The following is a 57,671-nucleotide window of genomic DNA, read 5'->3' as shown; positions in this document are numbered from 1 at the left end:
TTTCAGGACGCTCCTGTCTCTCAGGTCGGTTGGTGTTTTTCTTCTGACCCTGCTGATTATGGCTGTTCTGATTGTTGCTATTCGGTCTGTTTTGGTTTTTATTTCTGTTGCCTCTGTTTTTCTTTTCGAAACGGTCTACGTTGTTCTCCTGAATCAGGTCGATGCTTGCAAAAGGAGTTTCCGGCTGTTTCAGCTCTTCCAGTGGAAGTGTTTTTTCTCCGCGTTTATTCTTGGAGATCAGCTTTTTAACCAGATCAATATCAAAATCGTACCACGCAATTGAATTTTCTACATAAGCAAACCACATTTTCTTTTTGAAAACGTCGATTTTAATGCAGAAAGCTCTTCCTTTCTCGGTATCAAGAGTGGTGGAAGAAGACGGGAAATTGCTTAAAGCATCCAGATAACTGTCTAATTCATAATTAAGACAGCATTTAAGTTTACCACACTGTCCGGCAAGTTTCTGAGGATTGATACTCAGTTGCTGATATCTTGCCACGTTGGTATTTACAGATCTGAAATCCGTTAACCAAGTCGAACAGCAAAGCTCTCTTCCACAAGATCCGATTCCGCCTACTTTTGCGGCTTCCTGTCTAAAACCGATCTGTTTCATATCGATTTTTGTACGGAAAGCTCCGGCGTATTCTTTAATCAACTGTCTGAAATCTACACGGTTATCTGCCGTATAATAAAAAGTGACTTTAGAGGCGTCTCCCTGATATTCCACATCGGTGATCTTCATTTCAAGACCTAATCTGTGCGCTATTTTTCGGGCGTCTATTTTTACGCTGTCCTCTTTTTTTCTTGCTTCCTGCCAAACTTCAAGATCTTTCTGATTGGCCTGTCTGTATATTTTTAGTGCCGATTCTTCAGAACATTTTTTCTTTTTCATCTGAATCTTTACCAATTCTCCGGTGAGACTTACCACACCTACATCGTGTCCGGGACTCGATTCTACTGTTACTACACTACCTATATGTAAAGGAATATTGTTTACATTTTTATAAAACGATTTTCTGTCATTTTTAAATCTAACTTCTACAAAATCACATCGGTTCGGTGCGGGATTGTTGATGTTAGAAAGCCAGTCAAAAACACTTAATTTATAACTATTACCACAGGTATTTACATTTTCACAGCCATTCGCGGTCTTCTTGGGTCCGCAAGAATGTGCAGAATCGCCGGATGTTTTACATCCACAACTCATATATTATATATTTAATTTGCAAATTTATGATTTTTATCTTTATGAGGTCTAAAATAATCAAATATTCGGGAATCGTTTTGTTTAAGACTAAACAAAATGTTATTTTATGAAGATAGTTTGAATTAATCATTTAATAATGATGTTTTTAAAGCTTATTTTACTTAAAGTGCTATTTTAAACATAGTTTTCTTTTGCGTTGATGTTTAAAATTTTATGATTTATTAACAGATGTATCTAAAATAATTTTATATTTGGATTATATAATAATAGTCTATGAAAAAAATATTGATATCAACAGCTTTATTGGCAGGTGTATTATCTTATGCAGGAGGCTTCAGGGTTTCTCTGCAAGGGGTGAAGCAGTTGGCAATGGCGCATACCAGTGCACATGCTGAAGATGCGAGTGTTACGTTCTTTAACCCTGCGGGAATGTCTTTCATTCCTTCAAAACTTAGTGTTGCTGCGGGTGGATTCGGGATAAGTTCTAAAGTAACCTATCAGAATCTTACTACTTTGGAATCTTATTCTACGGATAATCCTATGGGAACTCCTATTTATGCTGCGGTAGCTTACAAAGTGTTAGATAATCTTTCTTTAGGTTTTAATTTTTCAACGCCTTACGGAAGTACGGTAGAATGGCCGGATAACTGGGCTGGAAAAGAAATTGTAGAGAATATAGAACTGAAGGCATTTTATTTTCAGCCGATGGTTTCTGTGAAATTATCACCTTGGGTCTCTTTCGGAGCGAGCTATATTTATGCTAAAGGAAGTGTAGACTGGACGAAAGCGGTTACTCAATTAGGAGGAAATTTAAATCTAAAAGATGATAAGGCTTCAGGACACGGTTTTGGTTTAGGTTTCTATTTCAGACCTGAAGAAAAACTGGATGTAAGTATTGCTTACAGATCTCCGGTTTATATGAATGCGGACAAAGGAAAAGCTACATTTAATATTTCTCAGGCATTATATTCTTCAGTAAGATTAGACGCTAACGGACAGGATAACTTTAAGGCTGTTCTTCCTTTGGTGGATGAATATACAATAGGGGTTACCTATAAAATAACACCGAAATGGCAGGTTTCCGGAGATTTCAACTACTACGGATGGGAGAAGTATAATAAGCTTACATTAGATTTTGAAAACGCATTGGCAGGAAATCAGGCAGACGATCCTACCAAAAATGTAACGCCTAAAAACTTCCACAATTCTAAAGCTTTCAGAATCGGAACGCAATATATGATTACAGATAAAGTTGCTGGAAGATTAGGATATTATCATGATGAATCACCTTATGACGACGCACACTTCAGTCCGGAAACACCATCTTTTGATGCTAATGTAATTACCGGAGGGATTGGATTTAAACTCAATAAATTAGGAGTAGACCTTTCAGGAGCTTACAACTTCCAGAAGTCAAGAAATATAAACAATGCATTTTATAACCTTTACGGGCAGGCTAAAGCACAAGCATTTTACTTTGGTTTAGGTTTGTCTTATAACGCATTTTAATTTTTAATCAAGAATTATGAAAAAAATATTAATTTCTACATTCGCTATTTCAGCGTTGTTGTTAAATGTAAGTTGTGATACAGACTTCGATACTGATGTAAAGGATGTGGTAGTAACTTCCGGAGAAGCCAATTTTTCCAAATATGTATCTTTAGGAAATTCTCTTACTTCGGGGTATAGAGACGGAGCCCTTTATTTGGATGGACAAAACGAATCTTATCCTTCAATGATTGCAATGCAGATGAAGCTTGCAGGAGGGGGTGATTTTAAACAGCCTCTAATGCCAAATAACGTTGGTGGATTCAATAATCTTCCGGGATTTTCAGGTAAACTGGTTCTTAGTGTAGTAAATGGGTCACTTACACCGGTGCCATCTGCTCCTGCAGCGGCGTTAGATAACATTTCTTCAGGTGCACCTTATCAGAATTTAGGGATTCCGGGAGCGAAATCTTTCCATTTGGGTATTGCGAGCTATGGATCTCTTAATCCGTTTTATGCAAGATTTTCTACAGGGGTAAGTCCTGTAGCGGCGGCAGTAGCTCAAAATCCTACTTTCTTCTCTCTATGGATCGGAAATAACGATATTTTAAGCTACGCAACCAGTGGAGGAACAAATTCTACAACAACAGGAGGCGTTACAACATATACACCTGCTGTAGTTCAGACAGGAAATATTAATCCTGCAACTTATGGATCTAATGATATTTCTGATCCTAACGTGGTAGCGTCAAGTATCAATTCTTATGTAACAGCGCTTACAGCGAACGGTGCGAAAGGAGTAATTGCTAATATTCCAAGCGTAACAGCAATTCCTTTCTTTACAACGGTTCCTTACAATCCGTTAACTCCGGCTGCTTTAGGTGCTAATCTTAATACGCTAAACACAAGTCTGTACGGTCCGCTTAAACAGGCGCTTACAGCTTTTGGAGCGGGGGATAGAATCAATCTTTTATCTTCTACTTCATCAAACCCTGTTTTGATCAGAGATGTTTCTTTAACGAATTTATCAGCACAGCTTACTGCGGCACTTACGCCGTCTTTAGGAGCGGCTACAGCTGCTGCTTTCGGACAGATTTACGGACAGGCGAGACAGGCAACCGCAGAAGATTATATCCTTCTTACGACCAGAGCGGTAATCGGATCTACTAATCCGAATGCTCCGGCTTCCATTAATGTATACGGTATTTCTTATCCATTAGAAAACCAGCACGTGCTTTCAAAAACTGAAGCAGCAAATGTGACAACTGCTATGACTGCCTATAATACTTCAATTAAGTCTATTGCAGATGCTAAAGGACTTGCATTTGTAGATGCAAATGCTAAAATGGTAGAACTTAATTCTCAATCCGGAATTTTGTATGATGGGATAAGATACACTGCAAAATTCGTAACCGGGGGAGCTTTCTCTCTGGACGGGGTTCACCTTACAGGAAGAGGCTATGCAATTATTGCCAATGAATTTATTAAAGCTATCAATGCTAAATATAAATCTACCTTACCACAGGTAAATCCAAATAATTATTCCGGAGTAAAATTCCCATAATAACTGGATAAATAAAAACTTAGAAACCACAAGAGTAATTCTTGTGGTTTTTTTTAAATTTGCAAAATCTTTAAAAAGTAAAAATGGCCGATCAGTTAAGTTATCTATTTTCTACAAGGACGAGTAAGGACTTGGCAGAGAAAATTGCCCAAAATTATGGGAAAGAATTAGGAAAAATCAACTTTCAGACATTCAGCGACGGAGAATTCGAACCTGTTTTAGACGAATCCGTAAGAGGGGGAAGAGTTTTCCTGATTGGATCTACGTTTCCGCCGGCAGACAATTTATTAGAGCTTCTTCTGATGATTGATGCTGCCAAAAGAGCTTCTGCTAAGAGTATTACCGTAGTGCTTCCATATTTCGGACTTGCAAGGCAGGACAGAAAAGACCAGCCCAGAGCGCCAATCGGTGCTAAGTTGGTGGCAAACCTTTTAACGGCAGCAGGAGCTACAAGAATCATGACAATGGATCTCCACGCAGATCAGATTCAGGGATTCTTCGAAATTCCGGTAGATCATCTGTATGCTTCTACTATTTTCGTAGATTACATCAGAGATCTCAATCTGGAAAATCTTACGATTGCTTCTCCGGATATGGGAGGTGCAAAAAGAGCGAAAAACTATGCCGGTCACTTGGGTGCAGATGTAGTAATTGCTTATAAGGAAAGAAAAAAAGCAAACGTTGTAGAAGAAATGTTCCTTATCGGAGATGTGGACGGGAAGAATGTTATCCTTATTGATGATATGATCGATACCGCAGGAACACTTTGTAAAGCGGCAGACATCTTAATGGAAAAAGGAGCGAAATCTGTAAGAGCAATGGCAACTCACGGAGTGCTTTCAGGAAAAGCTTACGAGAATATTGAGAAATCAAAATTATTGGAAGTTATTGTAACTGACTCAATTCCTGTTAAAAATAATTTGTCATCTAAAATAAAAGTGCTATCTTGCGCCCCATTATTTGCGGACGTTATGAAGATGGTTCACGAGCACCAGTCAATTAGCAGTAAGTTTGTTATTTAACTGATATTTAGGAGTTTGCAAATTTAATTTGAAACAATTTTTTAAATTTTTTATAAATGAAATCTATTACAATTCAAGGTACAAAAAGAGAAAGCGTGGGCAAAAAGTCTACAAAAGCTTTACGTGATGCTGAATTAGTTCCTTGTGTTGTTTACGGAGGTGAAGCTCCTTTGAATTTCTCTGCTACTGAGAAATCTTTCAAAGGTTTGGTATACACTCCTGAAGCACACACGGTATCTATTGAGGTTGATGGTCAAACAATTCCGGCTGTTCTTCAGGATATTCAGTTTCACCCGATTACAGACAAAATTCTTCACGCAGATTTCTATCAGTTATCTGATGATAAGCCAGTTATCATGGAAGTTCCTGTAAGAATCACTGGTCGTTCTAAAGGTGTTGTAGCTGGTGGTGTTCTTCGTCAGTCTTTCAGAAAGCTGAAAGTAAAAGCAATCCCTGCAAACTTACCGGATGAGATCGTTGTAGACGTTACTCCGTTAAGAATTGGTAACAAACTTTATGTAGGAAGTATCAAAACTGAAGGATACTCTTTCATGCACCCTGACAACGCAGTTGTAGTAGCTGTTAAGATGTCTAGAAATGCAATGAAAGGTGGTGCAGCAGCAATGGACGATGAAGATGAAGAAGAAGTTGCAACTGAAGAAGGAGCAGCTCCTGAAGCGACTGAAGCAGCAGCAGAATAAGAATTTCTTATTGAGATATAGAAAACCTGTCAATTTTTTGGCGGGTTTTTTTATTATTCTATCCGATAAAACTTTCTTTGTCTGAGTAATTGAATCTTTCTATTGCCTGTTGCCCAACAAGACGACATCCGTCATCTTTGCTTTAGAAAAAAAGCCGTAAATTTGAAGAGTTCTAAATAAGAACGTTTTAATTAAAAATTTAATAAATGTTTGACATTCAGGAAATCAGAAGTCAGTTTTCTATATTAGATCAGAAAGTGAACGGTAAACCACTGGTTTATCTCGATAATGCAGCCACCTCTCAAAAACCGGATTCCGTTTTGGAGGTCTGGAACAAATATTACACAGAAATCAATGCGAATGTACATCGTGGAATTCACACACTGAGCCAGTTGGCAACTGAAGAAATGGAGCTTTCCAGAAGAAAAATCCAGAAATTCATCAATGCTGAACATGATTTTGAGGTTATTTTCACCAAAGGAACTACCGAAGGAATCAATTTGATCGCCTATATTTTAACCCAAAAATTAAAAAAAGACGATGAAATTATTATCTCTTATCTGGAACACCATTCCAATATTGTTCCGTGGCAGATGCTTTGTGAAAGAACCGGAGCGAAGCTGAGAGTCATTCCTATGGATGAAAACGGAATTCTTCAACTCGATCAGTTTGAAAAATTTTTAAATGAAAAAACAAAAGTTGTTTCTGTTAATCAGGTTTCCAATGCTTTAGGAATTATTAATCCGATTGAAGAAATCATTGCAAAAACAAGAAAGAATACCAATGCTTATATCGTTATCGACGGAGCTCAGTCTGCGCCTCATTTTACCCTTGATGTTCAAAAAATGGACTGCGACTTTTTTGTTTTCTCGGGGCACAAAATGTACGCTCCAATGGGAACGGGAATTCTGTACGGAAAACAGCAGATTCTTGAAGACTTACCACCATTTCACGGAGGCGGAGAAATGATTGCCACCTGTTCTTTTGACGGAACCACTTACGCAGGTCTTCCTTTTAAATATGAAGCAGGAACACCAAATGTAGGTGGAAACATTGCTTTGGGAGCTGCCGTGGATTTTATTCTGAAAGTAGGGCAGGAAAATATTCAGAACCATGAAAATGCTTTGCTGGAATATGCGCAGAGACAGCTTCTGGAACTGGAAGGCATTAAAATTTATGGTGAAAAAGCCAACAGAACCGGCGTTGTTTCTTTCAATCTTGATGGAGTCGGAATTGCTTTGGATGTAGGAATGATTCTGGATAAACTTGGGGTCGCCGTAAGAACGGGGCATCACTGTACGCAGCCGATTATGGATTTCTTCAATATTGCGGGAACCGTAAGAGCCAGTTTTGCGGTGTACAATACATTCAGTGAAATTGATGCTTTGATAGAAGGCGTAAAAAAAGCACAGAGAATGCTAAGTTAGACTTAGATTTTTTTATAATACAAAACGGTCAGAGAAATTTCTGACCGTTTTCTTTTTGTATGTACTATTAATTCAATTCTGAATCGCACATTTCCATCGGAACCAGACATTTTGTAGAAAGACACGGATTTCCGCTCGGAATCTGAAGACAGCATGCATGATATCCGTTATATGTGATGTGGTACGTATTGGCAGGACAGGTATGACCGCCTAAAACCTGTTTTAAGTTCTCTCTTTGGATTTTTTTTAGATTTTTCATAATGTTTTGTTTTATAGTAGTTTGTAATAAGTCCCTAAGATATGAAAAATATTTAAAATGATATTTTTTAATAAATTTCAAAAAATAATTTCCTTCGGTGTAACCTTTTCCGTTTTTAATTGTCTTACTAATAGAAACAAATAATTATGAAGCTTCTGTTTGGAAATAAAAAAGATGATTTGCTGAGCCGCCTCAAAAGGCAGGAACCGGCAGCGCAGAAAGTTTTTTATGATCAGAATGTAAAGAAATTTCTGAGCATCGGCAGAAGTTACGTTACAGATTTGTATCAGGCTGAAGATTGTGTAATAAAAGCGTTCTGTAAAATTTTTAAAAGTATTGAGACCTTTAGAAATGACGGAAGTTTTGAAGGCTGGGCAAGAAGAATTGTGGTGAACGAATGTCTGAACTTTATTAAAAGCCGCAAAACCGTTTTTTATCTGGACGATATCAACCAGTCTTATCTGGAAGAAATTTATGAAGAGGATATTGCTTTTGATTTCAATGCGCAGGAACTTCTGGATCAGCTTCCGGATGCTTACAGGATGGTTTTTAACCTCTATGTTCTCGAAGATTATTCGCATCAGGAAATTGCGGATACTTTGCAGATTTCTGTTGCCGTAAGTAAGACACAACTGTTTCGGGCAAAGGAAAAAATGAGAAAAATTTACTTTCAACAACAAAAAGCACTGAAAAATGAACACTACTAAAAATAATATAGAACATCATATCAAAAAGCAGATTTCAGAAAGAGAAATTACTCCTTCTAGAAATTTGTGGTCTGAAATTGAAACCCAGTCGGAACGAAAAAACTCAAAAACAAAAATAAATTGGTATTTGGTGGCGGCTTGTCTGGTTTTAACGTTCAGTTTGGGAGCAGTTTTGTTTTTTAATAAAGAAAATAAGGAAACTGAAAAATCTGAAATTGTTGCTGAGGTTAAAAAGCAGGTTATTCAAAATAAAGAGCAGGAACTAACAGTACCATCTCCTGAAATTGTAAAGCAGAAACAAACAGAATCTGTTGCTATAGTAAATATTCCGAGTGAGAAAAAGAATGAAGCGATAGAGTCGCAGATCATGATTGAGCAAAAACATATGCCTTTAACAAAAGAAAATGCTCCGGAAATTATCGGCACTATTTCTAAAATCGAGCCTGAAAAAATCATGGCAAAGTCAGATTCTGCAAAAACTCAGGGGAAAAGAAAAAGATATGTTGATCCTTCTACATTACTGTTCTCGGTAGAGCATAAAGACGTTATCGAAAAAACCAAAGAAAGCAATGTAGCAACCATTGATCTGAACGGAAAATAATACTTCAAATTTTTAACAACTAAAAAAATAATACTATGATTAAAAAAATGATCATGATGGGACTATTGTGCCTTTTATCTGGTACAGCCTATTCTCAGAAAAATCTTACCTTAAATCTTCAGCCTAAAGAAGATACGGAAGTAAGCCCGATAGTAAAAGAAAAAGTAGATGAATACGCCCGAAAAATTGATTCGATTATTCAGGAAGAAAAAAAACTGATGGAAGCAGAGCTGATGATTCTGCAGGCTAAAAACCTGGATAAAGCTGAATTCGACAAACAAAAGGCTCTTGTTGCCGACCGCTTTTCGGAAAAAATTGATCAGCGAATTGAAGAACTTGGTTTTGATCTGGATTCTGTGATTCAAAAGCAGGTAAGATATTCTCTTCTGAATTCTGATGTAACTTCCAACGAAGAAATTAAAGAAAAACTTCTAAGGAAATTCCGTCCGACTAAGAACTTCACCGCCTATTTTTCTTACGGAGCCATGATTCTCACCAATGATAAAGCAGATAATGATCTGGATAAAAACTTAGGATACGCGGGAAATCTTGAATTTGGGTTGAAATTCAATTATCAGTTCAGCAGAACAAGTCATTGGGGATTAATTTCCGGGCTTGGATTTTCATGGAGAACCTTAAATATTGATAATAACCGGTTTTTTGCCAAAGACATGAATTCGGATGTTTATCTTTCGACTTATGATAAAAATTTAAGCAAAAGCAAATTGAGAACAGGCTACGTCATCGTTCCTTTGGGGTTGCAGTATAATTTTTCTAAACTGAAAAGTGCAGGAATGGATATCCAGTACAGAGACTATCAGAAAGGCTTTAAAGTAGGCGCAAATGTTTATGGAGGAGTAAGAATGTCGACAAACAACATTATTAAAGGCGAAGAAATCAGCCAGAGAGAAAGAGGAAATTATCAGGTAAATCCGTTCATTTATGGAGCGCAATTTACCGTTTCGTACAGCGATTTCAGCATTTTCGTGAAGAAAGATTTCGGTAATTTTTTCAAGGATAATCAATTTGAAAATGACAAAGCTCTGGTTATAGGTCTAGCTTACAAATGGTAAAAACACGTAACATTTATATATAACAGGAAACCGCAGGACAAACTTATCCTGCGGTTTTTTACAATATTTAACAATTTAATTCTTAGTCTATTTCAGGCTTCCTACCATATCTTCAGGTTTTACCCACTCGTCAAATTGTTCGGCGGTTAAAAGTCCCAGATTCACCGCTTCTTCTTTTAAGGTAGTTCCGTTCTTATGGGCGGTTTTGGCAATTTTTGCAGCATTTTCATAACCGATGTGCGTGTTCAAAGCTGTTACCAGCATCAGAGATTTATCAACCAGTTCTTTAATTCTTTCATAGTTCGGTTCAATTCCTACTGCACAGTGATCGTTAAAAGAAATACAGGCATCGGCAATCAGTTGGGCAGACTGTAAAAAGTTATAAGCCATCACAGGTTTGAAGACATTCAGTTCGTAATTTCCCTGTGTTCCCGCAAAAGAAATGGTCGTATCATTTCCTAAAACCTGAGCGCAGACCATCGTCATTGCTTCATTTTGCGTAGGATTTACTTTTCCCGGCATAATGGAAGAGCCCGGCTCATTTTCCGGAATATGAATTTCTCCGATCCCAGAACGAGGTCCAGAAGCTAATAATCGGATATCCTGAGCAATTTTAAACAAAGAAACCGCTAATTGTTTTAAAGCTCCGTGAGATTCTACAATCGCGTCATGAGCTGCCAAAGCCTCAAATTTGTTTTCTGCGGTTACAAAAGGAAGATTCGTAAATTTCGAAATATATTCTGCCACTTTTACATCATAACCTTGAGGGGTATTTAAGCCGGTTCCAACCGCGGTTCCGCCTAAAGCCAGCTCAGAAAGATGAGGTAAAGCATTTTTCAGTGCTTTCAAACCATAATTTAACTGAGCGACATACCCTGAAAATTCCTGACCTAACGTTAAAGGCGTTGCGTCCATCAAATGTGTTCTTCCGATCTTTACAATATCTTTAAACGCTTCTGATTTTTCTTTTAAAGTATCTCTTAGTTTTTCGACAGCCGGAATAGTAGTTTCCACCACTTTTTTATAAGCCGCGATGTGCATCGCAGTTGGATAAGTATCGTTGGAAGATTGCGATTTATTCACGTCGTCATTTGCATGGATTTCCGACTTTTCGCCTAAATTTCCACCGTTGTTGACGTGTGCTTTATTGGAAATCACTTCATTTACGTTCATATTTGACTGTGTTCCCGAACCGGTCTGCCAGATCACCAAAGGAAACTGATCGTTAAGTTTTCCTTCTAAAATTTCGTCACAGACTTTTGCGATCATATCTCTTTTTTCGGCGGGAAGAACTCCCAGATCAGTATTGGTAAAAGCGGCTGCTTTTTTTAGATAAGCAAAAGCTTCGATGATTTCATGTGGCATGGAACCTTCCGGACCGATCTTAAAATTATTTCTTGAACGTTCCGTTTGGGCTCCCCAAAACTTATCTGCAGGAACCTGCACTTCGCCCATCGTGTCTTTTTCTATTCTGTAATTCATGTGATTGAAATTTGTTTAGTTTTGATTTAACCCCAAAAGCACAAAGAATTATTAATATTAAAAATCAAATTTCACAAAATGAAAATCGAAGATTTTTAAAACTAATGTGTTCTTCTAAAGCATTATTTATTAAACTTAAAATAACTAAAGTGTTTAAAAGCTTTTGCGTCTTTTGTGGTTAAAATATCTTCGTATAAAGTTAATGAGAAAAGAAAACCCCCGCAATTTATAATCATTATAAATATCAATCTAAGTTACTGATTTTACTCATGCTTTTTTGAGTAAGCCGTATTTTTGCACCCAAAGAAAAAAGTAAAATGGATTTCAGATATCAGGATCCGTATCCGATTCTAAAGGATGATACGGTATACAAAAAATTGACTTCAGACTATGTAAAAGTTGAAAAATTAGGAGACAGAGAAATTTTAACCATTGATCCGAAAGGGCTTGAGCTTTTGGCGGAAGAAGCAATGGCGGATGTTTCTTTCATGCTTCGTTCTTCGCATCTTGAAAGTTTAAGAAGAATTATTGATGATCCAGAAGCTACGGACAACGACAGATTTGTGGCTTATAATTTATTACAGAATGCAGCGGTTGCTGTGGAAGGAGCTTTGCCTTCGTGTCAGGATACCGGAACTGCAATTGTGATGGGTAAAAAAGGAGAAAACGTTTACACAGGCGTTGATGATGGAGAACATTTAAGCAAAGGAATTTACAATACGTATCAAAAAAGAAATTTAAGATATTCTCAGGTGGTTCCTTTAACGATGTTTGATGAAAAAAATTCAGGTTCCAATCTTCCGGCGCAGATTGATATTTACGCTAAAAAAGGAGATTATTACGAGTTTTTATTTTTAACGAAAGGAGGAGGTTCGGCAAACAAGACCTTTTTGTATCAAAAAACAAAGTCTTTACTGAACGAAAAATCTCTGGAAGAATTCATTAAAGAGAAAATTTCAGATTTGGGAACGGCTGCTTGTCCGCCTTATCATTTGGCTTTGGTAATTGGCGGAACTTCCGCGGAAGCCAATTTGGCGGCTGTTAAAAAAGCATCAGCAAAATATTACGACAATCTTCCGACAGAAGGAAATGAAGCAGGACAGGCTTTCAGAGACTTGGAGTGGGAAGCAAAAGTTCAGAAAATCTGTCAGGAAAGTGCTATCGGAGCACAGTTTGGCGGAAAATATTTAACTCACGATGTGAGAGTAATCAGATTGCCTCGTCACGCCGCTTCCTGTCCGGTTGGAATGGGAGTTTCCTGTTCAGCAGACCGAAATATCAAAGGAAAAATTACGAAAGACGGAATTTTCTTAGAACAACTGGAGCAGGATCCGAAGAGATTTTTACCGGCAACACCGCCACATCTGGAAGAAGCAGTAGAAATCAACCTGAATCAGCCGATGTCTGATATTTTAGCAGAACTTTCAAAATATCCGATCAAAACGAGACTGAAGCTGAACGGTACTTTAATTGTAGCCAGAGATATTGCCCACGCAAAAATCAAAGAATTACTGGATGCAGGACAGCCAATGCCTGAATACTTCAAAAATCACCCGATTTATTACGCGGGACCTGCAAAAACTCCGGAAGGAATGGCTTCAGGAAGTTTCGGACCGACAACGGCGGGAAGAATGGATGTTTATGTAGATGAATTCCAGAGCCATGGCGGAAGTATGATTATGCTGGCAAAAGGAAACAGAACAAAAGACGTTACCAATGCCTGCAACAAATACGGAGGTTTTTATTTAGGTTCCATCGGAGGTCCGGCTGCTATTTTAGCGAAAGACAATATTCTTTCTGTTGAAGTGGTGGATTTTCCGGAATTGGGAATGGAAGCCGTAAGAAAAATTGAAGTGAAAGATTTCCCTGCGTTCATCATTACGGATGATAAAGGAAATGATTTCTTTGCAGATCTTGCGCACTAAAAATAGTTTATAAATAATTACTACTTTGTATTGCATGGTACTTTATTTAAAGTTATCTTTGCAATACAAAATAGTATTATGAAAAATTTTTTACTTACATTTATATTTAGTACAACTGTTTTCAGTATATCTTTTGCTCAGACGGATGCTAAGATTGACAGTTTGATACAAAAAGAGTTTAAAGATTCAGATGCTCCCGGCGGTGTTTTCCTGGTTTCTAAAAAAGGAGAAATTATCTATGAGAAAGCATTTGGTAAGTCTAATTTGGAACTGAATACGGATATGACTGTCCAAAATGTATTCCAGATAGGCTCTATGACCAAGCAGTTTACAGCTTTTTCTATTTTACTTTTAGAATCCAAAGGTAAATTAAATATAAAAAATCCTATTTCTAAGTATATTCCCGATTATCCGAATGGAAAGTCTATCACCATTCATCATTTGCTTACCCACACTTCTGGAATCAAAGATTTTACGAAAATGAAATCAATCTCAGAAATCGCACAAAAGGAAATGACTCCCAAAATGATGATTGATTTTTTTAAAAATGAACCTGTTGATTTTAGTCCCGGAGAAAAGTTTGATTATAATAATTCCGGTTATGTATTGCTTGGGTATTTAATTGAGTTAGTTTCCGGAGAAACATATGAAGATTTCGTGAAGAAAAATATTTTTGAAAAAATTGGGATGAACAACTCTTTTTATGCTACAGACAGAAAGATAATCAAAAACAGAGCTTATGGATATCATGAAAAGAAAGATGGGTTTGTAAACAAGACAATTATCAACTACAGTGTTCCATTCGCTTCCGGATCTTTAATGTCAACCGTTGAAGATATGCTGAAATGGCAAGATGCTATTAATCGATATACTATTCTTGATGAAATACATACTAAAAAACTTTATACAAAAAATAAACTAAACAGCGGAGAAGAGTTTACCTATGGATATGGATGGCATTTAAAAGAGATCAACGGAACTCCTACAAGAGAGCATGGAGGCAGCATTTTCGGATTCAAATCTATGGGAGTATATATTCCCGATGCAGATATATATGTATTAGGATTCAGCAATTGCGACTGTCATTCCCCAACACAGCTTACAAAAGATATTGCTCAATTAGTTTTAAATAGTCAAAATTAGCAGCGTGAAATAATGGTATAATAGTTTAAAATCAAAATAAATAATAAAATAGGACGTATATCTTTTGTGTAAAAAAATAAAAAGTCCTATTTTTGCCTAAAATCTTTAAGAAAATGATAACGATTTTATCAGCATTTTGGCCGTTTTACCAGTTCCTTTGGACAATTTTCTTCATTACAATGTTCCTTGTAGGATTTTGGTGTATCTTTATGTTCTTCGGGTTGGTAATTCCAATGTGGTTGACAGAAGGTTTGAAAGAGTATTTCGGAAAAGTAAAACCTTTTAATCCGGAAGACATCAGAAGCAAACAGCTGAACGAGCAGGAAGGGGTAGAAGTAATCTACAGCAATCCTAAAGGAAACGGACCATTCTTACACGACAGTCACGGACACGGACATCATTAATTGATTGTCATTGTTTTCTCACCTGAATTCTGAGGAAACAATATCAAAGCAAAACAACATATATTAAACCACTTAATTTTTTAAGTGGTTTTTTTATTTCTATAATTCAATCAGTTAAGTATTATTCAAAGCATACTATTTAATTGGGGTAAAGTTCTGTTTTTCAACAAAAGTTGATTTTTTTTTCGAAAAATAATTTACTTTAGTATTGAATTAACCTTAAAAGGATGAATTATATGAAAAAATTCTATTCCGGTATTTTGTTGTTTGTCATTGCTCATATTTTTGGGCAGATAAGTTATACAATTACCCCGAATCCGTTTAATGAGACGGATGCAATAACGTTAACTGTGCCCGGAAATCAGATTGATGAATCGGCGTGGGGAGTTTCAAACAATGCCATTTATATCTGGACGTGGTCTCTGGATACCAATTATCAGAACAGTCAGGATTGCCCGACAAATGGCAGTTGGAACAATTCCAATGAATCTAATCGATTAAATTATAATGCTGCTACAGACACTTATTTCTTATCTTTTACACCGACAACTTTTTATGCAAGAACAGGCATCGGAAGGTTCGGTTTTTTGCTGAAAGATAAAACCGGTGCACATCAGACGACTCCTGATATTTTTGTTAATGTAGGGATTTTGAATTTAACGATGACAAATCCTGCAGCTAACAGTTTAACATCTGTTCCTACAGGGAATTCTATTAACATTACAGCTACCACCAATGTAAATGCAACTTTTCAGCTTAAAGCCAACGGAACGGTTGTAAATTCTACTTCTACAGCATCAACTTCATATTCTTATAACTACACGGTAACAGGAGATGCTAATATGGAGCTGATTGCAACGCAGGGTTCGGCTTCAAAAAGCTCAACTTTTATTTTGCAGGTTCCGAGAAATGTGATTTCTGAAGCAATTCCGTCATGGATAAGACAGGGGATCAATTATCATCCAACTGATAACACAAAAGTAGGATTGGCTTTGTATGCTCCGTCTAAAAATTTCGTTCATGTGATCGGAAGTTTTAATAACTGGGCAGTAAATGATGCTTATTTAATGAAAAGAGATACTGCAAATCCAGATTTATACTGGATTGAGTTAAGCGGATTAACGCCTCAGCAATTGTATACTTTCCAGTACAGAACCAATGATTTAAGAAAAGTGGCAGATCCTTACTCTCCACAGATTCTTTCTTCTTATGACGATCAGTACATTTCTTCTACGACTTATCCGAATTTACCGGCGTTTCCTGCCGGACAGGGTTTTGAGGTTTCTATGTTTAAAACAGGACAGACTCCTTACAATTGGCAGGTTACGAATTTCCAGCGTCCGGCAAAAGAAAATCTTGTGGTGTATGAATTGCTGTTAAGAGACTTTACGCAGGAAAAAAACTGGCAGTCTTTAATTAGTAAGATTTCATATCTGAAAAATCTGAATATTAATGCGATCGAATTGCTTCCTATCATGGAATTCGAAGGAAACCTTTCCTGGGGTTATAATACTTCTTTCCATTATGCATTAGACAAAGCGTACGGAACACCAGAAAAATTCAAAGAATTTGTAGATCTGTGTCACCAGAACGGAATTGCTGTAATTCTGGATATTGCTTTCAATCATGCAACCGGGCGTTCTCCGCTCGCAAGACTTTGGAATGTTGATCCGGATGGAGACGGTTACGGAGATATTGCTGCCAATAATCCTTACTTCAATCAGGTTCCTAAACATTCTTATAATGTATTCAATGATTTTAACCACACAAGTTCTTCAACGAAATATTACGTTGAAAGATGTCTTCAGCAATGGTTAACGGAATATCATGTAGATGGTTTCCGTTGGGATTTAACAAAAGGATTTACGCAAAGCTGTTCTGAAAACGATGAAGCCTGTACAAACGCTTATCAGCAGGACAGAGTAGATATCCTGAAATACTATGCAGATAAGCAATGGGCTCTTGATCCGAATTCTTACATGATTTTTGAACATTTGGGAACCGATGCGGAAGAGCAGCAGTGGGCAAACTACAGAGTTGCAGAAGGAAAAGGAGTGATGATGTGGAATAACCAGAACGGATCTTATAACCAGAATACAATGGGCTATAAAGAAAACAGTAATTTCGACAGAATGAATCATACATTGCATGGATTCTCTGAAATGAGAGCGGTAGGTTACGGAGAAAGTCACGATGAAGAAAGGTTAATGTTCAAAAACCTTGCTTACGGAGCGGTGAACGGAAGCTATGATGTTAAAAACCTTAATACAGCTTTAGACAGAATGAAAGCTTTCGGAGCAACGTTCTTCACTATTCCTGGTCCGAAAATGATCTGGCAGTTCGGAGAACTTGGATACGAATTCAGCATCAACAGATGTACGAACGGAACCATTAATAACGGATGCAGAACCGATGAAAAGCCGATTGCGTTTACTTTGGGATATGATACAGATACCAATAGAAAAGCAGTTTATGATACCTGGGCGAAAATTATTAATTTCAAAAATATATATCCGGTTTTCAAGTCAAAAACCTATACTGTTGAATCAAATAATTTAGCAAACGATCCGAATGGATTAATTACGAGAATTTACGTTTACGACAACGCAATTACGAACGGAGTGAAAAATGTAGTGGTGTTAGCAAATTACACAACGGCAGCTCAAAGCGTGGTTCCGTATTTCCCGTATGTAGGTCAGTGGCAGAATCTAATGGATAACTCTGTTTCTAATGTAACTTCTACAACGGCTCCGATTACTCTTCAGCCGGGAGAATTCAGAATTTTCGGAAATTATGTGGGAAGTTTATCCACATTGGATGTGAATGCTGAAAATAAGCTTTCTTTACAGATTGCGGATAACCCTGTAAAAAATGGTCTGGCAAAATTAATTTACCACAAAGCGAAGAATGGGGAAATCTTTATCTACGATATGAGCGGTAAAAAAATGGATTCATTTAAATTAAATAATGAAAACGGGGCCTACGAATTAAAAACAAATTATCCGGTAGGAACGTATTTGGTTCATTTGAAATCAGATACGGGAATTTCGATTCAGAAAATGATGGTAAAATAACCTGTGGATAACTTCAAGAGTTTACAATAAGAGATCGCGAAAGCGGTCTCTTTTTTTGTTTATACATATTTTATCCGCAATAAAAATAGAGGTTGTTAATACGATACTAACGGCTTTTCAATACTTTATTCACATTGTTTTCCACATTAAAATAGAAGGTTGTCCATATCTTATTCATACCTTACTCATACGTTATTCATATTTTACTCACAATTGAAAAATTGTTTATCAACAATTAATTTTTGTATACTAACATCAAATTAATATTTTCCTAATAGGTAATTCACGAGTTATCCACATCTTATTCACAATTTTTATATTTCTTAAAAATTCAAAATTCAATTTTTTTTGCAGATTAAAATTATTAGTCTACCTTTGCGGTAGATTTATCGAGAAAGGTGGAGGGATTTGGCCCTGAGAAACCTTAGCAACCGACATTTTCTGATGAAAAGGTGCTAATTCCAACCCGATTGGGGGAAGATAAGTGAGTCAGTATTCCGTATGAATTCCAGCTTCTTGAAGGTCTTTATGTTTGTTTCGGCAAACCATTTTAAATTAATTTTTTTAAAGCACTGAATAGAATGAAAAAACTCAGCGTAAGCGTACTCCTTTTAGCAATAGGATTTTTATCGGCACAGGAAAAAGAACAGCAGATAGAAGATGTGGTCATTGTAGGAAACCGAAATGCAAAACGCACAAAACTGGAAACTCCGGTTCCGGTAGACATCATCAACATCGAAAAAATACAGCAGTCTTCACCGCAAACTACCGTTCAGGATTTACTGAATTATGTTATCCCGTCTTTCAACTCAGTCCGGCAATCGGCTTCAGACGGTACAGAACATATCGATCCTGTTACCTTAAGAGGAATGGGACCCGATCAGGTTCTGGTTCTCGTTAACGGAAAAAGAAGACATACTACTTCTTTAGTTAATTATCAGAATACAGTAGGAAACGGTTCTGTAGGAACAGACTTAAGCACCATTCCGGTAATCGCAATCGACAGAATTGAAGTTCTGAGAGACGGCGCGGCGGCACAATACGGTTCAGATGCTATTGCAGGAGTGATTAATATTATCCTTAAAAAAAATATCGGCGGAACAGCCAGTCTTAATTACGGAATTTCCGGAAGAAATGATGGCGAAACGTATCAGGCAGCAGCCAACTACGGAACTTCTTTAGGGAAGAAAGACGGCTATATCAGCTTATCCCTGCAATTAAACCAAAGAGGAAAAACAACAAGAACGCAGAATCATAATCTTGATATTTACGGTGATAATTTCGCGTATGATTTTGCTCCGGATTTTAATGCTGCAAAAGCACTGGACGATCAGAAAATTCTTGCCAATGGTTTAACCCGGGATGATTTTAATTTCCAGATCGGTGATGCAAAAATAAAGCAGGCGCAGTTATTTTTTAATTCCGAATATCCTTTGAACGATCAATTTAAAATATATTCCTTCGGAGGCTTCAGTATCAAAGAAGGGCAGGGTTACGGTTTCAGAAGATTGCCGAGTGAAACTTCAAACAATGTTTATTCTATTTATCCAAACGGTTTTCAGCCGACTTTAGGCTCGAAAATCTATGACATTTCTTATGCAGTCGGAGCAAAATATAATAAAAACGATTGGTTTTTTGACCTTAGCAATACATTCGGAAGCAATACATTCAATTATGATGTAAGCAACACCGTCAATGCATCTTTAGGAGCAAAGTCACCAACGGATTTTTATGCAGGAGCACACAGTTTTCTTCAGAATACAATTAATCTTGATGTTTCAAAAAACATCAGGAACTTCAATATCGCATTCGGTGGAGAATTCAGGTTTGAGCAGTACGACATTAAAGCAGGAGATCAGGCTTCCTATATGAGATATGATATTTTCGGAAATCCTGTGACGGCGACTACCAATCCGGATAATATCTCCGGAGCAGGAGGAGCGCAGTCTTTCATTGGATTTTCACCACAAAACGCACTTTCAAAATCCAGACATTCAACTGCGGTTTATGCCGATGTTTCTTATGATCTGGATAAAAAATTAAATGTAGACCTTGCCGGAAGATTCGAAAACTATTCAGATTTTGGAAGTACACTGAACGGAAAATTAGCAGTGAGGTACGAATTCGCAAAAAATTATGCAATCCGTGCTGCGGTGGGAACCGGCTTCAGAGCACCATCTCTTCAGCAGCAGTATTTTAACAATTCTTATGCAGATATTTCCACCACAGGAAATTCAATTGTTACCAAAGGAATTTTTAACAACGACAGCGAAGCAGCGAAAGCACTTGGCTTCGACAAATTAAAACAGGAAACTTCGGTGAACGGAAGCGTTGGATTTACTTTAAAGCCGATCAATAAGCTGTCAATCACTTTAGACGGATATTTAATTAAAGTGAAAGACCGAATCGTGATTACAAGTAATATTACAGACGACCGATTGGCGGTGTATGGTGTGGAAAGCGGAAGATTTTTTGCCAATGCCGTTGATACGGAAACCAAAGGAGTAGATCTGGTAGTTGCCTACGACTGGAAAATTGGAGGAGGCAATTTAAACATCAATCTTGCCGGAAATTATACCGAAACAAAAATTACAGATTTCCATTTCCCTGCTAATCTTCAGACACCGCAGAATGAATTTTTCGGACCGGATCAGATCAATATCATCGAAAGTCTGTCTCCCAAAACCAAAGCTTCTTTAGGACTGAATTACGGAATCGGAAAATTTAATTTTCTGGTGAGAAATACTTACTTCGGGAAAGTAATCCGCGATGGATATCCGTTTGGAGGAGTTCAGGAATTTAATCCGAAAGTAGTAACCGATGTGAGTGTAGGATATGATTTCACAAAAAATATTAATTTAACCGTCGGAGCCAATAATGTGTTTGATGTCTTTCCGGATCTGCAGATTTATGAAAATTCGTATTTTGGGGTTTTCAAATATGCTCCGGTGCAGATGGGAACTCTCGGAAACTATTTCTTCGGAAGGCTTAATTTTACATTTTAATTAATGAATTCAACTTCACATCAGATCGGCTGGAAAACCGCAGTGGCAATTGTCGTTTCGAATATGATCGGAACCGGAATTTTTACAACACTCGGTTTTCAGCTTACCGACATTACGAATACCTACAGCATATTCCTCCTTTGGTTCATTGGAGGAATTCTTGCTTTGTTCGGAGCCTTTTGCTATGCCGAATTAGGTTCCCATTTCAAAGGAAACGGCGGAGATTTTATTTATCTGAAAGAAACGTATCATCCGCTTTTAGGCTATCTGGTAAGCTGGATTTCTCTTATCATCGGTTTCTCATCTCCCGTTGCACTGGCTGCATTGGCGATGTCGAAATACCTTTCTGCTTTCGATGTTTCTTTTGGAAACAGCTTTGCCATCGGAATCATCTTTCTGGTTTCCGTTTTTTTGTCATTCAGCTTAAAAGCTTCAAGCAGATTTCATAATTTTTTTACACTGATAAAAATTGCGTTCATCATTGTTCTCATTATCGTCGGAATCGGAATTTCAGAATCGGAAACAATTGGGAACAGCCTGAAATTAGATAATTCATGGCAAAAGGAAATTATGCTTCCTGCTTTTGCGACGTCTCTGGTTTTCGTAACGTATTCTTACACAGGTTGGAATTCTGCTTCCTACATTGCAGGAGAAATAAAAGATGTTCAGAAAAATTTACCGAAATCACTCATTGTAGGAACTGTTTTCGTAACCGTATGTTATCTCTTGGTTAATTTTATCATGCTGAAACACGCTCCGGTAAATCAATTGGCGGGAAAAGAAGATGTGATGGGGGAAGCTGCCAATAATATGCTGGGAAATACTTTCGGTAAAGTAGTTAATATTTTTATTGCTCTACAGTTAGTCGCCACCATCAGCGGTTATTTATGGGTAGGTTCTCGTTTGACGCAGGCTTTTGCAAAAGAAAACCGACTCTGGAAATCCTTATCGGTCGGAAATAAAAAAGGAATTCCTGTCCGTGCGATTTTTGCCCATGCCGTGATTGCAACGTTGATTATTCTCACAGGAAGTTTTAAGGAAATCTTTGTTTACACAGCATTCATTCTTCAGTTGTTTGCCAGTCTGGCAATTTCTACGGCATATTTCATTAAAAAAGAAGACCGGAAAATATTCAAATCCAATCTTTTTTACGTTTTTCCGACGGTTTTTTTATTGTTCAGTATCTACATTCTGTATTTCACTTTCATTCATAATCCTAAAGAAAGCATCATCGGCTTAGGAATTGTTGCGGTGGGAATTGTTTTGTATTTAATTGATAAGAAATTATCCCGCTGATTTAAATTAATCGTAAAACAATCAAACATTGTTTTTAACGCAGAGCTCGCAAGGATAATGGAACCAGCTTTGAAAAGAATCCGTCCGCAAGGGCGTTTCACTCAGCAAATGACAGCAGAATTATATTTTTAAAATCATTTTGAAGCGCCTTAATTTCAACGAACATTACATAAGAAATCATTTATACACTCTTATCATTTGCTGAGTGAAACGCCTTTGCGACCGAAAATAATCACAAACATTTAAAAGAAAAACCTTGCGGACATTGCGCTAAAAAATTGAACCATTAAGATTATTTAAGAAGTTAAGTTTTGTGAAGATTATTTGAACTTATGATTTGTAAATCTTGGTGTTAAATCATTATAATCAAACATTGTTTTTAACGCAGAGTTCGCAGGAATAATTGAACCAGCTTTGAAAAAAATCCGTTCGCAAAGGCGTTTCACTCAGCAAATGATAGCAGAATTATATTTTTGAGATCATTTGAGGCGCTTTAATTTCAAGAAGTTATTACGTAAGAAATCATTTATACATTTTTATCACTTGCTGAGTGAAACGCCTTTGCGACCGAAAATAATCACAAACATTTAAAAGAAAAACCTTGCGGACATTGCGTTAAAAGAATTGAATCATTAAGAATATTATTTGAACTTCTGACTTTTAAATTTTGGTGTTAAATCATTACAATTAAGCATTGTTTTTTAACGCAGAGCTCGCAAGGGTAATTGAACTAGCTTTGAAAAAAATCCGTTCGCAAGGGCGTTTCACTCAGCAGATGATAGCAGAATTATATTTGCAATCATTTAAAAAGAAAGCTTCTGCGGACATTGCGCTTAAAAAAACAATAAACTCAAAGACTCTTCCGAACATTGAGTTAAAAAAAGATTCTTCAATACGCATACGCTTCGTTCAGGATGACAAACTATTAGTTTTAAAATTGAATTAATAATCCGTATCTTTGCACCCACAAAATTTTCATAATGTCTAAATCATTAATTCCAAAATTAGAAGCTATAAAACAGAGATATAATGAGGTGGCAGACCTTATTATACAGCCTGATGTTATTTCAGACCAAAAAAGATATTCTTCTTTGAACAAAGAATATAGCGATTTGGGGAAAATTGTAAAAGTTTACGATCAATATAAAGGAGCGTTGGATACGATTGAAGAGTCCGACGAAATTATTGCCGACGGATCCGACAGAGATTTCGTGGAACTGGCAAAAATCGAGAAAAACGAAGCACTGGAAAAAATTCCGGGATTAGAGGAAGAATTAAAAGTTTTATTAATTCCTAAAGATCCTGCAGACGACAAAAACGTCATCGTGGAACTTCGTGCCGGAACAGGAGGTGATGAAGCAGCCATCTTCGTGGAAGATATTTACAGGATGTATTCCATGTATTTCAAAACGAAAGGATGGAGACACGAGATCACAGATTCTAACGAAGCGGCGAAAGGGTACAAAGAACTCATCATGAAAGTGGAAGGAGAAGGCGTGTACGGAATCATGAAATTCGAATCCGGAGTTCACCGTGTACAGCGTGTTCCTGAGACAGAATCTCAGGGAAGAGTTCACACTTCTGCCATTACCATTGCGGTTCTTCCGGAAGCTGAAGAAGTGGATGTGGAAATTAATCCGGCAGATATCGAAATGCAGACTTCACGTTCAGGTGGAGCAGGAGGACAGAACGTTAACAAGGTTGAAACTAAAGTTCAGCTTACGCACAAACCTTCAGGATTGGTGGTGGTTTGTCAGCAGGCACGTTCCCAGTTAGCCAACCGTGAACTGGCGATGGAAATGCTTCGTGCGAAATTATACGACATTAAGTTGCAGGAAGTTCAGGGAGATATTGCGGCACAGAGAAAAACAATGGTTTCTACGGGAGACCGTTCAGCGAAAATTAAGACCTATAATTATCCTCAGGGAAGAGTTACCGATCACAGAATCAACAAATCCATGTATAACTTAGATGCGTATATGAACGGAGATATTTCTGAGATGATCGATGCCGTTATCATGGCAGAAAACGCCGAAAAAATGAAAGGCGAAGAAGAAAGTTTATAAAATCTTTACCATAAAATCTTTTGTAAGTCTCCGGAGTATTTCGGAGACTTTTATTTTTATATTAATTGAATGTTTAAAATATGAATTTTTTAAATTGTTTTAAATCAGTTTATTACAGGCGATTTTTGATGCCTGTTTAAAAATAATTTCCTCAAAAGCTTTTTTGATCGCATAAATAATGTACATTTATATAAGCTCTTAATTTTTTAGGAGCTTTTTTATACACTAAAATTGAAAATGAACTATACTTATGAAAATGCTTAACATTGCCTTTCTGGCAATACTTCTTTTCTCTTTTCAAAGCTTAAAATCCCAAAATATTCTAAAGCCTGAAAATGTTTTTAATCTTTACTTTAATTCTTTTGTAAAATATGATGATGAATCTGTAAAAGAACTCAACAGTTATCTTATTAATTTTCTGGGAAAAGAAAGTACCCACAGAATCAAACTTAAAGACACTTATAACGAAAAGATAGACGATTATACCAGACTTTTTCTTGCCGGTCTTCCTGCAGATGTGGCATCTGAATGTTCGGTTGAGGTTAAAAATTATTTCAGTGCTTTGATGCAGAATTTTGCCAATACGAAATACAGAGTAAAAGAAATTAAAACCGTAAACGATGAAAGATTTAAAGAAAACGGGTTCTCCGAAGTTACATACGAAGCAAGTTTTAAGGTGCCTTCTCATCGTCTGATGCTCAATATAGGAGACATTAAAAATATTGGTGCGGGAGAAATGAAAAAATATCTCATTGATGTTACCAATCAGATTAAAAAAGCAGATAAAATTGTTTCCACAGAACAGAAATTCAATCTTTATCAGGTTAAAATTGGCGAAACCATTTATTACTGGAACGGCGGCCCACAGGAATTAAACTGGAAGCTGAATGAATTTTATCTGAAAAATCTCAATTAAAAATTCAGGCTGTCTTTTAGACGGCTTTTTTTATTCAAAACAGATTCCTTACTTTTGGGAAAATAGCTTAATATGAAATTCACACCCATTTTATTAACAGCCGGAGTTCTTTTTTCGGCAACATTTTATTCACAAAAAATGAATTATCCAAAAGCAATAAAAGGAAACCAAACCGATACGTATTTCGGAACTGCCGTTGCAGATCCCTTCCGTGATTTGGAGAACGATTCTGAAGCCACCAGAAAGTGGGTAGATGATGAGGTAAAACACAGTCAGGATTACCTTTCGAAAATTCCCTTCAGAGATGAAATTAAAAACCAGTTGAGAGACATCTGGAATTATGAAAAAATTTCGGCACCTTTCAAAGAAGGAGAATATACGTATTATTATAAAAATGACGGATTGCAGGCGCAGTCGGTTTTATACAGAACCAATAACAAAACAAAAGCAACCGAAGTTTTTCTGGATCCGAATAAATTTTCAGAAAAAGGAACCACATCACTTTCTCAGTTGTCTTTCAACAAAAAAGGAAATCTGGCTGCGTATTCTATTTCGGAAGGAGGAAGCGACTGGAACAAAATCATCATCATCGATGCTGTTACAAAAAAACAGATTGATGAAACTTTGGTTGATGTAAAATTCAGCGGAATTTCATGGCAGGGTGATGAAGGTTTCTATTATTCCAGTTACGACAAACCAAAAGAAGGAACCGTACTTTCGGGAATGACGGATAAACACAAAGTGTATTTTCATAAACTGGGAACCAAACAATCCGATGATCAGTTGATTTTTGGCGGAGAAAAAACACCGAGAAGATATTTAGGAGCGGGAGTTTCCGAAGATCAAAGATATCTGATTATTTCCGCAGCCAACGCAACCAACGGAAATGAACTGTATATAAAGGATCTGAAGAACGGCGGCGATTTTGTTCAGATTAATAAAGGTTTTGATATCAATGTGAGCATTGTTGATACGCAGGGTGATGATCTGTATATTTTTACGGATAAAGATGCTCCGAATATGCGTCTGGTAAAAACTTCCATCAAAAATCCGGCTCCTGAAACATGGAAAGATGTTATTCCTCAGACCGAAAATGTTTTAGGAATTACAACAGGAGGAGGATATTTCTTCGCCACCTACATGATTGATGCCATTGATCAGGTAAAACAATATGACAGAACCGGAAAACTGATTCGTGAAATTTCCCTTCCCGGAAAAGGAAATGTTTCCGGATTTGGAGGCAAGGAAACAGAAAAAGAGCTGTATTTTTCATTTACCAATTACATCACTCCCGGAACAACGTATAAATTTAATGCAGACTCAGGAAAATCAGAAGTGTATCAGAAGCCAAAAGTGAAATTCAATCCGGAAGATTATGTTTCAGAACAGGTTTTCTACACTTCAAAAGACGGAACAAAAATTCCGATGATGATCAATTACAAAAAAGGAACAAAGCTTAACGGTAAAAATCCTACGATCCTTTATTCTTATGGAGGATTCAACATCAGTTTGCAGCCCGCTTTCTCTGTTGTAAATGCAATCTGGATGGAAAACGGCGGAATCTATGCCGTTCCGAACATTCGCGGTGGCGGAGAATATGGTAAAAAATGGCATGATGCAGGAACGAAGATGCAGAAGAAAAATGTTTTTGAAGATTTCATCGCAGCAGGAGAATATTTACAGAGCAAAGGCTACACTTCCAAACAGTTCATGGCGCTTTCAGGAAGATCAAACGGTGGTTTGCTGGTAGGAGCTACGATGACGATGCGTCCTGATTTAGCTAAAGTAGCGTTTCCCGGAGTAGGTGTTCTGGATATGTTGAGATATAATAAATTTACTGCAGGAGCAGGCTGGTCTTACGATTACGGAACTGCGGAAGACAACAAAGAAATGTTTGACTATTTAAAATCTTATTCTCCGGTTCATAATGTAAAAGCGGGAACGTGTTATCCATCAACCATGATTATCACGAGTGATCACGATGACAGAGTAGTTCCGGCGCATTCTTTTAAATTTGGTGCAGAATTACAGGAAAAACAGGCTTGTAACAACCCGATTTTACTAAGAATTGAGAAAAACGCAGGTCATGGAGCCGGAAGATCTACGGAACAGGTGATCGGAGAAAACGCAGATCTTATTTCTTTTGCGTTGTATGAAATGGGGGTTAAAAACCTGAAAAAATAATCAAAATGTTAAAAATGGCTGATATATTAAATGTTAGCCATTTTTTTTGTAATTTTCCACTCAAGTTATATTTGTTTAGAATATTTAAAAATATTAATTGGCTATTATGAAAAAAAGAATTTTACTGGTTTGTGCTTTAGCGGGTATTGCTACCTCTGCTTATGCACAGAGATGGGAGCCGTCTTCTCAGAAAGTTTCTGAAATTAGAAAAGAAGTGGAGGTGAAGTATGCTTATAAGGTAGACTTAACATCACTCAGAGACCTTTTGAAAGATGCTGTGGAAACAGGAAACGGAGCAAAACCTGTTATTATTTCTTTACCGACTGTAGAGGGTAAAGTTGAAAAGTTTGCGGTATATAGCAATCCTGTTATGGAAAAATCCATGGCAGATACCTACGGACTTGGATCTTACGTAGGTGTAGGAGTGGATGATCCTTCAAAATATCTTAGATTCAGTACATCGCCTACTGAAATCCAGACAATGATTATTAAAGATGGTGTATTTCAGTTTATAGAACCTATTACTAAGGATAAAAAAACATACGGCGTTTTTTATAAGTCCAAGAGAACACAGAGCGACCAAGGGTTTGAATGTGGTACAGAAGAAAAAAATATCAAGGATATTAAATCTCTTTTAGAAAACGGAAAAAAAAATCTTTCTAGTGTAGGAATTACAAACAGACCTTCTATTACAAAATACAGAACGTATCGTTTGGCGCTTTCTACAACGGGAGAATATACAAAACTGTTTGATCCTTCAGGAGGAATTACAAATACAGTAACCCAAATGAATGCAACAATGACCCGTGTGAATGGTGTTTTCGAAAAAGAATTTGGTATAAAATTACTTGTTCAGAATTTACCGGGAATTATTTATACAGATCCAACGACAGATCCTTATACCGGTAATTTAAATTTAAATTTACAGCAAACCCTAACTTCTCAAGTTGGGAATGCAAATTATGACATCGGTCACGTTTTCAATGCGGCAGGAGGAAATGGAAATGCTGGATGTATAGGATGTATTTGTACAAATCCTGCAACAAGCACTACTTTAGCAAAAGGATCAGCATTCACTCAAAATACAAATCCTGTAGGAGATACATTTGATATCGATTATGTTGCACACGAAATGGGACATCAGCTTGGAGGAAACCATACGTTTTCTAATATTACAGAAGGAACGGCTGTAAATGTTGAACCCGGAGGAGGAACAACAATTATGGCATATGCGGGAATTACCCCAGATAACGTTCAATTGAATTCTGATGCGTATTTTCACTATTCATCAATTGATCAGATTCTAACAAATCTTGATAGCAAAAGTGCTTGTGGTACGGAACAGACGATCACTACAAATACCGCTCCGGTTATTGCACCTCTTACAGCTTACACCATTCCTAAAGGAACAGCTTATTATTTGGAAGCTTCAGCTACCGATGCGCAAAATGATACATTCAAATACAACTGGGAGCAATATGATACGGTAGGAACTACCAGTTCTATCTCCGGAGACAGCGGATGGGGATTCAATCCTGTAGGAGCATTAACAAGATCATACTTTGGAACAACCAGCGGAAGAAGATATTTCCCTAAATTATCTACTGTAATGGCAGGTAATTTAATTAATAAAACTGATTGGGAAACAGTATCTTATATTCCCCGAGTTTTAAAGTACGCAGTTACTGTAAGAGACGAAAACCCGGTAAGACCAATGGTTTCTTCTTCAGAAACAACAGTTACAGTGGGTAACGACGGACCATTTAAATTTAATGGAATTACTGATGCTACAGTACTTTACAACAATGCTTCAAATACAATCTTGTGGGATGCGGTAAATACAAATGCTGCACCATATAATGTATCAAATGTAAAGATAGATTATACAACGGATAATGGAACTACATGGACGGATTTGGTTGCATCAACTCCAAATACCGGAAGTTATACAGGGCAAATGCCTGCTAGTTTAACAGGTGCTGTTAAATTAAGAATTTCTGCAATTGGGAATGTATTCTATGCGGTTTCTCCACAAATTACAGTGGCGGCTGCGCCGACTTCTACTACGAATGCGCCTACAGGTTTGAAAACAAGAGATCTGGACGTACTGAGAACATCAGCTATTGTAGGATGGAATGCAGTACCCGGAGCAACATATTCAGTAAACTACAGAAAAGTAGGGGATACAAACTGGACGACAGCTTCAAGCAGTGTTAGTTCAATTTCTTTAACGGGACTTGAGGATGAAACCAGCTATGAAGTAAGAGTTGCTGCAGTGGTAAATACTGTTCCCGGAACTTTCTCAGGAGTTTATACTTTCAAAACAAAAGGTCTTAGAACAGGATATGATTATTGTGTACTAAACAGTCCGCTTCCTTACTTTGGAGCAATAGGGCGTGTTCAGTTGGCGAATGTCAATTATGTAGATGCTACTTTCAGATCTTATAAAGATATTACTGAGGTTCCTGCCAATGTAATTAATCTTGTGAAAGGAACAGCATATTCTGTAGCAGTATATGGTTTGTCTACTTCAGATTATGTTAGTAATCCGATGGGACTAAATGTCTGGATCGATTATAACAGAAATGGTGTATTCGAAGCTTCAGAAAAAGTTCTTTCAAACAGTGGTACGCCTAATGCTGCTTCCGGTGTAAGAGCGGTTTCTGCTAGCTTTACAGTTCCTACAACTGCTTATTCAGGAGATAAAACGACTTTAATGAGAGTTGCAGGTAATTTTAATACTCCTCTTACTTCAGCTTGTGGTTCTGTAAGTCCTGCAGGAGGAACAATGGACTTCAGAGTGAAGATTACAGATACAGTTCTTGCTACGGATGAAGTTAAAAATAATGCAGAATCCGATATCTCTATATATCCGAATCCGGCAGAAGACTTTGTTGGAGTGAAGAATATAAAAGGTAAAGCAGATTACAAAATCTACAGTGCCGATGGAAGACTGGTACTTCAGGGAGATCTTAGCAATCAGATTATTAATGTATCCACTTTAGTAAAAGGGGTATATGTAATTGCGATTAAAAATGGGGAGAAATCTTACAGCACTAAGTTAATCAAGAAGTAATATTCTTAACATAGATTCAAAATAATCCGGATAAACTTTATCCGGATTATTTTTTTATCTAACATTCCCGAAAATGTAAAAAAGTGTATTAAATAATATAGAATCTAATGAAAACCATACTTCTGTATATCTCAATATGGTTTACAGATATAAAAATATAACTTACAGGTGCTAAAACACTTCTTTCAGTTGCAAGAATGTAATTTACAGCAGGAAGAATATAACTTACAGACGTGAGAATATAAAATACAGGCGCAAGAATGTAACTTACAGGCGCTAAAATATTACTTTTAGTTGCAAGAATGTAATTTACAGTTGGAAGAATATAACGTACAGATATGAAAACCGCCATTGCAGAAGGGAAATGTTTTTCCCCTTCATTAAATTTCAGAAGAAGGTTTTAGCAGTTATTTGTAGTTTGTACTTATTTCTTTAATTGATATTAAAAAATTACGATTAGTGAGTACATAAAAAGCAATTTTGCAGTTTTGCAGTTTCGCTTTTTTTATTTAAAAAATATTCCCTCAAAAATGTGTAATTTTAGCCATCTATTAAATCTGAAATTATGAGAAGGGCAGTTCAGAATAAAACTCCTCAATTCACTATTACCGAAAAGAAAACAGAGGTCTATCCTTTTGAGAAAGACGGCTTACAGTTAAAATCTTCTTATACGGCAGAAGACGTTAAAAATCAGGAATTAACGCAGACTTCTCCGGGAATTGCTCCTTATTTAAGAGGTCCGTATTCCACGATGTACGTTCAGAAACCATGGACGATCCGTCAGTATGCAGGTTTTTCCACGGCAGAAGAATCCAATGCTTTTTACAGAAGAAATCTGGCGGCGGGACAAAAAGGTCTTTCCGTTGCCTTCGATTTGGCGACACACAGAGGATATGATTCCGATCACGCGAGAGTTGTGGGCGATGTTGGAAAAGCGGGAGTAGCAATTGATTCTGTGGAGGATATGAAAATTTTATTCAATGAAATCCCTTTGGATCAGATTTCAGTTTCCATGACGATGAACGGAGCCGTTCTGCCGATTCTTTCATTCTATATTGTGGCGGCAGAAGAACAGGGCGTTTCTCAGGATTTGCTTTCAGGAACCATCCAGAATGATATTCTGAAGGAATTCATGGTGAGAAATACCTACATTTATCCACCTGCTCCTTCCATGAAGATTATTGCAGATATTTTCGAATATACTTCTCAGAATATTCCGAAGTTTAATTCCATCTCAATTTCCGGTTATCATATGCAGGAAGCAGGAGCCACTCCTGTTCTGGAAATGGCTTATACACTTGCCGATGGTTTAGAATACGTAAGAACCGGAATAAAAGCGGGAATGAATGTTGATGATTTTGCACCAAGATTATCATTTTTTTGGGCAATCGGGATGAATCACTTCATGGAAATTGCAAAGATGAGAGCGGCAAGATATATCTGGGCTGAATTATTAAAGCAGTTTAACCCTCAGAATCCGAAATCTTTAGCTTTAAGAACCCACTCACAGACTTCAGGCTGGTCTTTAACGGAACAGGAACCTTTCAATAATATTACCAGAACCGCGATTGAAGCATTATCTTCAGCGTTGGGCGGAACACAGTCTCTTCATACCAATGCTTTGGATGAAGCGATTGCACTTCCTACAGATTATTCAGCAAAAATTGCAAGAAATACACAGATTATTCTTCAGCAGGAAAGCGGAATCTGCGATGTCGTAGATCCGATGGGCGGAAGTAATTTAGTGGAAAGTCTTACACAGCAAATGATTGAAGAAGCCATGAAATACATTGATGAGGTGGAACAAGAGGGTGGAATGACAAAAGCTATTGAAGCCGGAATTCCGAAGATGAGGATTGAAGAAGCAGCAGCAAGAAAACAGGCAAAAATTGACAGTGGTGAAGAATTTATTATCGGGGTTAATTCTTTCAGATCAGAACTGAAGCAGGATGCCATTGAAATCCTGGATATCGACAACACGGAAGTCCGCAGAAAGCAGATCGAAAGATTAAATAAAATAAAGGCAGAAAGAAATCCTGAGGCGGTGAATGAGATTTTAGATGAAATCCGTGAAAGTGCCAAATCTGGAAAAGGAAATCTTTTAGCCTTATGTATTGAAGCCGCAAGAAGAAGAGTAACGCTGGGCGAAATGAGCGATGCGATGGAAGAAAGCTTCGGAAGATATAAAGCCAACATCAGAACAATTTCAGGAGTTTACGCCATGAATGCAGGGAAAAACGAATATTTTGAAAAAGCCTTACACCTTACTCAGAAATTTGAGGAGGAAGAAGGGCGCCGTCCACGATTAATGGTCGCCAAAATGGGACAGGACGGTCACGACAGAGGAGCAAAAGTCGTAGCAACAGCCTTTGCAGATATGGGATTCGATGTGGATGTGGCACCATTATTCCAGACTCCGGAAGAAGTGGCAAAACAGGCGGTAGAAAATGACATTCATATTTTAGGAGTTTCTTCTTTGGCGGCAGGTCATAAAACTCTGGTTCCGCAGGTGGTTGAAGAACTTAAAAAACTCGGAGCAGATGATATTACCATTGTTGTAGGAGGCGTAATTCCGCAGCAGGATTATGAATTTCTGTATGCAAACGGTGCCGATTTCATTTTTGGTCCGGGAACCAACCTTCCGAAGTGTGCAGTAGATATTCTGGATAAATTTTTAAATTAAATTAACCTTTTCACCAGATAAGTTGCACAGCTTTTGTACTGTACTCCATAATCAAAACAAAATATTATGGCTTATACAGTAGTTTCCGTATTTCCTGTAACGGTAGATACAGAAGAAATTAAAAAAGATTTAAAAGAAAACGGCTTTGATGAAGCAAATATTATTATTTCCAGATCAAACCTTGAAAGCGGGCTGTCAACCGACAATTATCAGGAAGATGAGCAGACCAAAGGATTTTTTGAATATACCTTTGCGCATGACAATGATATGCTTGATGCGTACAGAAAACACAGTATTGGTAAAAATAATGTTATCGTTTATGCCGATAATCTGGAACAGGCAGTTTCTGCCAATTCAGTACTGAATAAAAACGGAGCTTTGCAGGTATACAGAAAACCTGCGGAAGAAAAAACAGATATTCCTGAAGGAATGACTGAAGAAGAGTATAACGGAATTATAGCAAAAGCAAGGCACAATATTTACTTCTTAGGATCAGAAAGAGTTTATCATTCCAATATCATTAAAGGAATGGACGATCCGATGGATGATCTGGGATCTAAAGATTAAATATAAAAATTAAAAAATAAGATAGGCTGCTTCAGAAATGAGGCAGCCTATTTTGCTAAATATTATATGAAAAAAAAACAATTAGGGTAGCAAAACTTTATCAATTGCATGGATAATTCCGTTGCTGCATTGTACGTCGGTTACAATAATATTAGAAACTCTGTTGTTGTTATCTGTAATCTTAGCACCGCCCGTTGTGGTAATCTTAAAACTTCCACCCTGGAAAGTTGGAACCATCATATTGTTTGTAAGATTATTAGATCCTACATTAGCTCCGGTAACGACGTGATATTTCAAGGTATTTTCCAAAGTCGTTTTTGGAATGGCTGCAAGATTAGCCGCTCCGATTTCTGTTAGCAAAGAAGAAAATGCTGTGTTGGTAGGTGCAAAAACCGTAAACGGAGAATTGGCAGTTCCGCTTAAAATTCCAACAAAATTTGGCATATCACTTCTTGTAAGAGCAGAAACCAGAGATGTAAACTGAGGATTTGCCGTTGCATGAGTAACGATTGTCGGCAAACCGATTACCGCATCTACTTTGTGGATTACTCCGTTGTTGGCATCAATATCTGTGGCAACAACATTCGATACCCCATTAATTTTTACACCGCCATTCGTATTGATAAACATACTGATTGGTCTTGTGGAAGAAGCAGATCCCATAGCAAGAGTAGAAACATAGCCGGTAGAAATTGTTGCAGCTTTTACTTCAGAATTCAGAACGTGATTCATCAGCAGAGTTTTCAGAGCATCTGTAGGAACGTCATTAAGACTTGCATATCCGTTTGCCTGTAAAAAAGTTGCAAAAGCGGCATTTGTTGGGGCGAATAACGTAAAAGTTCCGCTTTGGTTAAGAGTTGCAGAAAGACCTGCTTTGTCGATGGCAGCTTTTAAACTGCTTAAATTACTGTCTGAAGAAACCAGCTCATACGTGGTCTTCTCAGTTATCATGTTGTCATCATTGTCGTCGCAGGAGATAATGCACAGCATGGCAACTCCCGAAAATAGTAGAGGTTTAAAGAAATTTCTCATAATATTATTTGTTAAGATGTAAAATTTTATAGGCAAATATTATACCTTTTTATTTATTTTAGTAAAATTAATTTTATTTTTTGTCATTTTAGCTCTCGAGCCACAAAGAGAGATTGATGAAAAAAGCAGTCTCCATGAAAAAAACATTACAGATTCGATAAAAAAACCGAAAAATAATTTTGATATTCAGAAAAATGTATATATTTGCAGCGTAAAATAAAGTTTAACCATTTAAAAACAACGAAGTAATGTTCATATACAATCAGCTTTCAACAGTAGGATTGCCTTTTGCAAAGGCGAGGCTTCGTGGTTTGGTACACTCTTAGAATAACAGTACAATGAAATATCAAAACCCGAAGTCGTAGAGATTTCGGGTTTTTTTATTGCGCAATATTTCAAACTCAAACAGTTTCCCCGAAAAATCTTTTTAGTATTTAGGATTTTTTTGAATTAGCAGATAATTTTTTATTTGAAGCTATTTCCAGCTTTCCGCTGTATCTTTTTTATTACGACCTGCGCTTCGCTCCGGTCGCAACAAAAAAGGATGCCGCTGCAATCTGGGCTAAAAAAAAGGATCCGTATCATCATTTCGGCGTAAGAAAAATCTTACCGAGGAATGGTAAAAGTAAATTCAACTATAGGTTTAGTTGGAGATGGTTTAATGCAAAAAATGGTTCAGAAATTCTGAAATCCGGCAAACAAATGGAAAAAGATCATCTTCTGTATTCTCGAATAAGAAGTCTGAGAAGCAGAAAAAGAACTATAAAAAAAGATGTAGAAAAACAGATCAGAAAAAAATATAATCGTCATAGAGAAGTCTGGAAATTAAGAAGGAATATTCCGCTCATTCCGCTAGAAAAACCTTATCAGAAAGGATTTGTGAGATTTTTTGTCGTAAGAGATGATGTAAAACGTTCTAAAGACGGCGATTTCTTCGAAAACCTTTTAAAGAAAATCAATACGGAAATGTATTCCGACAGCCGAAAATTTCTAAAAAAGAAAAGAAAATCCGGACGAAGAATTTACGTGGAAAAAGAACAAAAAACCGCAAACGTTCTTCCCTGGGAATGGAACGATCCGAAATTTGGTTTAACGGAACGCGAAAGACAGTATTTTGTAAAAAAAGAATATTACGCCCATAACAAAAAATTGATCAAAGAATATTATGAATTTACAGAACCTTGGAGATTCGTATTGAGAGTAAGACCCAATATGATTACACACTATAAACCTTTAGATGAGGATTTAGAAAAAGAATATAATGCATTAGACTCCTATTTAAATCAACACAAAGTAATAGGAATTATTCAAAAAAACATTTATGGGAAACCCGATAAATGGAAGGATAAATATAAAAGGAAAATTAAAGTGAGAAAATATTTTAATTATAGGATCTCCGCAGAAGAGCTTGCAGAAATATTTACAGACGGAGAATTTTAATTTTTCAGATAAATCATTAAACAACAAAAAGTAAGCATGACCTGGAAAGTTGCAGAAAGAAAAATAGGAAAAGCAGGAAATATAAAACAGCAGCAGAAAAGACAGCAGGAATGGAACCGCAAATATGGCGAAAACTGGCACATAGGATATTTTATCCACAATGAGTTTATAGCTCAGGAAGATGCTTTGGAAACCATCTATTACAAAAGTTATGAAGAACATTTTGAAAATCATCCGCAAGATTTATCAGAGCTTATTTATACAGCCAAAGCTTTACGGAATCCCCATGCAGAAATGACGGGAGGAACAGATTTACAGGTTCCTGCAATTTATAAATATTTAAAAAACAAAAATCTTACGCTTTTGGGCAATGAGATGGTAGACATAGGAACCTATGGAAGCAGATCACACAAACTCAGTGTAAGACTTAGTCCTCTTACCATTAAAGTAACAGGAAATCCCAATATGACCTTAGAAACATTCTGGCAGGACAAAAAATGCCTTGTCATTTGGGAAGACAATTAAAACAAAAAACAATGGGAAATTTAAAACTTAAAGGAAAAGATATATTAAAATTAGGCTATCCGAATAACCAGAGTGTGAACATTGCGCTGGAAGTGATGAAAAGGAACTTTGCCACCAAAAACATCCATCACGTCAAATCTATTCTAAAAGATATTCTGGTGAATCCCGAAAACTTTGAAAAAGATTTAACCTTCGGACAGATTGCGGAAGCTTTGCTTTCATCCAAGAAAACCGAGAAAAGAATGCTCAATACACATCGGGCGACATTTAATATTTTCGGAAACAATATTTCAGATGAAGCAAAAAATCAGCTGTACACAGCATTGAAACTGCCTATTTCAACACAGGGAGCTTTAATGCCCGATGCACACAGCGGATACGGACTTCCGATCGGAGGCGTTCTCGCGGTAGAAAATGCCGTGATTCCTTACGGAGTCGGGATGGATATTGGCTGCAGAATGAGCCTCAGTATTTTGGATACACCCATTTCATATCTTGAAGGAGCAAGAGACAAATACGAAAAAGCGCTTGCTGAACATACCAAATTCGGAATGTACGAAACTCACAAATCTCACGTCGACCATGAAATTTTCTACAGAGATACGTTTGATCTCATTCCGGTTTTGAGAAGATTAAAAGGAAAAGCCATCAAACAGATGGGAACTTCCGGCGGCGGAAACCACTTTGTGGAATTCGGAGAAGTGGAAATTACGGAAGAAGATGAACAGATCGGACTTCCGAAAGGAAAATACCTCGGAATCCTTTCGCACAGCGGTTCGCGTGGATTGGGAGCAGAAATCGCCCAGTATTATTCCAGAGTTGCGGCAGAACAGTGTCCTTTGCCGAAAGAAGCTCAACAATTTGCATGGCTGGATCTGAATACGCATCTCGGATTAGAATATTGGACCGCAATGAATCTTGCAGGAGATTACGCTTCTGCGTGTCATGACGATATTCACAGAAGACTGGTAAAAGCGGTAGGAGGAAGAGTAAAAGCAAAGATTGAAAACCATCACAATTTTGCATGGAAAGAAATCCACAACGGAAAAGAAGTAATCGTTCACCGAAAAGGAGCAACTCCGGCAAATGAAAACGAATTGGGAATGATTCCCGGTTCCATGACGGCAAAAGGATTTATCGTTCGTGGAAAAGGAAATCCGGATTCTCTGAATTCCGCTTCTCACGGAGCCGGAAGAGCCCATTCAAGAGGCGAATGCAGAAACCTTTTTACTCAAAATGATATTAAAAAAGAATTAAAATTAAAGAATGTCACCTTAATGGGCGGAAATGCAGAAGAAGCACCGATGGCATACAAAGACATCAACGAAGTGATGAATGCACAAAGTGAACTGGTGGATATTCTGGGAACTTTCCAGCCGAGAATGGTAAGAATGGATAAATAGATTGGTTGATAGGTTGTGGTTGTTAGTTGATGGATTTTAACTACAAACTATCAACCATCAACCATCAACAAAACAAAAATAAAAAAATGGGAGCACCACATAATATAAAAAGATACGGTGAAGTCTGGCCGGAATTCAGAATTCAGAGCGGACTCGAAATTTTAGAAAAATTAAAAGATAAAATTATTATTTCAGGAGGTTGGGCTTGGCATTTTATGTCTGAACCCGGGCATACGGAATACAAACACGCGCACGACCATAAGGATATTGATGTGTTTGTAAAAAAAGAAAACGTAGCAGAAGTAGTGATAATCCTTCAACAGGAAGGTTTTCAGAAAGTCTGGACAAGGTACGATCATCTTCAGAGCGAAGAGAATTTCCGAAGATATGAGAAAACGGTTGAGCTGGAAAACGGAAAATTCCACAGGATCACAATCGATTTCTTTGAAAGAAATGATCTTGAAACTGTTGAAGCTAACGGATTTACTGTCGTAAAGCCTGAAGTTTTGCTCACGTTTTACAGAAACATTCATTCCAGCGATAAATGTTGGGCAGTTATGGCTGCAAAAGATTTACTGGAAAAAAGGATTGATCCTATTGGTCATCCGAAATTAAGTGAAATGCCGAAATAAATTAAGATGGAAGACGAGATTAAAAAAGAAATATTCGAATTTATAAATCAGAATTTTTCTGATAACAGAAAATTATTAAGAGAAAAAGCAAACGAATTTTTGAATAACCCTAATGTAACCAATTTGTTTTTAAATGAATTTGAAAAATTAAATATTGTCGTGCATTTTCAGTCTTTGTCTTCAGAAACTGATAAATTTTCGAAAGAAGAAATGGGAGACATTTCAGATGTCTGGAATTTTTATTTAAATGAAGATATCGATGAGGTAGATAAAAGTAAAGGTTATGAGGATTGGGATTTTGATACATATTTAGAATCAGGAAAACCTCTTCACTGTTGTAAGGTTTGGATTAATTGGTTTTTAAAGCTTTATTACATCCAAAACTTTGAAATAATTAGAAAAGGAGAAGATGAAACAGAGCGAGTTTTAATAATTGCTGATCTTTATGAAAAAGAAAAATACAGTTCAATTTTAAAAATATTGAAACAAAACGGTTACGAAGAAGTTACAGATGAATTGGCTCTATTAAAAGCAGGGTCTATTTCTACAGATTGTAATGATGATCCGACTGTTTTTGATTGTCTGTTTTCGGATATTATTCATCCCGCTCATTTTAGAAATAATTACACAAAATGAAAAAAATATACAAACAGGAACATTTCAAATATTACGAAAACCTTCTCGTAGTCTGTCCGGATTGCGGTGAAGATGCTGTCGTGGAAAATGAACACAATTATAAACAGGCAGCTCTGAAATGCAGACATTGCGATTTACAGAAGAATGCATTAGATCTTTTGGTGTACAAAGCTTTTGTCAATCTTTACTGCCCGATTTGTGCACATCCCATACGTTATGAGCAAGGCAACTTAAAAGAGAAACCTAAAATCAGTAATGTAAAATGTGATGCATGTGATTCTCAGTTTCAAATTCAGCCAAAAACTGAAAAGTATTTGAATTCTTTTCCCAAAGAAGAAGGTTTAATTCACGATCCTGTTTTCGGTTGTCCGTATTATTTTCAGGCAGATTTTAAAGGGAAATTATTCTGGGCGAGAAACAGAGAGCATCTGTTGGAAATGGAAAATTATGTTTCATCAGATTTAAGAACAAGATTACCTTACAGAATGCAAATGGTAGAAAGATTACCGACATTTATTAAAGAAGCCAAAAACAGAGAGGCAATTTTAAAAATTTTACAAAAATGGAAAAACTCATACAAATAACCTCAGGAAGAGGACCTTTAGAATGCCAATGGGTGGTTGCAAAAGTTCTGAAACATTTTCTTCAAGAGGCAAAAGATAACAATATAGATTACGAAATTATTCACCGTGAAAATGGCGATGAAAACCTTACTTTGAAATCGGTGACTTTGCTTTTACAATCAAAAAATCTCAATGAATTTTTAAGTACATGGTTAGGAAGCATTTGCTGGATTGGCAAAAGTACATTCCGGAAACTGCATAAAAGAAGCAACTGGTTTATCGGCGTTTTTGAACTGGAGGGATTGGAGAAAATCAATTTTAATGAAAAGGACATTCAGTTTCAGACAACCAGAAGTCAGGGAAGCGGCGGACAAAATGTAAACAAAGTGAATACGGCGGTTCGCGCAACACACATTCCGACAGGACAAAGTGTTTTCGTTCAGGATTCGCGTTCACAGTTGGAAAATAAAAAACTTTCGATTGAAAGACTTAAAGCAAAAGTTTTGGAACAGAATATCATTCAGCTCCAGAAAAGAATGCAGGAAACATGGAACAATCATCTGAATGTTCAGCGCGGAAATCCGATACGTACATTTTCCGGAACCGATTTTAAAAAGAGTTATGAAGACAAATCGTTTAAAAAACAGAGAAGTCAGCTCAAAAACGAATTAAAAAACTACAAAAATGACCTTAACTAAAAATAAATACTATTTTGAGGCTTTAGACAATTATCCGTACAGTTTGCCGGAATGTCTGGAAGCATTGAACTATGCGTTGTCTTATGATCCTCAAGACGCAGACAGTCTTTGTCTGATGGGAAGAATATACAGCGAAATGTTATCAGATTATGAAAAAGGAAAGCTGTACTTTGAAGAAGCCATGCAGTGTGATGTTACCAACCTGAATGTTCCTCAATACTACATTAGCTGTCTTATTGATAACGAAGATTATCAGGAAGCCGATAAACTGATCGATTATTCTTTGAAAATCAAGGGAATTGATAAAGCAACCTTATGGTTTTACAGATCTTTACTTTCTGAAAAGCGCGGCAGTTTTGTGAATGCCCTGAAATTTTTAGATGAATCTGCAAAGTACTGTTTTACAGAATACAGTTTGAATGTGGTAAAGAATCGAAAGAAATTCATCAAATCGAAAATGCCGAAGAAAAAGAAGATGAAAAAAGAGAAGGAGACGAAATAAGTCTCCTTTTTAACATAATATATTTTTTTGACAGCCATTCATAAAAAATCTTAGATTTGCTTAAAATCAGCCACATGAATAAAAATATATTTTATATACCATTCTCTGTAGCGGTAATGTTCGCTTACAGTACAGTAAATGCTCAAAATTCTAAATCACTGATTCAGGATTACTATAAAAAAAATGCGCAGCTTACTCAGAAAAATAATTTTGATAATAAGCTCGGATTTATTATTCTTAATGAAGACAATTCCAAAAGCCTTGGTGCAAATATTGTAAACGTACAGCAGACTTACGACGGTCTTCGTGTGTACAATGCTTTAGGCAAAGTTTTGATAAAAGATGAAAAAATTATCTCTGAAAAAAATGATTTCAAAAAAGAGATTGTTATCGGAAATCAGGGAAGTCCGAAGGAAAGAATTCCTGAAGAAACGTTAAAGCAAAATTTAAACTTGAAGGAAATTTCAAGAATAGAGTACTTACCCAATGTTTATTTTGAAAAGAATAATGTATTTGTACTGGCTAAAGAAATTTTTGTTTCAGACAAGAAATCTTCAGATGTATGGCACGTAATTGCAGATGCTTCCACAGGAGAAATACTTACTAAAGACAATCTTACGGTAAGCTGTAATTTTGATCATAACGAAAGCAGTGAAGAGAACTCTTATTCAGAACCGGTAAAATTTACTACTGAAAGCTCAGATTCTCAGAAAACGACTTCATTATTAGTTCCGTCTAATGCCTCTTATAATGTTTTTCCTCTACCGGTGGAAGCTCCAAGTTTCGGATCGCGCGCTGTTTTAAACAATCCTTGGGATCTCACGGCATCACCTGAAGGATGGCATTCTACAGGTACAGCAAGTTATACCAATACAAGAGGAAATAATGTGTATGCTTACTCCGATCAGGCAAATGCAAACACACCGGGATATTCTCCGGACGGCGGAGCTGCAAGAAATTTTGACTTCACATTCGCAGAAGGAAGATACATCAATCCGTTTACACATAAAGATGCAGCCATTACCAATCTTTTTTACATGAACAATAAGGTTCATGATGTTTTTTACAAGTTTGGGTTTACAGAGTCGGCAAGAAATTTTCAAACAAATAATTTTGGAAACGGAGGAATTAGCGGAGATGCAGTAAATGCAGAAGCATTCGACGGAAGCGGGCTGAATAACGCCAATTTCAATTCAGGATATGAAACGGTAATCAGCGGAACAACTTACCTTCTTGCGCCAAGAATGCAGATGTATCTTTGGTCAAGAGCACAGACAAGCGCAGATCCTATTTCACGGTATCAGTATAATTCTCCCTCTACCGTTGCAAGCCGTCCAAAAGTTTTAACCGGTGCCGCTTCTTTTGGGCCTTTGCTGTTCGAAGGTCAGTCCGTAACAGGAAATCTTGCTGTTTCTTCACCGGCGGATGCCTGTACACAACCTGCAGCAGGAAGTCTTACGGGAAAAATCGCCGTTGTAACCAGTACCACCTGCGAATACAGTCTTAAAGTTCTAAACGCTCAGAATGCAGGTGCAGTAGGCGTTATTGTTTACAGACCAAGTACAGATACTCCAACAACTATGGGAGCAGGAACCTATGGAAATCAGGTTACAATTCCTTCAATTAACATGGGGAAAACCGAAGGAGAATTTTTAGTAGCACAGATTTCGGGAGGAAATACAATAAACGCTACCTTAATTAATGATTTTAACGGATTTAAACATTCAAGTTTAGACAATGGAGTTGTTGCCCATGAATACGGTCACGGAATTTCCAACAGACTAACAGGGCAGGGATACAGTTGTCTTTCTTCAACCAACTCTACTGAACAGATGGGAGAAGGATGGTCAGATTATTTTGCCTTGATGCTTACAACCAGACCGGGAGATACTTCTTCTCTGGCAAGAGGAATGGCAACCTATGTTGCGGAGCAGGCAACAACAGGAAACGGAATCAGACCTGCAAAATATTCACCGGACTTTACAGTAAACGGTTACACGTATAACAATACAAATTCTATGACAGATTCTCACTCCATAGGATTTGTATGGGCTTCCATGCTTTGGGATCTTACGTGGAAATATGTAGAAAAATATGGGTATAACAGTGATGTTTTAGCCAATCCGAATTCAGGTAATGCCAGAATTTTACAATTGGTAATGGATGGGCTGAAACTTCAGGCCTGCAGTCCTACATTTATTGACGGAAGAGATGCCATTCTTCAGGCAGATCAGGTTAAAACAGGAGGAGCAGATAAATGTATGATCTGGAAAGCCTTTGCTAAAAGAGGTTTGGGAACAGGAGCTTCTGCCGGAAGCAAAACCGTAGGAACAGATCAGGTAGAAAGTTTTACCTATCCTGCAGAATGTGATATTGTACTGGCAACTCAGGAAGCCGGAAACGCAGAAACAAAATATGTCGTTTTTCCAAATCCTACCTATGATGAATTCTTTGTAGGAAATATTGATAAATCCAAGGAAGATGTGAAAGTAAAACTTTTCGATATGTCAGGAAAATTAGTATTCTCCGATACGCGTGAAAACACTTCCAAAAAGGCATTTTCAACCAGAGGATTACAAAAAGGAGTTTATATGGTAAACATCAGACAGGGTGAAAAAACTCAGACAGAAAAACTGATTGTTAGATAAATTATTCAATCAAATAATTTTAAGAAGGAAGTCATTTAGGCTTCCTTTTTTGTACATTTAATAATGGAATTAAGATTTGAACGCAGACCGTTATATTTAAAAGAAACATTTTCAATTGCTTACGGGAACTATGATAAAAGAGAAGCCTTGCTCATAGAATTATCTCATCAGAATTGCAAGGGTTACGGAGAATGTGTAGCGATCGATTATTATCAGATTGATCTTCAGAGATTTATTTTACAATTAAAAGAAATTCAGTCTCAGATTCAAAGCTGTACAATTACTCATCCTCAAGAATTTTTCAAGTATCTGTTGAATTTAAATCTGCATCCGTTTTTACTCTCTGCATTAGATTGCGCTTATTGGGATCTTTTCGGCAAACTGGAAAATAAAAGCTTTACCGAATTAAATAACCTTCCATCAGATCATTTAGTTGAAAGTTCCATCACCATTTCTGTCGGTGAAATCGATCATCAGATTGAAAAAATCGAAAAAAGTTCATGGAATAAATTCAAAGTGAAATGCAAAGGTTTAAATAAAAACAACGTTGAAAAATTATTAAAACTTAACAGACATATCGCTCTTGATTCCAATGCAAGTTTTACGGATGAAGATTGTATCTGGCTTCAGGAAAATGATGAGGTTCAGAAGTTTTCTTACCTGGAACAGCCAAGACCAATTGACGATTATGGAATTTTAGAAAAACAATCTTTTGCAAACTGGATGGCAGATGAAGATTGTCAGAATTTGGATTCATTAGACAAATTAACTCCCTATTATAAAAGCATCAATATCAAATTAATGAAATGTGGCGGATTAACCCCTGCTTTAGAAATGATCAGAAAAGCAAGAGCATTGAATTACAAAATCATGATTGGCTGTATGACGGAATCTACCGTGGGAATTTCAGCAGCCTGTAATTTAACAGGAATGGTAGATTACGCCGATTTAGACGGAGCTAATTTAATCTCAAATGATTATGCAGCAGGAAGTTTTGTGAAAAACGGAAAAATTATTTTATCTTCAGAATCAGGTTTGGGAATTATGATTAAATAAGTGAATAATGAATCGTCAATTACACTTTGTTAGTGAATTTTTAAAAATCTTTGCAATTAGCATTTAACTCATAGTCACTAAAACAAAAATAGACTTCAAAAGAAGCCTATTTTTTGTTTGCTGAAATCAGATAATCATAAACCATTTGATGCTGATCTTCCGATAATTTCGCTTTCGGAGCCATTCTGCTTAATGTTTTTATCCAGCCCTGATCGTCGTGTTTTGCAGGATCCGGCAATTTGTGGCATCTGTTGCAGGAATTTTCAAAGATGGTTTTTCCCTGAGCCAATTGTTCGGATGAGGTGTATTTTGGCCCAGTTACGGCTACACTTTTTGGTCCGCACGATACGACGATGGTTGCAGAAGCTAACGTCATATCCAAAATCAGTTTTTTCATATTACTATTTTTTGTTGTGATTTATTTTTTTGCAGATACGATATAATCGTACACCCACTGATGCTGTTCATCAGTAAGTCTTGCTTTCGGAGCCATTGAATTCATAATTCCGACCCACTGAACAGAAGTATGGGAAGCCGGATCCGGTAATTTGTGACATCTTCCGCAAGAGTTTTCGAAAATTGTTTTTCCTTGTGCAATTTGTTCTGCTGTAGAAGTCGAAGCTACAGGAGCCGTTGCTGTTGAAGCTTTTGGAGTACAGGATGCCAGTAAAACGGCAGCAAATGATGCTACAGCGATAAGTTTTTTCATGTTTTTTAACTGTTTATTCAAACAAATGTAGCAAATTACCGTTTCCATTGATAAAATTGTACATAATTTAGAAGAAATAAAAATTACAACACGAGTCAGAAAGTTTATTTTTAATGTTTAATTATTAATAATGAAATGAATAAAAAGTATTCGAAGAAATTCCCCTCCTATGGAGGAGTGTCAAAAATTCGGAAGAATTTTTGACGGGGTGGTTAGAGAAATTAAATTCTAAATATTTTATCTGAAGCTGTTTCCCGCTTTCCGTACTCGCTATTTTAGGGTTTCGGCGGCAGCGAAGCTGCCGCCGAAACCCTAAAATGAGCTCAGACAAATACTCCAATCGGGGCTAGGTCAGAGTTCAGTTACAATATTTCTAATGCATTGTAATGAAAGACAAACCTAAAAACTCAACTTAAAAATTCCGTAATCCAATACATTCCCTCTTGACCATTCCCGTTTAATTGTCTATTTTTGAAACAATGAAATTTTCTACAGAAGAGCTAATAGAAGGAATAAGATCGGGAAACAAACGCCTGATCGCAAAAGCCATAACATTAGTTGAAAGTAAAAAAGCCGAACACAGAATACAGGCAGAAGAACTCCTCAAACAAATCATGCCTTTTACCGGAAACTCAACCAGAGTAGGAGTGACGGGCGTTCCGGGAGCCGGAAAATCAACTTTCATTGAAAATTTCGGAAGACTTGCCATTGCCAATGGCAAAAAAGTGGCAGTTTTAGCCATTGATCCAAGTTCAGCCATCAATAAAGGAAGCATTTTGGGCGATAAAACCCGCATGGAAGAACTTGCCAAAGAAGAAAATGCATTTATCCGACCTTCTCCGAGTTCCGGATTTCTGGGCGGAGTGGCAAACACAACTTTCGAAACCATGATGATCTGCGAAGCGGCAGGTTACGATTATATTTTAATAGAAACCGTTGGAGTAGGGCAGTCTGAAGTTTTAGTTGCCGATATTACGGATGTCTTTTTATTCTTAAAAATCATTGGCGGTGGCGACGAACTTCAGGGCATCAAACGCGGAATTATGGAAATGGTGGATGTTATTTTCATCAATAAAGTCGATCAGGACAACCTTCAAAAAGCCAAAAATACAAGACTGGAATTAAAAAGAGCCTTAGATTTTATTCCCCCAAAGGAAAAAGACTGGAAAGTGCCTGTTTTACTGGGATCCGCTTTAAGTAATGAAGGTCTGAATGATGTTTTTGAAAAAATTAATGATTTTATTAATCTTAAAAAGAAAACCAACCGTTTCGAAGAGGTAAGAATCCAACAGGCAGAAAAACGTTTCGAATATTGGGTTCAGGAATATATTCTTTCTGTGATGAAAAAAAATAATTCCGTGGAAGAAGCATATCTTCAACACAAAAAAAATGCTTCAGCCATGATTTCAAATCCAAGTACCGAAGCAAAATTATTTGTGGATAAATTTTTGTTTAAAGAATAATTTTAATTTTTGAATATCCGTTAAACAACCTATTACTTTACACTGATATGAAAATCAATTATTTATAACAGGCACTTCGACAAGCTCAGTGTGATACCTCTAATAATAAACGCTTGATTTCTAGCGATGTCAAGCTGAGCCTGTCGAAGCTTTAGGTTAATAAACGGACAATTAAATTTCAATTAAAGCTTTTCTTTCTCCTCTTCATTTTTCGTAATATATCCGTCATAAGAAATCGGCTGTCTGTCGTTGCTTCTGATGGAAGTAAAAGCCTTTCCGTTTTTGAAAATCTCCATATTGATTTCATCAACAGAACTTTGGTCATTCACTTTAATTTTTACGATCCATTTTCCCTTTTTTCCCTGAGACTTTGTCACCGTAAAATCTTTTGAAGTAAATCTGTAACTGTTTTGGGTCGTATTTCCGTAAGTAGGATTAAAAACTCTTCCGAAATAAGGCAGTACAACCTCAAGTTTATCTTTTCTCAGATCAATAGAATAATTGCTTCCCGAAAGATCAAGAATTCTCGACGCTGTAGCATTGGGAAGAGAACCCATCACATTAATAACGTCATAATTCGTGGGTGTAGCTCTTTCTGCATGAAACGAGAAGTCTTCGGAATTCACAAGTGCTGTTACAGCGGAAGGATCCGTAGCGGTTTGAGAAGAGCAGTTTTGGAAGATCATCAGAAATCCAAAAATAAATATAATCGAAATATACTTTTTCATAATACTAAAATAATTGTTAAATTTAAATAGCAAATTATATGCAAATATATTGTTTAAAATTATTTTGGAACAAAAATTGTAAAGGTTGAACGTATACACTCGCACTATGAAAATAAAACACATTTTTGGAATGGGAGCCTTAGCTCTGTCGGTTGCTGCCTGTACAACGAACCCGATTACGGGAAGATCTTCGTTGCAGCTTGCAAATAACTCGGAAATTATGACCATGTCTGCTCAGGAATACAAAACAACATTAGGAAAATCTAAAGTTATTTCCGGAACTGCAGATGCGAAAAAAGTGGTAAGTGTAGGTTCCAGAATAAAATCTGCTGCCGAAAGATATTATCAGCAAATCGGGCGTTCCGCAGATCTTGCGAACTACAATTGGGAATTTAATCTTCTTCAAAGCAACGAGCTCAATGCATGGTGTATGCCGGGCGGAAAAGTTGCCGTATATACAGGAATTTTACCGGTTACAAAAAATGAGAACGGTTTGGCTGTGGTAATGGGACACGAAGTTTCTCACGCTTTGGCAGGACACGGAAACGAAAGAATTTCTCAGGCTATGATCGCACAATATGGCGGACAGATTTTGGGAGGATCTATTTCAAATTCTCAGTGGGCAAGCGTTTTCCAGCAGGTTTATCCAATTGGATCTCAGGTTGCTTTATTGAAATACGGAAGAAATCAGGAGTCTGAGGCAGATCAGATGGGATTATATTTAATGGGAATGGCAGGTTACGATCCAAGAGAAGCAATTCCTTTCTGGAACAGAATGGAAGCTGCATCTACAGGAGCAAGACAACCGGAATTCCTTTCCACTCACCCGAATCCTGAAACAAGAATCTCGGATATTAATAAAAATTTGCCTAAAGCTTTAGAATATTACAAGGCTGCAGGTGGAAAAATATAAATCATAAAGAATTTAATCTTGAGTAAAAGCCTTGTTGAATTTTAATAAATTTGATGGGGCTTTTTAATTAAACACTTAAACACAACACTATGAAAAATTTAACCATTATCGGGCTTGTACTTTTAGCCTTATCTATCCTGCTTTTTTATTTAACGTCTAATAATTTTACCATTAATGATCTTCAGATGTCTCATATTATGGGAATCTTAGGAGGGATTGGAATCGGCTTAATTATCGGCGGAATGGTAGGATACGTAAGTAAAGGAAGTGCCATAAAAGCTGAGCAGAAAAGAAAAGAATTTAAGCAGTTGCAGAAAGATAAGGAAGATCTTGAACAGCAGGCTGCAGAAATTGCAAGACGTGAAGCAGAACTTCGCAGTCGTGAAAATCAAAATCCTCAAATCTAATGATCTGAGGATTTTTTATCAGTTGTTATTTTCGCCCGTTAAAATTTATATCCCACACCTACCATAAACAAGTTAGGTCTGTTATCGTATCTGATTTCCTGACCGGAAACTTTATTAATGAAATTTCTAGAATCTTTACTGAAAGCTCCTTCATATTTGGCATTCACAAGAAATTTTTTAATTTCAAGCTGTGCCCCGAATTGATAGCCTACTGTAAAATTGTCTTTTGCATTTTCCTGAAAATCGTTAAAAGTATCTTCTTTGCTTAAATTATAACTTGCAACAGGACCTACATACACCCCTAAAAAGTCACCTAAAACTTTATGTCCGATTAATACAGGTAAGTCCAGACGGTTGTTTTTAATATCAAAAGTGGTATTGGAGGCAGGATCTGTAAAATCACTTTTAAAAGTCGTATAATACAATTCCGGCATTAGAAAGAACGATGCAGGAAGATTCGCTTTTAAAGAAAGACCAATATTGAAGCCTACATTATTTTTACCTTCTCCTTCAATTGCCTGGTTTACGGTTCCTTTAATGTTTTTCCATGAAGGAGATCCCGTAGGAAAAATTAAATTTGCTTTTCCTGCAAGGGAAATTTGTGCAGAAGCAAACATAGAAAAACCTATTAATGCGATACTAAGTGCCTTTTTCATTATCTTCTATTTTTGTAATGGTATTATCAATAGTTTTATTATTCTCAAGCAGATATTCTCTCAGTTCTTTAAATAATTCTGATGAATAAACGAAATCAATAAGATTTTTATTGCCCGCCGTAATCAGGACGTCTTTATTTCCTTCCCATTCTTTAATTCCCAGTCTCAGATAGACAATTTTTTCTCCAATCGTCATTACCGAATTCATATCGTGGGTATTGATGATCGTTGTTGTGTTATATTCCTTGGTAATTTCAAGCAAAAGATCATCGATGACATTCGATGTATAAGGATCCAGTCCGGAATTTGGCTCATCACAGAAAAGATATTTCGGATTGTTGACAATAGCTCTTGCAATTGCCACACGTTTCTGCATTCCTCCCGAGATTTCAGAGGGGAATTTTCGGTTGGCTTTATCAAGATGTACTCTTCCGATAACATCAAAAACCCTTTTTTTCTTTTCTCTGAATGTTAAATTGGTAAACATATCCAGTGGAAACATAATATTTTCTTCCACCGTTAAAGAATCAAACAAAGCACTTCCCTGAAATACAGTCCCGATTTCTGAACGAAGATGCTGTTTTTCCTCACGCGTCATTACATTGATGTCTTTTCCGTCGAAAAGAATCTCTCCCGATGTCGGCTGATAAACATTCAGTAAACTTTTAAGGAAAACCGTTTTTCCGGAACCACTCTGCCCGATAATTAAATTTACCTTTCCTTTATCGAAAGTTGTTGAAATTCCTTTAAGTACTTCAACTTCATCAAAACTCTTTTTAAGATCTTTTACCTCAATCATCAGCTTAAAATTAATTGGGTTAATAATAATTCCGAAAGGATAATAAATACCATCGTCCAGACTACCGCCTGAGTACTCGCTCTACCTACTTCCAGAGAACCTCCTTTTACATTATATCCGAAATAGGATGGAACTGTAGCAATAATAAAGGCAAAAACAATTGTTTTGGTAAATGCATAATAAATAAACAGATTAGGCATATACATCTGGATCCCCACAACATAATCATTGGTTGTCCAGTTTCCCGTTAAAATTCCAGCCACATAACCGCCTCCGATACCAAAAACAATACTGATGGCGATTAACAGAGGATTAAAAATAACACAGGCAATAATTTTAGGTAAAATAAGAAAGTTTGGAGAATTTACTCCCATAATGTCCAGTGCGTCGATCTGCTCGGAAACCCTCATCGTTCCGATACTTGAAGCAATATAGGAACCTACTTTTCCGGCAAGGATCAAACTGATGATGGTTGGAGAAAACTCCAGAACTAATACTGCTTTCGTAGCATATCCTACAAATGATGGAGGAATAGGGAAATCGGAAGCATCAAAATTGTTGAACATCTGAATGGCAACAACAGCTCCCACGAATATCGAAGTAAAGATCACCAACCCGAAAGAGTTGACGCCCAAATCGTTGATTTCTCTCATGAACAGCTTCCAGAAAACCTTCATTTTCTGAGGCTTCTGAATAGATTTACCAAGAAGAAGAATGTATTCTCCGACTGCTGTAAAAAACTTTTTTAACATTCTGCTAAATTAGACTTTTTTTATTGAATTAAATTAAACTTGAGACTAAGACTGAAGCTCTGTTTTAATATTAAATTTAGTATATCATAATGTAGACCAAAAACATTATTTTGCATTTTTATCTCCGCCTACCACCAGTAAAATTGTTTTCAAAATAATAACAAGATCCAGTAAGAAACTCCAGTTTCTTACGTAGAAAGCATCTGCCAAAACTCTTTTGTTCATTTCCACTTCCACATCTCCTGCATCACCGCGAAGTCCGTTTACCTGCGCAAGACCCGTAATTCCGGGACTTACCATACTTCTTAAACTGTATCTTCCGATTTTAGGTTTGTAATAATCGTCTACAGCCAACATATGCGGTCGCGGCCCTACAATAGACATTTCACCTTTCAAAACATTCAGGAACTGAGGCATTTCATCGAGGCTTGTTTTTCTTAAAAATTTTCCGATTTTCGTAATTCTGGAATCATTTTCCGAAGTGGTTTTGGTAGACGATTCATCGTTCACAACCATCGTTCTGAATTTGATGCATCTGAAAACTTCTTCATGGAAACCATATCTTTCCTGTATGAAAAAAACCGGACCTTTAGAAGATGAACGGATTAATATTGCAATGATCGGAAAAAGCCAAGAACAGATTCCCACTAAAACAATTACTGAAAAAATAACATCGAAAGTTCTTTTCAGCAGGAAATTAGAATGATAATCTAAAGGATATTTTGCCTGATTGAGGACAGGCTGTGTCTGAATATAGCCAATATCATACAGAAAGAAATTGTTCTGAACAATGCTTGGAATAAGGGAAATGTGTACCTTATTGGCTTCTGCTAATCTGAAAATCTCTCTTTCCTGTTTTTCGTTGTATATATTTTCGGTCGGAATAAATAAGGTATGAATTCCGTTCGTTTTCCAGAAATCAATCAGTTCTTCAGCTTTAATTTCAGAATTTTTATAGTCGAATATTTTATAACCGTAATCTCTTCTCTCCTTTAAAATATTCTTTAAAACTTCTGTAGAGCTGTTTTCGCTCAGAAACATGACATTCCTGTGGTTGATTCCGAGACTTCTGAAGTATTTAATTCCAAAATAAATTAAAGATTTCGCAAGGAAAATAAAGAAGAACAGGTAAAACGAAAGCCAGTAAATATCCGAATTGAAAAATACATTATAGCTAACTTTTCCGATGAGTAAAACTCCGATAATAAAAAGCAAAAAATGAATTAAAAGCCTTTCTAAGAATAAGGTATAAGTAAGGTTTCTCGGAATATTATAAATCTTTGTCCTGCCGCTGAGAAGCATCCAGAACAGAAATAATAACGCCAGAGAAAATAAATTCTGATACCAGGTTTCCTGATTGTATTTTAAATTTTCATTTCTGCTCAGAAAAAAGAATATAAAAATAGATGCAATAACCATAAGGTCAAGCAAAACGATGATCGATTTCAGGTATCTGGAGTATCGAATTCTCTGCATCTATCAGTATTTCGGATACGAAAGGCTAAGTTACATATTTTTTACGGGATATTCAGGTACTTATGGGTCTGAACTGAGGCTCTCCATTCCGGATGTTCTAAAATGAAGTCTGTAATTTTAGGATACATTTCATCTCTTTTGCTCCATTCGCTCTGAAGATACAAAGTACAGTTTTCCGAAACTTTTGCGGCCTGTTCCTCTGCAAATTTAAAATCATTGTTATTGAAAACGATTACTTTAAGCTCATGAGCTTTGGCGTAAATTTCCTCTTTCGGAAGTCCTGTTTTCTTTGGCGAAAGTGTAATCCAGTCGATTTGTCCGCTCATAGGATAAGCGCCCGAAGTTTCAATATGGATGGAACAGCCTAATTCTTTTAACTTTCCGGTTAAAATATCAAGATTCCACATCAAAGGTTCACCGCCCGTCAAGACAATTGTTTTACAGTGTTTAGCTGCGGTTTCGGCAATCGCTTCTGCATTCATTAACGGATGCAGATTAGGATCCCAGCTTTCTTTTACATCACACCAATGGCAACCGACGTCGCAACCACCTAATCTGATGAAATAGGCTGCTTTTCCGGTATGCGCTCCTTCTCCCTGAAGAGTGTAAAAATGCTCCATTACAGGGAGCATTTTACCTTCTTTTAATAATATTTCTTCTGTTAAATTCATTTTAAAATTAGTCGTTATAGACCGAAGTTTTATAAGCAATGATGGTGTTTTTCATCAGCATCGCTCTCGTCATAGGTCCAACTCCTCCCGGAACCGGCGTAATCCAGCTTGCTTTTGCTGCACAGCTGTCGAAATCTACGTCACCCGCCAAATAATATCCTTTTGGAGAATCGTCGTCTACTCTTGTAATACCTACATCCACAATTACAGCTCCTTCTTTTATCATTTCACCTTTTAAAAAGTGAGGATCACCTAAAGCGGTAATTACGATGTCAGCTTTTTTAGTATATTCTTCGATGTCTTTAGTGTAAGAGTGCGTTAGCGTTACCGTAGAATTTCCCGGGAAATCTTTTCTTCCCATCAGAATGCTCATCGGTCTTCCTACAATTTTACTTCTTCCGATAATTACACAGTCTTTACCTTTTGTTTCAATATTATATCTTTCCAGTAATGTTAAAATTCCAAACGGTGTTGCCGGTAAGAACGTATCCATTTCCAAAGCCATTTTTCCGAAATTTTCAGGGTGGAAACCGTCAACATCTTTTCTCGGATCGATTGCGTTGATGATTTTTTCCTGATCAATCTGCTTTGGTAAAGGCAACTGAACGATAAATCCGTCTACTGCTTTCGACTTATTTAATTCATCGATCTTTTCCAATAATTCAGATTCTGAAACGGTGCTTGGAAATTTAATTAAGCTCGATTGAAATCCAACTTCTTCACAATCTTTTACTTTTGCATTTACATAAGCCTTACTTGCTCCGTTGTTTCCCACAAGAATGGCTACCAAATGCGGCGCTCTTCTCTTGTTGGCAAGAATTTTTTCTACTTCAGCTTTGATTTCCTGTTTTATTTCTTTGGATACTTTTAATCCGTCAAGAATTTCTGCCATTTTTACTTTTATTACTTTTTATTAGATTTTTATGGATATTTTTCCGGATTCTGGTGTGTGCAGAAGACGGAGAGGATATAAATCATTTTTTCATCTTCACTAATTTCATAGAAAATAATGTAAGGAAATTTCTTTACAGTGAAAGCTCTTACATTTCTATGCCTTTTCTGAAAATACGGATTTGTAATTATTCTATCAATTGCCAGATCTAATTGTTTATTGAAGTTTTTTAAAACTTTTACCGAGATATCAGCATAATACTTTGTTGCTTCTTCAATATCTTTTTCGGCAGTGGGCAAGAATTTATAACTAAAGTCCATATTTAGCTCTGATTCTTTTTAAAGATTCTTTGCCATCTATTGCTTTTGATCGGTCTTGTTTTAAAGCTTCATCAATCACCCTTTTCATTTCATCCGTCAGCTCAAAATCATCCTCATTTTTTTCAAAGCTGATTTTCATCTTTTTCAAAAGATTTTCCATTAAAGTCTCTTCTTCTTTATTTTTAAGATGGATGGTAATGGTACTCATATCTTTGTATTTTTAATCAAAATTAACGAAAATCAGCAATAATTTATTTGTTTGCTTTATAATAATTAATCAATCCGTTGGTTGAAGAATCGTGAGAATTAACGGTCTCGTTGCTTTCAAGTTCCGGTAAAATTTTATTGGCTAAAACTTTTCCTAATTCTACACCGAACTGGTCGAAACTGAAAATATTCCAGATTACCCCCTGAACTAAAATTTTATGCTCATATAACGCAATTAACTGCCCTAATGAAAAAGGAGTTAATTCGTTGAATAATATTGAGTTAGTTGGTGTGTTTCCGTGGAAGACTTTATAATTTAATAAGAACTCAATTTCTTCTTCAGATTTTCCTGAAGCTTTTAATTCTGCTTCTACTTCTTCTTCCGTTTTCCCGAATGCAAGAGCTTCAGTCTGAGCAAAAAAGTTCGCCAGTAATTTATCCTGATGATCAGAAACTTTATTCGGACTTTTTGCATACGCAATAAAATCTGCCGGAATCAATTCTGTTCCTTGGTGAATCAACTGATAGAAAGCGTGCTGCCCGTTTGTACCGGGTTCTCCCCAAATGATTGGTCCTGTCTCATATTCTACAAATTCCCCGTTTCTATCCACACATTTTCCGTTACTTTCCATATCTCCTTGCTGAAAATAGGCAGGAAAACGGTCTAAATATTGCGAGTACGGAAGAATTGCATGAGTGGTTGCAGCATAAAAGTTTCTATACCAGATCCCGATCAGTCCCATTAACACAGGAATGTTTTCCCCGAAATCAGCCGTCTGAAAATGTTGGTCTGTATCATAAGCTCCTCTTAATAGCTGCTCAAAATTTTCGTAACCTACCGCAAGAACAATACTTAAGCCGATTGCACTCCAAAGCGAGTATCTTCCGCCAACCCAATCCCAGAATTCAAAAATATTTTCTTCTGCAATTCCGAAGTCTTTAACTGCTTGTACGTTAGTGGATAAAGCAACAAAGTGTCTTGCTACATCTTCCTGTTTTCCGGCTTTTAAGAACCAGTCTTTCGCAGAATTGGCATTCGTCATTGTTTCCTGTGTCGTAAACGTTTTGGAAGCAATGATAAATAAAGTGGTTTCAGGATTTAAAGTTTTCACAGTTTCCGCCAGATGATTTCCGTCTACATTGGAAACAAAATGAACATTTAACCTTGTTTTAAAATGCTTCAGAGCTGAAACTACCATCACAGGTCCCAAGTCTGAACCTCCGATTCCGATGTTCACCACATCTGTAATTTCTTTTCCGGTAAAACCTTTGTGATCTCCCGAAATAATGCTTTCGGAAAAAGATTTCATATGATCCAGTACTTTTTTGATCTGAGGCTTGATATTTTCGCCGTCTACCAAAATTTCTTTATCTGAAAAATCCCTCAAAGCAGTATGAAGGACAGCTCTTCCTTCCGTTTCGTTAATTTTATCTCCCAAAAACATTTTAGAGATCGCATCTTTCAGCTCGCATTCTTCTGCGAGATTTAAAAGAAGATTTTTCGTTTTGGAATCGATTAAATTTTTAGAATAATCAAACAAAAAATTAGTTCTTTTGATTGAAAATTCATTAAAACGGTTCGGATTGTATTGGAAAAGGCTTCTTAAATCGAAATCATTGTTGGCAAATTGTTCGTCAAGCGCTTTCCAGCTATTGGTTTGAGTAGGATTTATTTTTGATAGCATATCTTTAGAAATTAAGGTTTTGTGACTTCGGATTCAGGATTATTGAATACCAAATCCTCGTGCAAAATTATTGATTTGCAAATTTACGGAATTTTAGTTCAATCATATTAATGGATGATTAAAAATCAAATGTATGTTGAGTAACAAATGAATTTTTAAAATTTAAAATGCTTATTTTTAGGCATAATATTTCATGACATCATGCTGAACAGAAGAAATTTTATTAAAAAGTCATCTTTGGGAGTAGGATTTTTTGCCTTGCCTGTTTCCGCAAGATTTTTATTTGCAAACGATTATGTCTCTAGAAGACCACCTTTTAACGAAAGAAAATTCACTTCTGAGGCTGTTGAGAAAACCATTAAGACCATCAAAAAATCAATTGCTGATGAAGAATTGGCGTGGATGTTTGAAAACTGTTTTCCGAATACTTTAGATACCACGGTAAAATTTTACCAGAAAAACAATAAACCTTACACGTATGTGATCACAGGAGATATTGATGCGATGTGGCTTCGGGATTCTTCCGCGCAGGTTTATCCGTATTTAAGTCTCGCTAACGAAGATGAAAAACTGAAAAATCTTCTGAAAGGCGTCATTAGTAAGCAGGTTGAATGCGTTCTTCTTGATCCTTATGCCAATGCATTTTTCAATGATGCCAATAAAGTAAGTGAATGGAAAAATGATTCTACCCAGATGAAACCCGGAATTCATGAAAGAAAATGGGAGATCGATTCACTTTGCTATGTTATGAGATTATCTTACAACTATTGGAAAATAACAGGAGATTCTTCCATTTTTGATTCCGACTGGAAAAAAGCGATGCTTTTAATTTTGCAGACTTTTAAAGAACAACAGCGGAAAGATTCAAAAGGACCATATAAATTTCAGCGATCTAACGGAAATCCTCTGGACACACAATTTGCCGGAGGTTATGGAAATCCTACAAAGAAAGTGGGGTTGATTCATTCGATGTTCAGACCTTCGGACG

At 36.7% G+C, this 57,671-nt stretch carries 51 protein-coding genes and 1 riboswitch (2 of these 52 cut by a window edge); of the genes, 34 read left to right on the top strand and 17 right to left on the bottom strand.

Annotated features, from left to right (window positions below):
- On the bottom strand, nucleotides 1-1,207 hold the 5' portion of the coding sequence (locus BW951_RS13975) for a PSP1 domain-containing protein (RefSeq protein WP_076393884.1). The gene continues 224 nt to the left of window position 1, outside the view; only the first 1,207 of its 1,431 coding nucleotides appear in the window; it begins with the start codon at nucleotides 1,205-1,207; its stop codon lies beyond the left edge, outside the window.
- A 273-nt stretch (nucleotides 1,208-1,480) separates the two neighbouring features.
- On the opposite strand from BW951_RS13975, the gene BW951_RS13970 reads away from it, so the two are divergent.
- The 5 genes from BW951_RS13970 (at nucleotide 1,481) to BW951_RS13950 (ending at nucleotide 7,409) form a co-directional block, all read left to right on the top strand.
- Nucleotides 1,481-2,716 carry an OmpP1/FadL family transporter gene (locus BW951_RS13970; protein ID WP_076393882.1) on the top strand — a complete coding sequence of 412 codons (1,236 nt, stop codon included), beginning with the start codon at nucleotides 1,481-1,483 and terminating at the stop codon, nucleotides 2,714-2,716.
- Nucleotides 2,717-2,732: 16 nt separating this feature from the next.
- Nucleotides 2,733-4,259 carry an SGNH/GDSL hydrolase family protein gene (locus tag BW951_RS13965; RefSeq protein WP_076393880.1) on the top strand — a complete coding sequence of 509 codons (1,527 nt, stop codon included), beginning with the start codon at nucleotides 2,733-2,735 and terminating at the stop codon, nucleotides 4,257-4,259.
- Between the two features lie 83 nt (nucleotides 4,260-4,342).
- Nucleotides 4,343-5,281 carry a ribose-phosphate pyrophosphokinase gene (locus BW951_RS13960; RefSeq protein WP_076393878.1) on the top strand — a complete coding sequence of 313 codons (939 nt, stop codon included), beginning with the start codon at nucleotides 4,343-4,345 and terminating at the stop codon, nucleotides 5,279-5,281.
- A gap of 56 nt (nucleotides 5,282-5,337) precedes the next feature.
- Nucleotides 5,338-5,982, top strand: a complete 645-nt coding sequence (locus tag BW951_RS13955) for a 50S ribosomal protein L25/general stress protein Ctc (RefSeq protein WP_076393876.1) — start codon at nucleotides 5,338-5,340, stop codon at nucleotides 5,980-5,982.
- A 206-nt stretch (nucleotides 5,983-6,188) separates the two neighbouring features.
- Nucleotides 6,189-7,409 carry an aminotransferase class V-fold PLP-dependent enzyme gene (locus BW951_RS13950; protein WP_076393874.1) on the top strand — a complete coding sequence of 407 codons (1,221 nt, stop codon included), beginning with the start codon at nucleotides 6,189-6,191 and terminating at the stop codon, nucleotides 7,407-7,409.
- Nucleotides 7,410-7,476: 67 nt separating this feature from the next.
- Here BW951_RS13950 and BW951_RS13945 read toward each other — a convergent pair whose 3' ends face one another.
- On the bottom strand, nucleotides 7,477-7,668 hold the full coding sequence (locus tag BW951_RS13945) for a bacteriocin-like protein (protein ID WP_076393872.1): 192 nt from the start codon (nucleotides 7,666-7,668) through the stop codon (nucleotides 7,477-7,479).
- A 146-nt stretch (nucleotides 7,669-7,814) separates the two neighbouring features.
- Here BW951_RS13945 and BW951_RS13940 point away from each other — a divergent pair, with 146 nt between their 5' ends.
- The 3 genes from BW951_RS13940 to BW951_RS13930 are packed head-to-tail and all read left to right on the top strand — an operon-like array spanning nucleotide 7,815 to nucleotide 10,049.
- Nucleotides 7,815-8,375, top strand: a complete 561-nt coding sequence (locus BW951_RS13940; protein ID WP_076393870.1) for an RNA polymerase sigma factor — start codon at nucleotides 7,815-7,817, stop codon at nucleotides 8,373-8,375.
- Complete coding sequence (locus tag BW951_RS13935) at nucleotides 8,362-8,976, top strand: hypothetical protein (protein WP_076393868.1); 615 nt, start codon at nucleotides 8,362-8,364, stop codon at nucleotides 8,974-8,976. Before BW951_RS13940 ends, BW951_RS13935 begins: the two co-directional genes overlap by 14 nt.
- A gap of 35 nt (nucleotides 8,977-9,011) precedes the next feature.
- Nucleotides 9,012-10,049, top strand: coding sequence for an outer membrane beta-barrel protein (locus tag BW951_RS13930; protein WP_076393866.1), 1,038 nt, complete (start codon nucleotides 9,012-9,014; stop codon nucleotides 10,047-10,049).
- A gap of 87 nt (nucleotides 10,050-10,136) precedes the next feature.
- Here the strand turns inward: BW951_RS13930 and fumC are convergent, their stop codons facing one another.
- A complete protein-coding gene (fumC, locus tag BW951_RS13925) occupies nucleotides 10,137-11,531 on the bottom strand; it encodes a class II fumarate hydratase (protein WP_076393864.1) in 1,395 nt (464 codons plus the stop codon).
- Nucleotides 11,532-11,848: 317 nt separating this feature from the next.
- On the opposite strand from fumC, the gene BW951_RS13920 reads away from it, so the two are divergent.
- The 10 genes from BW951_RS13920 to BW951_RS13870 all read left to right on the top strand — a co-directional run bounded on the left by BW951_RS13920 (nucleotide 11,849) and on the right by BW951_RS13870 (nucleotide 30,620).
- Entirely contained in the window at nucleotides 11,849-13,456 is a 1,608-nt protein-coding gene (locus BW951_RS13920; RefSeq protein ID WP_076393862.1) for a fumarate hydratase, read from the top strand.
- A 78-nt stretch (nucleotides 13,457-13,534) separates the two neighbouring features.
- Nucleotides 13,535-14,599 carry a serine hydrolase domain-containing protein gene (locus tag BW951_RS13915; RefSeq protein WP_139326162.1) on the top strand — a complete coding sequence of 355 codons (1,065 nt, stop codon included), beginning with the start codon at nucleotides 13,535-13,537 and terminating at the stop codon, nucleotides 14,597-14,599.
- Nucleotides 14,600-14,712: 113 nt separating this feature from the next.
- Entirely contained in the window at nucleotides 14,713-15,003 is a 291-nt protein-coding gene (locus BW951_RS13910; protein ID WP_175608822.1) for a hypothetical protein, read from the top strand.
- A 236-nt stretch (nucleotides 15,004-15,239) separates the two neighbouring features.
- Entirely contained in the window at nucleotides 15,240-18,077 is a 2,838-nt protein-coding gene (locus BW951_RS13905) for an alpha-amylase family glycosyl hydrolase (protein ID WP_076394120.1), read from the top strand.
- Between the two features lie 383 nt (nucleotides 18,078-18,460).
- Nucleotides 18,461-18,564, top strand: a riboswitch (SAM riboswitch).
- Nucleotides 18,565-18,658: 94 nt separating this feature from the next.
- Nucleotides 18,659-21,082: a TonB-dependent receptor plug domain-containing protein gene (locus tag BW951_RS13900; RefSeq protein WP_076393860.1), complete on the top strand. Its 2,424-nt coding sequence runs from the start codon at nucleotides 18,659-18,661 to the stop codon at nucleotides 21,080-21,082.
- Between the two features lie 3 nt (nucleotides 21,083-21,085).
- Nucleotides 21,086-22,378, top strand: a complete 1,293-nt coding sequence (locus BW951_RS13895; protein WP_076393858.1) for an APC family permease — start codon at nucleotides 21,086-21,088, stop codon at nucleotides 22,376-22,378.
- Between the two features lie 980 nt (nucleotides 22,379-23,358).
- The gene (gene prfA, locus BW951_RS13885; RefSeq protein ID WP_076393854.1) at nucleotides 23,359-24,444 is read left to right on the top strand and encodes a peptide chain release factor 1; all 1,086 of its coding nucleotides are present in this window, start codon (nucleotides 23,359-23,361) and stop codon (nucleotides 24,442-24,444) included.
- 250 nt (nucleotides 24,445-24,694) lie between these two features.
- Complete coding sequence (locus BW951_RS13880) at nucleotides 24,695-25,360, top strand: hypothetical protein (protein WP_076393852.1); 666 nt, start codon at nucleotides 24,695-24,697, stop codon at nucleotides 25,358-25,360.
- Nucleotides 25,361-25,432: 72 nt separating this feature from the next.
- A complete protein-coding gene (locus tag BW951_RS13875; protein WP_076393850.1) occupies nucleotides 25,433-27,544 on the top strand; it encodes a prolyl oligopeptidase family serine peptidase in 2,112 nt (703 codons plus the stop codon).
- Between the two features lie 106 nt (nucleotides 27,545-27,650).
- Nucleotides 27,651-30,620, top strand: a complete 2,970-nt coding sequence (locus BW951_RS13870; protein WP_076393848.1) for a reprolysin-like metallopeptidase — start codon at nucleotides 27,651-27,653, stop codon at nucleotides 30,618-30,620.
- 88 nt (nucleotides 30,621-30,708) lie between these two features.
- On the opposite strand, the gene BW951_RS13865 is transcribed toward BW951_RS13870, so the two are convergent.
- Complete coding sequence (locus tag BW951_RS13865) at nucleotides 30,709-30,972, bottom strand: hypothetical protein (RefSeq protein ID WP_076393846.1); 264 nt, start codon at nucleotides 30,970-30,972, stop codon at nucleotides 30,709-30,711.
- A gap of 213 nt (nucleotides 30,973-31,185) precedes the next feature.
- Here BW951_RS13865 and scpA point away from each other — a divergent pair, with 213 nt between their 5' ends.
- A complete protein-coding gene (gene scpA, locus BW951_RS13860) occupies nucleotides 31,186-33,303 on the top strand; it encodes a methylmalonyl-CoA mutase (RefSeq protein ID WP_076393844.1) in 2,118 nt (705 codons plus the stop codon).
- A gap of 66 nt (nucleotides 33,304-33,369) precedes the next feature.
- The gene (locus tag BW951_RS13855; protein WP_076393842.1) at nucleotides 33,370-33,870 is read left to right on the top strand and encodes a hypothetical protein; all 501 of its coding nucleotides are present in this window, start codon (nucleotides 33,370-33,372) and stop codon (nucleotides 33,868-33,870) included.
- 81 nt (nucleotides 33,871-33,951) lie between these two features.
- On the opposite strand, the gene BW951_RS13850 is transcribed toward BW951_RS13855, so the two are convergent.
- Nucleotides 33,952-34,902, bottom strand: coding sequence for a fasciclin domain-containing protein (locus BW951_RS13850; RefSeq protein ID WP_076393840.1), 951 nt, complete (start codon nucleotides 34,900-34,902; stop codon nucleotides 33,952-33,954).
- 702 nt (nucleotides 34,903-35,604) lie between these two features.
- Here BW951_RS13850 and BW951_RS13845 point away from each other — a divergent pair.
- The 10 genes from BW951_RS13845 (at nucleotide 35,605) to BW951_RS13800 (ending at nucleotide 45,005) form a co-directional block, all read left to right on the top strand.
- Nucleotides 35,605-36,342 (top strand): hypothetical protein, encoded by a 738-nt coding sequence (locus tag BW951_RS13845; protein WP_076393838.1) that lies wholly within the window; start codon nucleotides 35,605-35,607, stop codon nucleotides 36,340-36,342.
- Nucleotides 36,343-36,378: 36 nt separating this feature from the next.
- Nucleotides 36,379-36,867 carry a hypothetical protein gene (locus BW951_RS13840; RefSeq protein ID WP_076393836.1) on the top strand — a complete coding sequence of 163 codons (489 nt, stop codon included), beginning with the start codon at nucleotides 36,379-36,381 and terminating at the stop codon, nucleotides 36,865-36,867.
- 11 nt (nucleotides 36,868-36,878) lie between these two features.
- Complete coding sequence (locus BW951_RS13835) at nucleotides 36,879-38,270, top strand: RtcB family protein (RefSeq protein WP_076393834.1); 1,392 nt, start codon at nucleotides 36,879-36,881, stop codon at nucleotides 38,268-38,270.
- Between the two features lie 86 nt (nucleotides 38,271-38,356).
- On the top strand, nucleotides 38,357-38,902 hold the full coding sequence (locus tag BW951_RS13830; protein WP_076394118.1) for a nucleotidyltransferase family protein: 546 nt from the start codon (nucleotides 38,357-38,359) through the stop codon (nucleotides 38,900-38,902).
- A 99-nt stretch (nucleotides 38,903-39,001) separates the two neighbouring features.
- On the top strand, nucleotides 39,002-39,538 hold the full coding sequence (locus BW951_RS13825) for a hypothetical protein (RefSeq protein WP_139326161.1): 537 nt from the start codon (nucleotides 39,002-39,004) through the stop codon (nucleotides 39,536-39,538).
- The gene (locus BW951_RS13820) at nucleotides 39,535-40,122 is read left to right on the top strand and encodes a hypothetical protein (RefSeq protein ID WP_076393830.1); all 588 of its coding nucleotides are present in this window, start codon (nucleotides 39,535-39,537) and stop codon (nucleotides 40,120-40,122) included. The genes BW951_RS13825 and BW951_RS13820 overlap by 4 nt, the downstream gene beginning before the upstream one ends.
- Nucleotides 40,101-40,799, top strand: a complete 699-nt coding sequence (prfH, locus tag BW951_RS13815) for a peptide chain release factor H (protein WP_076393828.1) — start codon at nucleotides 40,101-40,103, stop codon at nucleotides 40,797-40,799. Before BW951_RS13820 ends, prfH begins: the two co-directional genes overlap by 22 nt.
- Complete coding sequence (locus tag BW951_RS13810; protein WP_076393826.1) at nucleotides 40,786-41,301, top strand: tetratricopeptide repeat protein; 516 nt, start codon at nucleotides 40,786-40,788, stop codon at nucleotides 41,299-41,301. The genes prfH and BW951_RS13810 overlap by 14 nt, the downstream gene beginning before the upstream one ends.
- A gap of 74 nt (nucleotides 41,302-41,375) precedes the next feature.
- Nucleotides 41,376-43,949, top strand: a complete 2,574-nt coding sequence (locus BW951_RS13805; protein ID WP_076393824.1) for a T9SS-dependent M36 family metallopeptidase — start codon at nucleotides 41,376-41,378, stop codon at nucleotides 43,947-43,949.
- 63 nt (nucleotides 43,950-44,012) lie between these two features.
- Nucleotides 44,013-45,005 carry an enolase C-terminal domain-like protein gene (locus BW951_RS13800; RefSeq protein ID WP_076393822.1) on the top strand — a complete coding sequence of 331 codons (993 nt, stop codon included), beginning with the start codon at nucleotides 44,013-44,015 and terminating at the stop codon, nucleotides 45,003-45,005.
- Between the two features lie 106 nt (nucleotides 45,006-45,111).
- Here BW951_RS13800 and BW951_RS13795 read toward each other — a convergent pair whose 3' ends face one another.
- Nucleotides 45,112-45,402: a cytochrome c family protein gene (locus BW951_RS13795; RefSeq protein ID WP_076393820.1), complete on the bottom strand. Its 291-nt coding sequence runs from the start codon at nucleotides 45,400-45,402 to the stop codon at nucleotides 45,112-45,114.
- A gap of 21 nt (nucleotides 45,403-45,423) precedes the next feature.
- The gene (locus BW951_RS13790) at nucleotides 45,424-45,714 is read right to left on the bottom strand and encodes a c-type cytochrome (RefSeq protein ID WP_076394116.1); all 291 of its coding nucleotides are present in this window, start codon (nucleotides 45,712-45,714) and stop codon (nucleotides 45,424-45,426) included.
- 479 nt (nucleotides 45,715-46,193) lie between these two features.
- Between BW951_RS13790 and meaB the strand changes: the two genes are divergently transcribed.
- Nucleotides 46,194-47,177, top strand: coding sequence for a methylmalonyl Co-A mutase-associated GTPase MeaB (gene meaB, locus BW951_RS13785; protein ID WP_076393818.1), 984 nt, complete (start codon nucleotides 46,194-46,196; stop codon nucleotides 47,175-47,177).
- Between the two features lie 182 nt (nucleotides 47,178-47,359).
- Here the strand turns inward: meaB and BW951_RS13780 are convergent, their stop codons facing one another.
- Nucleotides 47,360-47,905, bottom strand: a complete 546-nt coding sequence (locus tag BW951_RS13780; RefSeq protein ID WP_076393817.1) for a DUF4251 domain-containing protein — start codon at nucleotides 47,903-47,905, stop codon at nucleotides 47,360-47,362.
- A gap of 106 nt (nucleotides 47,906-48,011) precedes the next feature.
- Between BW951_RS13780 and BW951_RS13775 the strand changes: the two genes are divergently transcribed.
- Both BW951_RS13775 and BW951_RS13770 read left to right on the top strand, forming a co-directional pair.
- Nucleotides 48,012-48,818 carry a M48 family metallopeptidase gene (locus BW951_RS13775; RefSeq protein WP_076393816.1) on the top strand — a complete coding sequence of 269 codons (807 nt, stop codon included), beginning with the start codon at nucleotides 48,012-48,014 and terminating at the stop codon, nucleotides 48,816-48,818.
- A gap of 89 nt (nucleotides 48,819-48,907) precedes the next feature.
- A complete protein-coding gene (locus BW951_RS13770) occupies nucleotides 48,908-49,225 on the top strand; it encodes a hypothetical protein (RefSeq protein ID WP_076393815.1) in 318 nt (105 codons plus the stop codon).
- Between the two features lie 38 nt (nucleotides 49,226-49,263).
- Here the strand turns inward: BW951_RS13770 and BW951_RS13765 are convergent, their stop codons facing one another.
- The 9 genes from BW951_RS13765 to pgi form a co-directional block, all read right to left on the bottom strand.
- On the bottom strand, nucleotides 49,264-49,881 hold the full coding sequence (locus tag BW951_RS13765) for an outer membrane beta-barrel protein (RefSeq protein WP_076393814.1): 618 nt from the start codon (nucleotides 49,879-49,881) through the stop codon (nucleotides 49,264-49,266).
- Nucleotides 49,865-50,680 (bottom strand): ABC transporter ATP-binding protein, encoded by an 816-nt coding sequence (locus BW951_RS13760; protein WP_076393813.1) that lies wholly within the window; start codon nucleotides 50,678-50,680, stop codon nucleotides 49,865-49,867. Before BW951_RS13760 ends, BW951_RS13765 begins: the two co-directional genes overlap by 17 nt.
- Complete coding sequence (locus BW951_RS13755) at nucleotides 50,680-51,432, bottom strand: MlaE family ABC transporter permease (RefSeq protein WP_076393812.1); 753 nt, start codon at nucleotides 51,430-51,432, stop codon at nucleotides 50,680-50,682. The genes BW951_RS13760 and BW951_RS13755 overlap by 1 nt, the downstream gene beginning before the upstream one ends.
- A 105-nt stretch (nucleotides 51,433-51,537) precedes the next feature.
- A complete protein-coding gene (locus BW951_RS13750; RefSeq protein ID WP_076393811.1) occupies nucleotides 51,538-52,908 on the bottom strand; it encodes an exopolysaccharide biosynthesis polyprenyl glycosylphosphotransferase in 1,371 nt (456 codons plus the stop codon).
- 41 nt (nucleotides 52,909-52,949) lie between these two features.
- Nucleotides 52,950-53,579: a 7-carboxy-7-deazaguanine synthase QueE gene (locus BW951_RS13745; RefSeq protein ID WP_076393810.1), complete on the bottom strand. Its 630-nt coding sequence runs from the start codon at nucleotides 53,577-53,579 to the stop codon at nucleotides 52,950-52,952.
- Between the two features lie 7 nt (nucleotides 53,580-53,586).
- Entirely contained in the window at nucleotides 53,587-54,471 is an 885-nt protein-coding gene (locus tag BW951_RS13740) for a bifunctional 5,10-methylenetetrahydrofolate dehydrogenase/5,10-methenyltetrahydrofolate cyclohydrolase (RefSeq protein WP_050377698.1), read from the bottom strand.
- A gap of 29 nt (nucleotides 54,472-54,500) precedes the next feature.
- Nucleotides 54,501-54,791: a type II toxin-antitoxin system RelE/ParE family toxin gene (locus BW951_RS13735; RefSeq protein ID WP_076393800.1), complete on the bottom strand. Its 291-nt coding sequence runs from the start codon at nucleotides 54,789-54,791 to the stop codon at nucleotides 54,501-54,503.
- On the bottom strand, nucleotides 54,781-54,999 hold the full coding sequence (locus tag BW951_RS13730) for a hypothetical protein (protein WP_056010943.1): 219 nt from the start codon (nucleotides 54,997-54,999) through the stop codon (nucleotides 54,781-54,783). The genes BW951_RS13735 and BW951_RS13730 overlap by 11 nt, the downstream gene beginning before the upstream one ends.
- 43 nt (nucleotides 55,000-55,042) lie before the next feature.
- Complete coding sequence (pgi, locus tag BW951_RS13725) at nucleotides 55,043-56,683, bottom strand: glucose-6-phosphate isomerase (protein WP_076393798.1); 1,641 nt, start codon at nucleotides 56,681-56,683, stop codon at nucleotides 55,043-55,045.
- Between the two features lie 204 nt (nucleotides 56,684-56,887).
- Here pgi and BW951_RS13720 point away from each other — a divergent pair, with 204 nt between their 5' ends.
- Nucleotides 56,888-57,671, top strand: partial view of a glycoside hydrolase family 125 protein gene (locus tag BW951_RS13720; RefSeq protein ID WP_076394114.1) — the 5' portion only. Its footprint extends 650 nt past the window's final position; the window shows 784 of its 1,434 coding nt (coding positions 1-784); its start codon is at nucleotides 56,888-56,890; its stop codon lies beyond the right edge, outside the window.

It is taken from the genome of Chryseobacterium gambrini (assembly GCF_900156825.1).
Taxonomy (GTDB): domain Bacteria; phylum Bacteroidota; class Bacteroidia; order Flavobacteriales; family Weeksellaceae; genus Chryseobacterium; species Chryseobacterium gambrini.
The sequence above is the reverse complement of the archived record's forward strand: the minus strand, read 5'-3'. Positions and strand labels throughout refer to the sequence as shown.

Bases quoted from the DNA above. Each gene is read 5' to 3' on its own strand.
- BW951_RS13755 (WP_076393812.1), bottom strand. From the start codon at position 51,432: ATGTTAAAAAAGTTTTTTACAGCAGTCGGAGAATACATTCTTCTTCTT.
- prfH (WP_076393828.1), top strand. From the start codon at position 40,101: ATGGAAAAACTCATACAAATAACCTCAGGAAGAGGACCTTTAGAATGC.
- BW951_RS13780 (WP_076393817.1), bottom strand. From the start codon at position 47,905: ATGAAAAAGTATATTTCGATTATATTTATTTTTGGATTTCTGATGATC.
- prfA (WP_076393854.1), top strand. From the start codon at position 23,359: ATGTCTAAATCATTAATTCCAAAATTAGAAGCTATAAAACAGAGATAT.
- meaB (WP_076393818.1), top strand. From the start codon at position 46,194: ATGAAATTTTCTACAGAAGAGCTAATAGAAGGAATAAGATCGGGAAAC.
- BW951_RS13955 (WP_076393876.1), top strand. From the start codon at position 5,338: ATGAAATCTATTACAATTCAAGGTACAAAAAGAGAAAGCGTGGGCAAA.
- BW951_RS13900 (WP_076393860.1), top strand. From the start codon at position 18,659: ATGAAAAAACTCAGCGTAAGCGTACTCCTTTTAGCAATAGGATTTTTA.
- BW951_RS13800 (WP_076393822.1), top strand. From the start codon at position 44,013: ATGGAATTAAGATTTGAACGCAGACCGTTATATTTAAAAGAAACATTT.
- BW951_RS13840 (WP_076393836.1), top strand. From the start codon at position 36,379: ATGACCTGGAAAGTTGCAGAAAGAAAAATAGGAAAAGCAGGAAATATA.
- BW951_RS13790 (WP_076394116.1), bottom strand. From the start codon at position 45,714: ATGAAAAAACTTATCGCTGTAGCATCATTTGCTGCCGTTTTACTGGCA.
- BW951_RS13930 (WP_076393866.1), top strand. From the start codon at position 9,012: ATGATTAAAAAAATGATCATGATGGGACTATTGTGCCTTTTATCTGGT.
- BW951_RS13765 (WP_076393814.1), bottom strand. From the start codon at position 49,881: ATGAAAAAGGCACTTAGTATCGCATTAATAGGTTTTTCTATGTTTGCT.
- BW951_RS13795 (WP_076393820.1), bottom strand. From the start codon at position 45,402: ATGAAAAAACTGATTTTGGATATGACGTTAGCTTCTGCAACCATCGTC.
- BW951_RS13735 (WP_076393800.1), bottom strand. From the start codon at position 54,791: ATGGACTTTAGTTATAAATTCTTGCCCACTGCCGAAAAAGATATTGAA.
- BW951_RS13880 (WP_076393852.1), top strand. From the start codon at position 24,695: ATGAAAATGCTTAACATTGCCTTTCTGGCAATACTTCTTTTCTCTTTT.
- BW951_RS13915 (WP_139326162.1), top strand. From the start codon at position 13,535: ATGAAAAATTTTTTACTTACATTTATATTTAGTACAACTGTTTTCAGT.
- BW951_RS13945 (WP_076393872.1), bottom strand. From the start codon at position 7,668: ATGAAAAATCTAAAAAAAATCCAAAGAGAGAACTTAAAACAGGTTTTA.
- BW951_RS13835 (WP_076393834.1), top strand. From the start codon at position 36,879: ATGGGAAATTTAAAACTTAAAGGAAAAGATATATTAAAATTAGGCTAT.
- pgi (WP_076393798.1), bottom strand. From the start codon at position 56,683: ATGCTATCAAAAATAAATCCTACTCAAACCAATAGCTGGAAAGCGCTT.
- BW951_RS13760 (WP_076393813.1), bottom strand. From the start codon at position 50,680: ATGATTGAGGTAAAAGATCTTAAAAAGAGTTTTGATGAAGTTGAAGTA.
- BW951_RS13905 (WP_076394120.1), top strand. From the start codon at position 15,240: ATGAAAAAATTCTATTCCGGTATTTTGTTGTTTGTCATTGCTCATATT.
- BW951_RS13810 (WP_076393826.1), top strand. From the start codon at position 40,786: ATGACCTTAACTAAAAATAAATACTATTTTGAGGCTTTAGACAATTAT.
- BW951_RS13875 (WP_076393850.1), top strand. From the start codon at position 25,433: ATGAAATTCACACCCATTTTATTAACAGCCGGAGTTCTTTTTTCGGCA.
- scpA (WP_076393844.1), top strand. From the start codon at position 31,186: ATGAGAAGGGCAGTTCAGAATAAAACTCCTCAATTCACTATTACCGAA.
- fumC (WP_076393864.1), bottom strand. From the start codon at position 11,531: ATGAATTACAGAATAGAAAAAGACACGATGGGCGAAGTGCAGGTTCCT.
- BW951_RS13775 (WP_076393816.1), top strand. From the start codon at position 48,012: ATGAAAATAAAACACATTTTTGGAATGGGAGCCTTAGCTCTGTCGGTT.
- BW951_RS13920 (WP_076393862.1), top strand. From the start codon at position 11,849: ATGGATTTCAGATATCAGGATCCGTATCCGATTCTAAAGGATGATACG.
- BW951_RS13965 (WP_076393880.1), top strand. From the start codon at position 2,733: ATGAAAAAAATATTAATTTCTACATTCGCTATTTCAGCGTTGTTGTTA.
- BW951_RS13770 (WP_076393815.1), top strand. From the start codon at position 48,908: ATGAAAAATTTAACCATTATCGGGCTTGTACTTTTAGCCTTATCTATC.
- BW951_RS13830 (WP_076394118.1), top strand. From the start codon at position 38,357: ATGGGAGCACCACATAATATAAAAAGATACGGTGAAGTCTGGCCGGAA.
- BW951_RS13730 (WP_056010943.1), bottom strand. From the start codon at position 54,999: ATGAGTACCATTACCATCCATCTTAAAAATAAAGAAGAAGAGACTTTA.
- BW951_RS13740 (WP_050377698.1), bottom strand. From the start codon at position 54,471: ATGGCAGAAATTCTTGACGGATTAAAAGTATCCAAAGAAATAAAACAG.
- BW951_RS13950 (WP_076393874.1), top strand. From the start codon at position 6,189: ATGTTTGACATTCAGGAAATCAGAAGTCAGTTTTCTATATTAGATCAG.
- BW951_RS13960 (WP_076393878.1), top strand. From the start codon at position 4,343: ATGGCCGATCAGTTAAGTTATCTATTTTCTACAAGGACGAGTAAGGAC.
- BW951_RS13745 (WP_076393810.1), bottom strand. From the start codon at position 53,579: ATGAATTTAACAGAAGAAATATTATTAAAAGAAGGTAAAATGCTCCCT.
- BW951_RS13850 (WP_076393840.1), bottom strand. From the start codon at position 34,902: ATGAGAAATTTCTTTAAACCTCTACTATTTTCGGGAGTTGCCATGCTG.
- BW951_RS13855 (WP_076393842.1), top strand. From the start codon at position 33,370: ATGGCTTATACAGTAGTTTCCGTATTTCCTGTAACGGTAGATACAGAA.
- BW951_RS13935 (WP_076393868.1), top strand. From the start codon at position 8,362: ATGAACACTACTAAAAATAATATAGAACATCATATCAAAAAGCAGATT.
- BW951_RS13750 (WP_076393811.1), bottom strand. From the start codon at position 52,908: ATGCAGAGAATTCGATACTCCAGATACCTGAAATCGATCATCGTTTTG.
- BW951_RS13895 (WP_076393858.1), top strand. From the start codon at position 21,086: ATGAATTCAACTTCACATCAGATCGGCTGGAAAACCGCAGTGGCAATT.
- BW951_RS13970 (WP_076393882.1), top strand. From the start codon at position 1,481: ATGAAAAAAATATTGATATCAACAGCTTTATTGGCAGGTGTATTATCT.
- BW951_RS13870 (WP_076393848.1), top strand. From the start codon at position 27,651: ATGAAAAAAAGAATTTTACTGGTTTGTGCTTTAGCGGGTATTGCTACC.
- BW951_RS13940 (WP_076393870.1), top strand. From the start codon at position 7,815: ATGAAGCTTCTGTTTGGAAATAAAAAAGATGATTTGCTGAGCCGCCTC.
- BW951_RS13805 (WP_076393824.1), top strand. From the start codon at position 41,376: ATGAATAAAAATATATTTTATATACCATTCTCTGTAGCGGTAATGTTC.
- BW951_RS13910 (WP_175608822.1), top strand. From the start codon at position 14,713: ATGATAACGATTTTATCAGCATTTTGGCCGTTTTACCAGTTCCTTTGG.
- BW951_RS13820 (WP_076393830.1), top strand. From the start codon at position 39,535: ATGAAAAAAATATACAAACAGGAACATTTCAAATATTACGAAAACCTT.
- BW951_RS13865 (WP_076393846.1), bottom strand. From the start codon at position 30,972: ATGGCGGTTTTCATATCTGTACGTTATATTCTTCCAACTGTAAATTAC.
- BW951_RS13845 (WP_076393838.1), top strand. From the start codon at position 35,605: ATGGAAAAAGATCATCTTCTGTATTCTCGAATAAGAAGTCTGAGAAGC.